Annotated in this window: 54 protein-coding genes and 1 riboswitch (2 of these 55 cut by a window edge); of the genes, 16 read left to right on the forward strand and 38 right to left on the reverse strand. The window is 71.8% G+C overall.

Going from position 1 to position 55632, the window contains the following annotated elements; all coding sequences use genetic code 11:
* The 9 genes from AB0M92_RS28140 to ribD all read right to left on the reverse strand — a co-directional run.
* On the reverse strand, positions 1-354 hold the 5' portion of the coding sequence (locus tag AB0M92_RS28140; RefSeq protein ID WP_366105108.1) for a hemolysin family protein. Its footprint begins 1116 nt before the window's first position; only the first 354 of its 1470 coding nucleotides appear in the window; its start codon is at positions 352-354; the stop codon falls past the left edge of the window.
* A gap of 330 nt (positions 355-684) precedes the next feature.
* On the reverse strand, positions 685-1149 hold the full coding sequence (locus tag AB0M92_RS28145; RefSeq protein ID WP_366105109.1) for a PH domain-containing protein: 465 nt from the start codon (positions 1147-1149) through the stop codon (positions 685-687).
* A gap of 76 nt (positions 1150-1225) precedes the next feature.
* Positions 1226-2074, reverse strand: a complete 849-nt coding sequence (hisG, locus tag AB0M92_RS28150; protein WP_099893832.1) for an ATP phosphoribosyltransferase — start codon at positions 2072-2074, stop codon at positions 1226-1228.
* A 75-nt stretch (positions 2075-2149) separates the two neighbouring features.
* Positions 2150-2431: a phosphoribosyl-ATP diphosphatase gene (locus tag AB0M92_RS28155; RefSeq protein WP_048475498.1), complete on the reverse strand. Its 282-nt coding sequence runs from the start codon at positions 2429-2431 to the stop codon at positions 2150-2152.
* 35 nt (positions 2432-2466) lie between these two features.
* Entirely contained in the window at positions 2467-2952 is a 486-nt protein-coding gene (gene ribH, locus AB0M92_RS28160) for a 6,7-dimethyl-8-ribityllumazine synthase (RefSeq protein WP_366105110.1), read from the reverse strand.
* Positions 2953-3021: 69 nt separating this feature from the next.
* Positions 3022-4320 (reverse strand): bifunctional 3,4-dihydroxy-2-butanone-4-phosphate synthase/GTP cyclohydrolase II, encoded by a 1299-nt coding sequence (locus tag AB0M92_RS28165; protein WP_366105111.1) that lies wholly within the window; start codon positions 4318-4320, stop codon positions 3022-3024.
* Positions 4317-4970: a nicotinamide mononucleotide transporter family protein gene (locus AB0M92_RS28170; protein WP_366105112.1), complete on the reverse strand. Its 654-nt coding sequence runs from the start codon at positions 4968-4970 to the stop codon at positions 4317-4319. The genes AB0M92_RS28165 and AB0M92_RS28170 overlap by 4 nt, the downstream gene beginning before the upstream one ends.
* Positions 4967-5590 carry a riboflavin synthase gene (locus AB0M92_RS28175; protein WP_366105113.1) on the reverse strand — a complete coding sequence of 208 codons (624 nt, stop codon included), beginning with the start codon at positions 5588-5590 and terminating at the stop codon, positions 4967-4969. Before AB0M92_RS28175 ends, AB0M92_RS28170 begins: the two co-directional genes overlap by 4 nt.
* Positions 5591-6685 carry a bifunctional diaminohydroxyphosphoribosylaminopyrimidine deaminase/5-amino-6-(5-phosphoribosylamino)uracil reductase RibD gene (gene ribD, locus AB0M92_RS28180; protein WP_366105177.1) on the reverse strand — a complete coding sequence of 365 codons (1095 nt, stop codon included), beginning with the start codon at positions 6683-6685 and terminating at the stop codon, positions 5591-5593.
* Positions 6686-6945: 260 nt separating this feature from the next.
* A riboswitch (FMN riboswitch) is annotated at positions 6946-7075 on the reverse strand.
* Positions 7076-7353: 278 nt separating this feature from the next.
* Here ribD and AB0M92_RS28185 point away from each other — a divergent pair.
* From AB0M92_RS28185 to AB0M92_RS28200, 4 genes are all read left to right on the forward strand, one after another.
* Positions 7354-9729: a chitinase C-terminal domain-containing protein gene (locus AB0M92_RS28185; protein ID WP_366105114.1), complete on the forward strand. Its 2376-nt coding sequence runs from the start codon at positions 7354-7356 to the stop codon at positions 9727-9729.
* A gap of 102 nt (positions 9730-9831) precedes the next feature.
* Positions 9832-10803, forward strand: a complete 972-nt coding sequence (locus AB0M92_RS28190; protein WP_366105115.1) for a sigma-70 family RNA polymerase sigma factor — start codon at positions 9832-9834, stop codon at positions 10801-10803.
* A 30-nt stretch (positions 10804-10833) separates the two neighbouring features.
* Positions 10834-11601: an NAD(P)H-binding protein gene (locus AB0M92_RS28195; RefSeq protein ID WP_366105116.1), complete on the forward strand. Its 768-nt coding sequence runs from the start codon at positions 10834-10836 to the stop codon at positions 11599-11601.
* Between the two features lie 17 nt (positions 11602-11618).
* On the forward strand, positions 11619-12587 hold the full coding sequence (locus AB0M92_RS28200; RefSeq protein ID WP_366105178.1) for a CorA family divalent cation transporter: 969 nt from the start codon (positions 11619-11621) through the stop codon (positions 12585-12587).
* A gap of 20 nt (positions 12588-12607) precedes the next feature.
* On the opposite strand, the gene AB0M92_RS28205 is transcribed toward AB0M92_RS28200, so the two are convergent.
* Positions 12608-13765, reverse strand: coding sequence for an ROK family transcriptional regulator (locus AB0M92_RS28205; protein WP_366105117.1), 1158 nt, complete (start codon positions 13763-13765; stop codon positions 12608-12610).
* Positions 13766-13820: 55 nt separating this feature from the next.
* Here AB0M92_RS28205 and AB0M92_RS28210 point away from each other — a divergent pair, with 55 nt between their 5' ends.
* From AB0M92_RS28210 to AB0M92_RS28225, 4 genes are all read left to right on the forward strand, one after another.
* A complete protein-coding gene (locus AB0M92_RS28210; protein ID WP_366105118.1) occupies positions 13821-15035 on the forward strand; it encodes an MFS transporter in 1215 nt (404 codons plus the stop codon).
* A 64-nt stretch (positions 15036-15099) separates the two neighbouring features.
* Positions 15100-16521 (forward strand): solute carrier family 23 protein, encoded by a 1422-nt coding sequence (locus AB0M92_RS28215; RefSeq protein WP_366105119.1) that lies wholly within the window; start codon positions 15100-15102, stop codon positions 16519-16521.
* Between the two features lie 102 nt (positions 16522-16623).
* The gene (locus tag AB0M92_RS28220) at positions 16624-17265 is read left to right on the forward strand and encodes a DUF5995 family protein (RefSeq protein WP_366105120.1); all 642 of its coding nucleotides are present in this window, start codon (positions 16624-16626) and stop codon (positions 17263-17265) included.
* Positions 17266-17307: 42 nt separating this feature from the next.
* On the forward strand, positions 17308-17445 hold the full coding sequence (locus AB0M92_RS28225) for a hypothetical protein (protein WP_366105121.1): 138 nt from the start codon (positions 17308-17310) through the stop codon (positions 17443-17445).
* A 68-nt stretch (positions 17446-17513) separates the two neighbouring features.
* On the opposite strand, the gene AB0M92_RS28230 is transcribed toward AB0M92_RS28225, so the two are convergent.
* Both AB0M92_RS28230 and AB0M92_RS28235 read right to left on the reverse strand, forming a co-directional pair.
* Positions 17514-19211 (reverse strand): NAD(P)/FAD-dependent oxidoreductase, encoded by a 1698-nt coding sequence (locus AB0M92_RS28230; protein ID WP_366105122.1) that lies wholly within the window; start codon positions 19209-19211, stop codon positions 17514-17516.
* Positions 19212-19314: 103 nt separating this feature from the next.
* Positions 19315-20115, reverse strand: coding sequence for a carbon-nitrogen hydrolase family protein (locus AB0M92_RS28235; RefSeq protein ID WP_366105123.1), 801 nt, complete (start codon positions 20113-20115; stop codon positions 19315-19317).
* A 230-nt stretch (positions 20116-20345) separates the two neighbouring features.
* On the opposite strand from AB0M92_RS28235, the gene AB0M92_RS28240 reads away from it, so the two are divergent.
* Both AB0M92_RS28240 and AB0M92_RS28245 read left to right on the forward strand, forming a co-directional pair.
* On the forward strand, positions 20346-21062 hold the full coding sequence (locus AB0M92_RS28240; protein ID WP_366105124.1) for a GNAT family N-acetyltransferase: 717 nt from the start codon (positions 20346-20348) through the stop codon (positions 21060-21062).
* Positions 21063-21165: 103 nt separating this feature from the next.
* A complete protein-coding gene (locus tag AB0M92_RS28245) occupies positions 21166-21468 on the forward strand; it encodes a WhiB family transcriptional regulator (RefSeq protein ID WP_366105125.1) in 303 nt (100 codons plus the stop codon).
* 102 nt (positions 21469-21570) lie between these two features.
* Here AB0M92_RS28245 and AB0M92_RS28250 read toward each other — a convergent pair whose 3' ends face one another.
* Entirely contained in the window at positions 21571-22026 is a 456-nt protein-coding gene (locus AB0M92_RS28250; protein ID WP_030027017.1) for an Lrp/AsnC family transcriptional regulator, read from the reverse strand.
* A 10-nt stretch (positions 22027-22036) separates the two neighbouring features.
* A complete protein-coding gene (locus tag AB0M92_RS28255; RefSeq protein WP_366105126.1) occupies positions 22037-23509 on the reverse strand; it encodes an amino acid transporter in 1473 nt (490 codons plus the stop codon).
* A gap of 350 nt (positions 23510-23859) precedes the next feature.
* On the opposite strand from AB0M92_RS28255, the gene AB0M92_RS28260 reads away from it, so the two are divergent.
* The 6 genes from AB0M92_RS28260 (at position 23860) to AB0M92_RS28285 (ending at position 30685) form a co-directional block, all read left to right on the forward strand.
* The gene (locus tag AB0M92_RS28260; protein ID WP_366105179.1) at positions 23860-24903 is read left to right on the forward strand and encodes a GDSL-type esterase/lipase family protein; all 1044 of its coding nucleotides are present in this window, start codon (positions 23860-23862) and stop codon (positions 24901-24903) included.
* 124 nt (positions 24904-25027) lie between these two features.
* Positions 25028-26014 carry an SCO0930 family lipoprotein gene (locus tag AB0M92_RS28265; RefSeq protein WP_366105180.1) on the forward strand — a complete coding sequence of 329 codons (987 nt, stop codon included), beginning with the start codon at positions 25028-25030 and terminating at the stop codon, positions 26012-26014.
* 193 nt (positions 26015-26207) lie between these two features.
* Positions 26208-27056, forward strand: a complete 849-nt coding sequence (locus AB0M92_RS28270) for a LytTR family DNA-binding domain-containing protein (RefSeq protein WP_366105127.1) — start codon at positions 26208-26210, stop codon at positions 27054-27056.
* 240 nt (positions 27057-27296) lie between these two features.
* Positions 27297-27572, forward strand: a complete 276-nt coding sequence (locus AB0M92_RS28275) for a hypothetical protein (protein ID WP_366105128.1) — start codon at positions 27297-27299, stop codon at positions 27570-27572.
* A gap of 114 nt (positions 27573-27686) precedes the next feature.
* Entirely contained in the window at positions 27687-29453 is a 1767-nt protein-coding gene (locus AB0M92_RS28280; RefSeq protein WP_366105129.1) for a cation acetate symporter, read from the forward strand.
* Between the two features lie 53 nt (positions 29454-29506).
* Complete coding sequence (locus AB0M92_RS28285) at positions 29507-30685, forward strand: histidine kinase (RefSeq protein WP_366105181.1); 1179 nt, start codon at positions 29507-29509, stop codon at positions 30683-30685.
* A gap of 94 nt (positions 30686-30779) precedes the next feature.
* On the opposite strand, the gene AB0M92_RS28290 is transcribed toward AB0M92_RS28285, so the two are convergent.
* The 24 genes from AB0M92_RS28290 to AB0M92_RS28405 all read right to left on the reverse strand — a co-directional run.
* On the reverse strand, positions 30780-32222 hold the full coding sequence (locus AB0M92_RS28290) for a GuaB1 family IMP dehydrogenase-related protein (RefSeq protein ID WP_366105130.1): 1443 nt from the start codon (positions 32220-32222) through the stop codon (positions 30780-30782).
* Positions 32223-32388: 166 nt separating this feature from the next.
* Positions 32389-33528, reverse strand: coding sequence for an XdhC/CoxI family protein (locus AB0M92_RS28295; protein ID WP_366105131.1), 1140 nt, complete (start codon positions 33526-33528; stop codon positions 32389-32391).
* On the reverse strand, positions 33528-34853 hold the full coding sequence (locus AB0M92_RS28300) for a transposase (RefSeq protein ID WP_366105132.1): 1326 nt from the start codon (positions 34851-34853) through the stop codon (positions 33528-33530). The genes AB0M92_RS28295 and AB0M92_RS28300 overlap by 1 nt, the downstream gene beginning before the upstream one ends.
* Positions 34854-34924: 71 nt before the next feature.
* A complete protein-coding gene (locus AB0M92_RS28305; protein WP_366105133.1) occupies positions 34925-35572 on the reverse strand; it encodes a TMEM175 family protein in 648 nt (215 codons plus the stop codon).
* 128 nt (positions 35573-35700) lie between these two features.
* Positions 35701-36042, reverse strand: a complete 342-nt coding sequence (locus tag AB0M92_RS28310) for a nuclear transport factor 2 family protein (RefSeq protein ID WP_366105134.1) — start codon at positions 36040-36042, stop codon at positions 35701-35703.
* Between the two features lie 15 nt (positions 36043-36057).
* Positions 36058-37572 (reverse strand): ATP-binding protein, encoded by a 1515-nt coding sequence (locus AB0M92_RS28315; RefSeq protein ID WP_366105135.1) that lies wholly within the window; start codon positions 37570-37572, stop codon positions 36058-36060.
* Complete coding sequence (locus AB0M92_RS28320) at positions 37569-38831, reverse strand: MFS transporter (protein WP_366105136.1); 1263 nt, start codon at positions 38829-38831, stop codon at positions 37569-37571. Before AB0M92_RS28320 ends, AB0M92_RS28315 begins: the two co-directional genes overlap by 4 nt.
* A 26-nt stretch (positions 38832-38857) precedes the next feature.
* Positions 38858-39682: an FAD binding domain-containing protein gene (locus AB0M92_RS28325; RefSeq protein ID WP_366105137.1), complete on the reverse strand. Its 825-nt coding sequence runs from the start codon at positions 39680-39682 to the stop codon at positions 38858-38860.
* Positions 39679-42084, reverse strand: a complete 2406-nt coding sequence (locus AB0M92_RS28330) for a xanthine dehydrogenase family protein molybdopterin-binding subunit (protein ID WP_366105138.1) — start codon at positions 42082-42084, stop codon at positions 39679-39681. The genes AB0M92_RS28325 and AB0M92_RS28330 overlap by 4 nt, the downstream gene beginning before the upstream one ends.
* Before the next feature lie 5 nt (positions 42085-42089).
* Positions 42090-42683, reverse strand: coding sequence for a (2Fe-2S)-binding protein (locus tag AB0M92_RS28335; RefSeq protein ID WP_366105139.1), 594 nt, complete (start codon positions 42681-42683; stop codon positions 42090-42092).
* 2 nt (positions 42684-42685) lie between these two features.
* Entirely contained in the window at positions 42686-43300 is a 615-nt protein-coding gene (locus AB0M92_RS28340) for an NAD(P)-binding domain-containing protein (protein WP_366105140.1), read from the reverse strand.
* A 91-nt stretch (positions 43301-43391) separates the two neighbouring features.
* Positions 43392-44876: an aldehyde dehydrogenase family protein gene (locus AB0M92_RS28345; RefSeq protein WP_366105141.1), complete on the reverse strand. Its 1485-nt coding sequence runs from the start codon at positions 44874-44876 to the stop codon at positions 43392-43394.
* A 32-nt stretch (positions 44877-44908) separates the two neighbouring features.
* Complete coding sequence (locus AB0M92_RS28350) at positions 44909-45649, reverse strand: type 1 glutamine amidotransferase domain-containing protein (RefSeq protein WP_366105142.1); 741 nt, start codon at positions 45647-45649, stop codon at positions 44909-44911.
* A 70-nt stretch (positions 45650-45719) separates the two neighbouring features.
* Positions 45720-46463 carry a MinD/ParA family protein gene (locus AB0M92_RS28355; RefSeq protein WP_366105143.1) on the reverse strand — a complete coding sequence of 248 codons (744 nt, stop codon included), beginning with the start codon at positions 46461-46463 and terminating at the stop codon, positions 45720-45722.
* Positions 46463-47731, reverse strand: a complete 1269-nt coding sequence (locus AB0M92_RS28360; protein WP_366105144.1) for a PP2C family protein-serine/threonine phosphatase — start codon at positions 47729-47731, stop codon at positions 46463-46465. The genes AB0M92_RS28355 and AB0M92_RS28360 overlap by 1 nt, the downstream gene beginning before the upstream one ends.
* Positions 47713-48177, reverse strand: a complete 465-nt coding sequence (locus tag AB0M92_RS28365; protein WP_366105145.1) for an anti-sigma regulatory factor — start codon at positions 48175-48177, stop codon at positions 47713-47715. The genes AB0M92_RS28360 and AB0M92_RS28365 overlap by 19 nt, the downstream gene beginning before the upstream one ends.
* A gap of 5 nt (positions 48178-48182) precedes the next feature.
* On the reverse strand, positions 48183-48494 hold the full coding sequence (locus tag AB0M92_RS28370) for an STAS domain-containing protein (RefSeq protein ID WP_030157520.1): 312 nt from the start codon (positions 48492-48494) through the stop codon (positions 48183-48185).
* Positions 48495-48550: 56 nt separating this feature from the next.
* On the reverse strand, positions 48551-50686 hold the full coding sequence (glgX, locus tag AB0M92_RS28375) for a glycogen debranching protein GlgX (protein WP_366105146.1): 2136 nt from the start codon (positions 50684-50686) through the stop codon (positions 48551-48553).
* Positions 50683-51045: an STAS domain-containing protein gene (locus AB0M92_RS28380; protein WP_366105147.1), complete on the reverse strand. Its 363-nt coding sequence runs from the start codon at positions 51043-51045 to the stop codon at positions 50683-50685. The genes glgX and AB0M92_RS28380 overlap by 4 nt, the downstream gene beginning before the upstream one ends.
* A gap of 37 nt (positions 51046-51082) precedes the next feature.
* Entirely contained in the window at positions 51083-52912 is a 1830-nt protein-coding gene (locus AB0M92_RS28385) for an AGE family epimerase/isomerase (protein WP_366105148.1), read from the reverse strand.
* A gap of 1 nt (position 52913) precedes the next feature.
* Positions 52914-53360: a VOC family protein gene (locus AB0M92_RS28390; protein ID WP_366105149.1), complete on the reverse strand. Its 447-nt coding sequence runs from the start codon at positions 53358-53360 to the stop codon at positions 52914-52916.
* On the reverse strand, positions 53360-53971 hold the full coding sequence (locus AB0M92_RS28395; RefSeq protein ID WP_366105151.1) for a DJ-1/PfpI family protein: 612 nt from the start codon (positions 53969-53971) through the stop codon (positions 53360-53362). The genes AB0M92_RS28390 and AB0M92_RS28395 overlap by 1 nt, the downstream gene beginning before the upstream one ends.
* Positions 53964-55577 (reverse strand): GMC oxidoreductase, encoded by a 1614-nt coding sequence (locus AB0M92_RS28400; protein ID WP_366105152.1) that lies wholly within the window; start codon positions 55575-55577, stop codon positions 53964-53966. The genes AB0M92_RS28395 and AB0M92_RS28400 overlap by 8 nt, the downstream gene beginning before the upstream one ends.
* A 12-nt stretch (positions 55578-55589) precedes the next feature.
* Positions 55590-55632: the 3' end of a nuclear transport factor 2 family protein gene (locus tag AB0M92_RS28405; protein ID WP_366105153.1), read on the reverse strand. The gene runs 329 nt beyond the window's last position; the window shows 43 of its 372 coding nt (coding positions 330-372); its start codon lies off the right edge, out of view; its stop codon occupies positions 55590-55592.

Here is a 55632-nt window from a genome sequence, read left to right on the forward strand (position 1 = left end):
CATCTGGACGGCGGCGGCGAGCAGCATGCCGATGAAGACGGCGATGCCGGAGACGGCTCCCGCGGGCAGGCCGGTGGCCGCGAGCGGCCTGGTCAGCAGTCCGGCGAGGGCCGGTTCGGCGAGCATGCCGACCACGAGGGAGGTGATGGTGATGCCGAGCTGGGTGCCGGAGAGCTGGAAGGACAGCTCCCGCAGGGCTTCGACCACCGTGCGGGCACGGCGGTCGCCGTCGGCTGCGGCGCGTTCGGCCTCGGGCCGTTCCACGGTGACGAGGCCGAACTCGGCCGCCACGAAGAAGCCGTTGGCGAGGATCAGGGCGAATGCCGCCACGAGCAGAAGTAGCGGGATGGTCATGCCGCCGCCTCCGTGGGGAGGGCGGCGCGGGTACTACCGGACGATCCGTCCATTGCTGGAGGGAGTCACTCCTCAAGTCGCAGGTGCCCGCGGACCTCGGGGTCCCGGGGCCGGTGGGAGGGCGCACGGGTGCGCCCCGCCACCAGGGTAGTCACTGAGATCGCCGCCGCAATGGGACGCAGCGGTCGGCCGTGGCTCCGGTGCTTCGCACGAGAGCCGCTCAAGGCCCGTTCGAGGGCTGTTCCACGGCTGTTCGCCGGGTGTTCGAGCCTCCGCCGTCCGGGGTCCGTGAGGGGACGCCCGTGAGGGGACGTCCGCGCGGCGGCCGGCTCAGTGGTGGTGCGGCCCGGTTCCCCGGGCGTCGGCGAGCGCGCGCAGGGCGCGGGCGTCGCCGATGGCCTGCTGCCTGGCCACGCCCGGCTGGATGCCGAGGGCGGGCAGGCTCGTACCGTCGCTGAGGTCCAGGAACACCCACGGGTCGCCGGGGCGGAGGTTGACGCGCAGGATCTGCGCCCACTCCAGGCGGCGGGTGCTGGTCAGGTTCACGACGGTGACGCCCGCCTCGTCCGCGACCACCTTGGGGCGGCTGAGCAGGACGAGTACGGACGACAGCAGGACGGCGGTGAAGATGAAGCTGAGCCGCTCCCCCGGGCCCAGGTTCTCCAGCAGCAGGGCGATCGCCGTGATGGTGGCGAACATGGCGAGCCCGACGCCCAGCAGGATCGCCCGGGTACGGGTCGGCCGGAAGGTGACCGGCAGGGCGGGCGGTGCGGGCTGGGCGGCGGACTCGGCCATGATGCGGGAGATGCCTTCGGGAGGGGGGTACGGATCGGCAGGACGGTCGGCCGGCCCTGCGGCCGGCCGGGCCGGGTCAGAGGCGGCAGGCGTGGATCGAGGTGGTGAGGATCGCGCGCGCGCCGAGCTCGTAGAGGTCGTCCATGATCCGCTGCGCTTCCTTGGCCGGGACCATCGCGCGGACGGCGACCCAGCCCTCGTTGTGCAGCGGGGAGATGGTCGGCGACTCCAGGCCCGGGGTGAGGGCGACCGCCCGCTCCAGGTGCTCGGCCCGGCAGTCGTAGTCCATCATCACGTAGCTGCGGGCCACCAGGACGCCCTGGAGGCGCCGCAGGAACTGCTGGGCCTGCGGGTTCTCGGCGTCGGCGCCGTTGCCGCGGATGACCACGGCCTCGGAGGTGAGGATCGGCTCGCCGATGACCTCCAGGCCGGCGTTGCGCAGGCTGGTGCCGGTCTCGACGACGTCCGCGATGATCTGGGCGACGCCGAGCTGGATGGCGGTCTCGACCGCGCCGTCCAGGTGCACGACGGAGGCGTCGATGCCCTGCTCGGCGAGGTGCTTGGCGACGATTCCCTCGTACGAGGTCGCGATCGTCATCCCGGTGAAGTCCTCGGGGCCCTTCGCGGTGCCGGGCTTGGTGGCGTAGCGGAAGGTGGAGCGGCCGAAGTTCAGCGGGAGGATCTCCTCCGCGCTGGCGCCGGAGTCCAGCAGCAGGTCACGGCCGGTGATGCCGATGTCCAGCTTGCCCGAGGCCACGTAGATCGCGATGTCCTTGGGGCGGAGGTAGAAGAACTCCACGCCGTTCTCGGGGTCCAGGACCACGAGCTCCTTGGACTCCTTGCGCTGGCGGTAGCCGGCCTCATGGAGCATCGCCGACGCCGCTCCGGAGAGTGAACCCTTGTTGGGGACGGCGATGCGCAGCATGGGGCTTCCTTCAGTGCGTGGAGTGCGGAACGTGTGGGCTGGGGCGGGCGGGGGCCCGGGGTGAGGAGCTCCGGCCTAGAGGTGCGCGTAGACGTCGTCGAGGGAGATCCCGCGCGCGACCATCATCACCTGGACGTGGTACAGCAGCTGGGAGATCTCCTCGGCGGCGGCTTCCTTGCCCTCGTGCTCGGCGGCCATCCAGACCTCGGCGGCCTCCTCGACGATCTTCTTGCCGATCGCATGGACGCCCTTGCCGACGAGCTCGGCGGTCCGGGAGGTGCTGGGGTCGCCGTTGGCGGCCTTGAGCTGGAGCTCGCTGAAGAGCTCTTCGAAGCTCTTGGAGGGTGTGTTCGCCATGATGGTCCTCAGAATAAGGGGTCCCCCGCCGCCACTCAGCGCCAGGGTTCGCTGACGGACCGCAGGGTCGCAGCGGTGGAGACGGCGGCGATGACCGCTTCGTGTCCCTTGTCCTCGTTCGACCCCTCAAGCCCGGCGCGGTCCAGCGCCTGCTCGTCGTTGTCGCAGGTCAGTACGCCGAAGCCGATGGGGACTCCGGTGTCGATCGACACCTGCACCAGGCCTTGGGTGACGCCCTGGCAGACGTATTCGAAGTGCGGGGTGCCGCCGCGGATGACGACTCCGAGGGCGACGATGGCATCGTAACCGCGACCGGCCAGTACCTTCGCCACGACCGGGAGCTCGAAGCTGCCCGGGACGCGGAGCACGGTGGGCTCGTCGATGCCCAGCTCGTGCAGGGCGCGCAGCGCGCCGTCGACGAGCCCGTCCATGACCTTCTCGTGCCACTGGGCCGCGATGACGGCGACACGGAGGTCTCCGCAGTTCCTGACACTCAGTTCGGGTGCGCCCTTGCCGCTCACAGCTGTGCTCCTCGGTTCTTCGTGGTGTGCGTGGGTGGTGGTCGTACTTACCGGTTGATCACCGGTTGATCACTGGTTGCCGCAGGCGGACGTGGTCACGGTCTGGTCCAGCCAGGGCAGGTCGTGGCCCATCCGGTCCCGCTTCGTGCGCAGGTACCGCAGATTGTGTTCGCCCGCCTCCGTCGGCATGGCCACCCGGTCGTTGACCGCGATGCCGTGCCGTACGAGGGCGGCGGACTTGTCGGGGTTGTTGGTCAGCAGCCGGACGCTCCGCACGCCGAGGTCGGCGAGGATCTGCGCGCCGGCGGCGTAGTCGCGGGCGTCGGCCGGCAGGCCGAGCTCCAGGTTGGCGTCCAGGGTGTCGCGGCCGCGCTCCTGGAGCTCGTACGCGCGCAGCTTGGACACCAGTCCGATGCCGCGGCCCTCGTGACCGCGCAGGTAGACGACGACGCCGCGGCCCTCTTCCTTGATGCGGGCCATCGACGCGTGCAGCTGGGGGCCGCAGTCGCACCGCAGGGAGTGGAAGATGTCGCCGGTCAGGCACTCGGAGTGGAGTCTGACCACGACGTCCTGGCCGTCGCCGATCTCGCCGTGGACGAGGGCGACGTGCTCGACGCCGTCGACGGTGGAGCGGTAGCCGTACGCCGTGAAGTCGCCGTGGGCGGTCGGCAGGGTGACCGTGGCCTCGCGGCGGACGGTCGGCTCCGCGGAGCGGCGGTAGGCGATCAGGTCCTCGATGGAGATGATCGTCAGGCCGTGCTTGCGGGCGAAGGGGATCAGCTCGGGCAGGCGCAGCATGACGCCGTCCTCGCCGGCGATCTCCACGATCGCGCCGACGGGGCGCAGGCCCGCGAGGCGGGCGAGGTCGACGGCGGCCTCGGTGTGGCCGTTGCGGACCAGGACGCCGCCGGGCTTGGCGCGCAGCGGGAAGACGTGGCCCGGGCGTACGAAGTCCGAGGGGCCCGAGACCCCGTCGGCGAGCATCCGCAGGGTGGTGGAGCGGTCGGCGGCCGAGATGCCGGTGGTGACGCCGTGGGCGGCGCTCGCATCGACGGAGACGGTGAAGGCGGTCTGCATCGACTCGGTGTTGTGCTGGACCATCTGGGGCAGTTCGAGCCGCTCCAGCTCGGGGCCCTCCATGGGGGCGCAGATCAGGCCGCGGCACTCGCTCATCATGAAGGCGACGATCTCGGGCGTGGCCTTCTCGGCGGCGATGACGAGGTCGCCCTCGTTCTCGCGGTCCTCGTCGTCGACGACGACGACCGGCCGGCCGGCCGCGATGTCGCGGATGGCCTGTTCGACGGGGTCGAGCCGGAAGGCGGCGTCGAGGACGGCGTCGATGTCGGGCACGGGCTTGAGGGTGGTCATGCCGTTGCTCCTTCGAGGGCCGGGGCGGGGGTGGTGCGCGAACGCTGGTGCCAGTCGTGGGCGCCCCACAGGACGAGCGCGAAGTAGACGACGTAGACGAGGCCGGAGAAGGCCAGTCCGTTGGTGAAGGCGAGCGGGACGCCCACCAGGTCGACGAGGAGCCAGGCGAACCAGAACTCGACGAGGCCGCGGGCCTGGGCGACCATCGCGACGATCGTGCCGACGAAGATGTAGGCGTCGGCCCACGGGCTCCACGACAGGTTCGGGAAGAGCGTGAACAGGCCGCCGACGGCGAGGGTGCCCAGGGCCGCCCCGGCCAGGAGCAGTCCGCGCTCCGCCCAGGTGGCGGTGCGCACCGCGAGGGTGCCGTCCTGGGCCTGCCGGCGGCCGCGCTGCCAGGCGCGCCAGCCCCAGGCGGCCACGCCGATGACGAGGAGCTGCTTGCCGACGCCGCCGGCGAGGTGGGCGGAGGCGTACGCGGCTATGAGGATCAGGCCGGACAGGAGCTGGGCGGGCCAGGTCCATATGGAGCGGCGCCAGCCGAGGGCGAGGGCCGCCAGGCCCATCAGGTTGCCGATCATGTCGGACCAGATGACCTTCTGGCCGAAGACCGTGAAGGCCTCCGCGTTGAGCCAGGTCAGGGCGCTCACGGCTGGTCCTCCTTGGCGGTCAGCGGGTCCACGCCGGCGGCGAGCAGGCGCTCGACGTACTTGGCGAGGACGTCGACTTCGAGGTTGACCGGGTCGCCGGGCTGCTTGAGGCCGAGCGTGGTCAGCGCGAGGGTGGTGGGGATGAGGCTGATGGTGAACCAGTCCGCGGCGGCCTCGACCACGGTGAGGCTGACGCCGTCCACCGTGATGGAGCCCTTCTCCACGACGTAGCGGGTCAGGTTCCCCGGGAGCGAGACCTTGACGATCTCCCAGTGCTCGGAGGGCGTCCTGGACAGGATCTCGCCGGTTCCGTCCACGTGCCCCTGGACCAGGTGCCCGCCGAGCCGTCCGCCGAGGGCCATCGGGCGCTCCAGGTTGACCCGGGAGCCCGCGTGGAGGGCGCCGAGGCTGGAGCGGTTGAGGGTCTCCTGCATGACGTCGGCGGTGAACTCGCCGTCGCCGGTCTCCACGACGGTCAGGCAGACGCCGTTGACGGCGATGGAGTCGCCGTGCTTGGCGCCGTCGGTGACGACGGGTCCGCGCAGGCGGAAGCGGGAGGCTTCCGAGAGCTCCTCGACGGCGGTGACCTCGCCCAGTTCTTCGACGATTCCGGTGAACACTCAGTGCTCCTTGGGGGCGGTGGGGGTGGGGACGGCTTCGGACACGGGTACGGCGGTGATGCGCAGGTCGGTGCCGACGCGGACGGCCTCGGTGATGTCGAGGCGCACCGCGCGGGCGATGTTCGTGATGCCGGCGTCGGCGAGGGCGGCGGGGCCGGAGCCGAGGAGGGCCGGGGCGAGGTAGCCGATGACGCGGTCCACGGCTCCGGCTTCGAGGAAGGCGCCCGCGAGGGTGGGGCCGCCTTCCAGGAAGACGGAGCGCACGCCGCGGGCGTACAGCTGCGCGAGCAGGTCGTGGACGGCGACGCGGCCGTCGTGCAGGGGCATCCGCAGCAGGTCGACGCCGGGCAGGTGCCGGGTGTCGGCGTCCTCGCCGACGACGAGCAGCGTGGGCGCGGCGTCGTCGAGGATGCGGGCGCTCGGCGGTAGCGCGGCGCGCGTGTCGAGGGCGACGCGCAGGGGCTGGGTGGCCGCCGTGGTTCCGGCGGGTCCGCGTACGGCCAGGTGCGGGTCGTCTGCGCGCAGGGTGCCGCCGCCCACGAGGACGGCGTCGGACTCGGCGCGCAGCCGGTGGACGTCGGCGCGGGACTCCGGGCCGGTGATCCAGCGGCTGCTGCCGTCCGCGGCGGCGCTGCGGCCGTCGAGGGTGGCGGCGTACTTCCAGGTCACGTGGGGGCGGCCCAGGCGTACGGAGGTGAGCCAGGCGGCGTTGCCGGTGGCGGCCTCGGCCTCCAGGAAGGGGCCCTCGGCTTTGACGCCTGCGGCGCGCAGGGTACCGGCACCGCCGCTGGCCTGCGGGTTCGGGTCGCAGACGGCGTAGACCACGCGGGTGACGCCGGCCTCGACGAGCGCCTGGGCGCAGGGACCCGTACGGCCGGTGTGGTTGCAGGGTTCGAGGGTGACGTACGCGGTGGCGCCGCGGGCCGCTTCGCCGGCGGCGCGCAGGGCGTGGACCTCGGCGTGGGGGCCGCCGGCCCGCTCGTGCCAGCCCTCGCCGACGACGGTGCCCTCGGCGTCGGTGATGACGCAGCCGACGACCGGGTTCGGGCTGGTGAAGCCGAGGCCGCGGGCGGCGAGCTCGATGGCGCGGCGCATGGCCCGCGCGTCGGCGACGGTGCCGGCATCGACGGGGGCCTCGGCCTCGCCGAAGGTGTCGTGCGGTCCGTGCGCGGCGTGGTTCGCCACCGGGTCCTCCTGCCTCGATCGGGCACGGACTCCGGGGCCTGTCGGGATACGACAGATGAAGCGGTACAGCACACGCGGGGACGCCGAGGCCGAAAACACGGTCCGTCCGGACGCATCCGCAGGGATGCGCCGAGTGAACCGCCGACGGCGGCGTACCGGTGACTGGCCCGCCGCGCACTGCCTCCCATCCGGACTTTCACCGTCGGTCCAGGAATTTCACCTGGTCAACCGGCCGCTGGCTGCGGACGGGTCGCGGACTATACCGCCGGTTCGGAATTACACCGACCCCGGAGTGCGCTGCTTACTGGTACTGCTGCCAGTTTGCCACGGTCGATCGTCGGCCATGCGAGCGAGGTGCTGTGGCCTGGGTCACAAGGGGGCGCCCGCCCGGGAGTCCGTCAGGTTGGGCCGCGATTGGTCCAGACCTATTGACGGGTTGGTCTAGTCCTCTTAACGTTCCCTTCATCTTCCCCGGGAGACAGCCCGTCAGATGTGCGCACGTCACGGGCCAACACGCACTACTTCTCCGCCTGTTGTGTCCCTTTGTGTCTGCCATCCTCCCCTCCCCAGGAGGCACCATGCTGTCCCCCACACGTACGAGAGCGATGCTCCTGGCATCCGGCGCGGCGATCGCCGGACTGCTGGTCGGCGGGCTCTCGGCGGGCGTTTCGCACGCCGCCGACAACGAGAGCTGTCGCCCCGACGGCCTGTACAAGACGGCCGGCGTGGACGTCCCGTACTGCTCGGTCTACGACTCCGAAGGCCGCGAGAAGATGGGCGCCGACCACCAGCGGCGCGTCATCGGATACTTCACCGGCTGGCGCACGGGCAAGGACGGCACGCCCGCCTACCTGCCCAACAACATCCCGTGGTCCAAGGTCACCCACCTGAACTACGCCTTCGCCCACGTGGGCGGTGACAACAAGATCTCGGTCGGCACGGACAACGCGAACAACTCCGCCACCGGGATGACGTGGCCCGGCGTCGCGGGAGCCGAGATGGACCCCGCCCTGCCCTACAAGGGCAACTTCAACCTGCTGAACAAATTCAAGAAGCAGTACCCGAACGTCAAGACGCTCATCTCGGTCGGCGGCTGGGCCGAGACCGGCGGCTACTTCGGCGACGACGGCAACCGCGTCGCCTCCGGCGGCTTCTATTCGATGGCCACCAACGCCGACGGCTCGGTCAACCAGACCGGCATCGACACCTTCGCCGACTCCTCGGTCGAGTTCATCCGCAAGTACGGGTTCAACGGCGTCGACATCGACTACGAGTACCCGACCACCATGAAGGACGCCGGCAACCCGCTGGACTGGCAGCTGTCCAACGCCCGCCGGGCCGGCCTGGTCCAGGGCTACGCCGTGCTGATGAAGTCGCTGCGCGAGAAGCTCGACCGCGCGGGCGCCGCCGACGGCAAGCACTACCTGCTCTCGGTCGCCGCCCCCTCCTCCGGCTACCTGCTGCGGGGCATGGAGACGTTCCAGATGCAGAAGTACCTGGACTACGTCAACATCATGTCCTACGACCTGCACGGGGCCTGGAACGAGTACGTCGGCCCGAACGCCTCCCTGTTCGACGACGGCAAGGACGGCGAACTGGCCGCCGCCGGCGTCTACTCCACCTCCCAGTACGGCGGCGTCGGCTACCTGAACTCCGACTGGGCCTACCACTACTTCCGCGGCTCCATGCCGGCCGGCCGCATCAACATGGGTCTGCCGTACTACACGCGCGGCTTCAAGAACGTGCAGGGCGGTACGGACGGCCTGTGGGGCAAGGCGCCGGCGACCACCTGCCCGGCCGGCGCGGGACTGACCAAGTGCGGTGACGGCGCGGTCGGCATCGACAACCTGTGGCACGACCTGGACACCAACGGGGTCGAGTCCCCGGCCGGCTCCAACCCGATGTGGCACGCCAAGAACCTGGAGAAGGGCGTCGTCGGCGACTACGTCACCCGGTACGGCTTCCCGGCGAACACCACCCTGACCGGCACCTACGCCCGCAAGTACGACTCCACGCTGGTGGCGCCGTGGCTGTGGAACGCCCAGAAGAAGGTCTTCCTGTCGACGGAGGACGAGCAGTCCGTCGCCGCCAAGGCCGACTACGTGGTGGACAAGGGCATCGGCGGCACGATGGTCTGGGAGCTGGCGGGCGACTACGGGTACAACGCCGCCAAGGGCCAGTACGAGATGGGCGACACGCTCACCTCGCTGATGTACGACAAGTTCAAGGCGGCCTCCCCGTACGGAGCGAAGAAGGCGGGCGCCACCGCCCCGCCGGCCCAGGCCGTGGACATCAAGACGGAGTTCGGCGAGTTCAAGCTGGGCGACTCCAACTACCCGATCACCCCGAAGCTCAAGATCACCAACAACACGAAGACCACGCTGCCCGGCGGCACCGAGTTCCAGTTCGACTACGGGACCTCGGCCCCGGCCAACGCCTCCGACCAGTCCGGCTTCGGCACCAAGGTGATCGCCACCGGCCACGCCGGCAACAACGTCGGCGGCCTGAAGGGCGACTTCCAGCGGGTCTCGCTGAAGCTCCCGGCCTGGCAGACCCTGGCCCCCGGCGCCTCGGTGGACCTGGCGTTCAACTACTACCTGCCGGTCTCCACGCCCTCCAACTGGACGGTGAACATCTCCGGGACCACGTACGCCCTCGCCGGTGACCTGGCGCGCGGTACGGCGCTCGTCGAGCCGGGGGGCCCGACGATTCCGCCGACCACCCCGCCCACCACCCCGCCGACCACGCCGCCCACCACTCCCCCGACCACTCCGCCGACCACCCCGCCGGGCGGGACCTGCACGAACCCGGCGTACGTCGCGGGCAGCGTGTACACGGGCGGCCAGGTCGTCTCGCACAAGGGCCACAACTGGAAGGCCCAGTGGTGGACGCAGAACGAGGAGCCCGGCACCACCGGTGACTGGGGCGTCTGGAAGGACCAGGGCGCCTGCTGACACCGCGTGCGTCCCGTAGGTGAACAGAGATGAGGACCCGGTGGCCCGGCGGCCACCGGGTCCTCGCACGTCCGGCCGCGGAGGCCCTCGTAGGCTGCTGCCGTGATCACACGGGACCCCGCGCCGCTCGCGGACTTCGAGGAGCACCGGCTCCGGATGTTCGCCATCGCCTACCGCATGCTCGGCTCGGCGGCCGAGGCCGAGGACACCGTGCAGGACGCCTGGCTGCGGTGGAGCTCGGCCGGACGCGAGGACGTCGAGCACCCCGGGGCCTGGCTCGCCAAAGCCGTCACCCGCCTGTGTCTGAACCGCCTGACCTCGGCGCGGGCCCGGCGCGAGGAGTACGCCGGCCCCTGGCTCCCGGAGCCGGTCCTCACCGGAGACGGTGCGCTGGGGCCGCTGGAGTCGGCCGAGCAGCGGGACGGCGTCTCCATCGCCCTGCTGGTGCTGCTGGAACGGCTGACGCCGGTGGAGCGGGCGGTGTACGTGCTGCGCGAGGCCTTCGCGTACGGCCACCGCGAGATCGCCGTCCTGCTCGGCCTGACCGAGTCCCATTGCCGGCAGCTCTACCGGCGGGCGGCGGTCAAGGTGGAGACGGGGCGGGCGGAGACGGGGCGGGCGGAGACGGGGCGGGCCGGGGCGGGAGGGGCCGGATCGCTTTCACGCCGGCGTTTCGAGCCGGATCGGGCGCAGTGGCAGAACCTCGTGGAAACGTTCCTGACGGCGGCGCGCGAGGGGGACCTGGCCCGGCTGGAGTCCATGCTGAGCGCCGACGTGCGGTACGTGGCGGACGGCGGCGGGATCGTGTCCGCGGCCCGGCGGCCGATCCTGGGCCGGGAAAAGGTGGCGCGCTTCCTCGTGGGGGCGCTGCGCAAGTACGGGGCCGGTCTGCCGATCTCCCTCGCGGAGGTCAACGCAGAGCCCGCGCTGCTGTTCGGCGGGGCGGTGGTGCTGCAGGTGGAATTCGAGGACGGGCTGGTCCGCGGGGTGCGGAGCATGGCCAATCCGGAGAAGCTGGAGTTCCTGCAGCGGCAGCTGTCACATTCCCTGGGGCTGTCCGGTCGTAGCTGGTGAACGGAACCCTTCAGGGAAGGAACGGACACCATGAGCACGATTCTCGTCACCGGAGGCACCGGAAACCTCGGCGGGCCGGTCGTCACCCGGCTGCGCGCGGCGGGCCACGACGTACGGGTGCTGAGCCGGCGCGCGAAGGACTACCCGGTCGATCTGCGGGACGGCAGCGGGCTGGACGCGGCGATGGCCGGCGCGGAAGTGGTCGTCCACTGCGCGAGCACCCCGCGCGGCGGTGACGACGTGGCCGCCGGGCACCTGATCGAGGCGGCCCGGCGGGCCGGGACGGTCACGAACATCGTCTACATCTCGATCGTCGGGGTGGACGTGGTCCCCTTCGGCTACTACACGGTGAAGTACAGGGTCGAGCGGATGCTGGAGGCCTCGGGGCTGGGCGTGACGATCCTTCGGACCACGCAGTTCCACGACCTGGTGGCGATGCTGATGGACGCGCTGGTGAAGGTGCCGGCGGTGCCCGTGCCGCTGCCGAAGGGGGTCCGGGTGCAGCCGGTCTCGGTGGAGGAGGTCGCCGACCGGATGGCGGAACTGGCCGTCCCGACCCCGTCCGGCCGCGTCACGGACATGGGCGGCCCGGAGATCCACACGCTGGTGGAGCTGGGCCGGGCGTACCTGGCGGCGACGGGGAGCCGGCGCAAGGTGTTCGCGCTGCCGCTGGCGGGCAAGGCGTACGCGGCCTTTCGCCGGGGCGGCAACCTGACCCCGTCCCACGCGTCCGGCAAGGGCACGTTCGCGCAGTTCCTGGCGGCCCGGGCCGCCGCGGCGCCGGTGACCGGCGGATGATCGTTTCGGTGGTGTCCATGCCGGAGGGCACCGTGCGGCGCGCCCCCGTGTCCGAGGCCCGTGAGCGCCTCGCGGAATCCCGTTTCCTGTTCGTGGACGCGGAACTTCCCGAGGAGGCACCGCCCGGGGAGCAGCCGGTCGCCCACCTGCTGGGCCTGGAGGCCGGGGACCTGTCGTGGCTCGGCCGGGAGCGGGAAACGGCCCGCGCCGAGTTCCTCGGGGACGCCGCCGCGTTCGTCGTCCCCGCGATCGAGGCGGGACAGGTCGTCCACCTCCACGTCGTGGCCACCGAGCGGTACCTGCTCACGGTGCACCGGGGGCCGGCCGAGCTGGTGGAGAACCTCATCGCCCGGATTCCGCACGAACGGCCCCCCGACGCCGTGGCCACGCTGTTCCTGCTGCTGGGCGAGGCTCTGGAAACCTACCGGCGCTCCGCCGTCCAGGCCCTGCTGGAGGTGGAGGACCTGGAGGACGAGATGTTCCGGCAGCGCGAGCCCGAGCAGCTCTACCGTCTGGCGCGGCTGCGCCGGACCTCCGCGCTCCTGCACCACACGCTCCTCCCGTACCACCAGGCGGCCGACGAGACCATCACGCGCCGGGTGCTGAACCGCAACTTCCCGGAGGAGCGCCAGCGGCTGGCCCGCGAGTACCAGCGCTTGTCGAGGATGGTGCTGACGGACATCGAGGCGCTCCAGGAGGCGGCCCGGCGGGGCTTCAGCACCTACTCCTCGCTGGTGTCCGGCGAGCAGAACGGCGTGATCAACCGGCTGGCGATCGTTTCCACGATCTTCCTGCCGCTGAGCTTCCTGACGGGCTTCTTCGGCATGAACTTCGCCTACCTGACGGACGAACTGGAGAGCAGGTCCATCTTCTGGGTGCTCGCCGTGGGTCTCCAGGTGGTCTTCTTGGCCGGCGCGCTCTACGTGCTGCACCGCACCCGCATCTGGCGCCGGCTCCACGACGACGAGAGCATCGACGACGAGTAGGCCTTCCGGGCCGGCGCGGCTCAGGGGGCGAAGAGGTCCGCCTGGGCGGCTTCGCGGGCGGCCAGCCTGGCTCCCGTCAGGACCGCCGAATCGCCGAGGGCGGTGGCCCGGACCTCCATCGGGACCGGGGTCAGCGTCGTCAGGCGGCGGGCCACCGCCGAGGCGAGTGCCGCGCCGCCCGCGTGGCCCAGTCCCCCGGCCAGGACCAGGCAGCCCGGGTCCAGGACCGCCGCGACGGCCGCCGCGCCCAGCGCCAGCCGCTGCGCCAGGGCGTCGAGGAAGGGCGCGCCCGCCGCGCCCGACACCGCCTCCTCCACCGGCCCCGTCCACCCGTGATCCGCCGCCAGCTCCACCACCGCGTCACGGCCCACCAGCGCGTGGAACCCGCCCTCGCAGTCCGTGGCCGAGGGCAGCCGCCCCGTGCCCGGCACCGGCAGGAAGCCGATCTCGCCGGCGCCGCCGGAGGCACCGCGGCGCAGCCGTCCGTCCAGGACCACCGCCGCGCCCACGCCCGTGCCCAGCCACAGCAGTACGAAGGAGTCCAGGTCCCGAGCCACGCCGACCCGTTGTTCGGCGAGCGCCGCCAGGTTCGTCTCGTTCTCCACGGCCACCGTGGCCGGCAGCCGCTGCTGGAGGGCCGCCACCAGGTCCCGGTGCCAGGCGGGCAGTCCGGCGGTGCTGCGCAGTTCCCCCGCCTCGGCCACCAGCCCCGGCGCGCCGACCACCACCGTGTGCAGCCGGTCCGCGCCGGCCTCCCGCCCCAGCGCCTCCAGGAGGTCCACCGCCTCGTCCACGGCGTCCACGGGGAGGGCGGCCTGCGCCAGCGGGCGGCCCAGCAGGTCGGTGACCACCGCCGTCGCGCTGTCCGTCCGTACGTCCAGGGCCGCCAGGTACGCGCGGCGGGCGACGATCCCGTACACCCGGGCATTGGGTCCGCGCCGCTGCTCGCCCGACTCCCCCACCACCTCGATCAGCCCGGCGCCGGAGAGCCGCTCCACGAGATCGGCGACCGAGGGGCGGGACAGGCCGGTCAGCGTCTTGAGCTGAGTGGCGGTCAGCGGCCCCTCCTCCTGGAGGAGTCGCAGGGCGAGCCGGTCGTTGATGGCCCGTGCCGTGCTCGGCGACGCGGGCGACGGGGCGGCGGCGGTCAGGGCCTTGGCAGGAGTCACGGCGCCCATCTTAGGTAGCTCCCCACGACTAACTATCAGGCAGGGTCCCTGATAGTTTAATTCCATGACAGGGGAAACAGACCTCAGCCCGGCGCGCCTGCGCCACGCCCGCTTCGCCATCGCCGCCGTCTTCTGCACCCACGGGGCCGTCACCGGCTCCTTCGCCACCCGCATCCCCTGGATCCAGGACCACGCCCAGCTCGGCTCGGGCACCCTGGGCCTCGCCCTCGCCTTCCCCGCACTGGGCGCGGCGGTCGCGATGCCGCTGGCCGGCCGGATCAACCACCGCTTCGGGGCCCGCGCCGCGCTGCGCTGGCTGCTGGTGCTGTGGACCCTGTCCCTGATCCTGCCGAGCTTCGCCCCGAACCTGGCCACGCTGTGCTTCGCCCTGTTCGTCTACGGAGCGAGCGCCGGGATGGCGGACGTGGCGATGAACGCGCTGGGCGTGGAGACCGAGAACCGGCTCGGCCGCTCGATCATGTCCTCCCTGCACGGCATGTGGAGCGTGGGAGCGCTGATCGGCTCGGCGGCGGGCACCCTCGCCGCCCACGCCGGGGCCGACGCCCGGCTCCACCACCTGATCGCCGCCCTCGCGCTGACCGCGGCCGGTCTGGCCGCGGTACGAGGGGTGCTGGACCTGCGCAGCGCCCCGGACGCCGAGGCGCCGCCGCACTTCGCGCTGCCGCCGAAGTCCGCTCTGCTGATCGGCGCGATCGGGTTCTGCGCGGTCTTCGCGGAGGGCGCGAGCATGGACTGGTCCGCCGTCTACCTGCGCGACGTACTGGACACGGACGCCGGCCTCGCGGCCGCCTGCACCACCGCGTTCGCGCTCACGATGGCCCTCGCCCGGCTCGTCGGGGACCGGGTGGTGGACCGGTTCGGGGCGGTGCGCACGGTGCGGGCGGGCGGGGTGCTGGCCACCGCGGGCGGGGTGCTCGTGGTGGTGGCCGGGAATCCGGCCGCGGCGATCGCCGGCTTCGGGCTGATCGGGCTCGGCATCGCGGTGGTGGTCCCGCTGGCCTTCGCGGCCGCCGCGCGCAGCGGGCCGGCCCCGGCCCAGGCCATAGCGGGGGTCGCGACGATCACGTACACCTCGGGGCTGGTCGCTCCGTCGGCGATCGGCGCGGTGGCGGACGCGACCTCGCTCGTGGTGTCCTTCGGGCTGGTCACCCTGCTGGCGTTCGCGCTGGTGGTGGGGGCCGCCGTACTGCGGCAGAAGCCGGTGGCGGCAGGGGCCGCACCTGCGGATCTGGACGAACCGGCAGCTATCCGACCGTAATATTGCGCAGGCTGCTCCGCGGCCCGGATGCTTGATCGATCGGTTCGACGGAAGTGGTGGAAACATGGCCCTCGGCGTGCGCTGGACCCTGCACGGAGACGGGCGGACCCCCGCCCCCGGAGCGGTGGTCCGGCCGGACGAGCGGCTGTCGTGGCCGCGTACCGCCGGGCTCGGGGCCCAGCACGTCGTGGCGATGTTCGGGGCCAGCTTCGTCGCGCCGGTCCTGATGGGCCTGGACCCGAACCTGGCCATCATGATGTCGGGTGTGGCGACCGCCATCTTCCTGCTGGCCACGCGCGGGCGGGTGCCCTCGTACCTGGGCTGCTCGCTCTCCTTCGTGGGCGTCGCGGCCGCGATCCGGGCGGGCGGCGGGAACAGCGCGGTCGTCACGGGCGCGGTGTTCGTGGTCGGCGTGGCGCTGTTCCTGGCGGGGCTCGCCGTGCAGCGCTTCGGGGCGCGGGTCATCCACGCGGCGATGCCGCCGGTGGTGACGGGCGCGGTGGTGATGCTGATCGGCTTCAACCTGGCGCCGGTGACGGCCTCGACGTACTGGCCGCAGGACCAGTGGACGGCGCTGCTGACCATGCTGTTCACGGGGATGGCCGTGGTCTGCCTGCGCGGCTTCTGGTCGCGGATCGCGATCTTCCTCGGGCTGATCTTCGGGTACGCCGTCTCCTGGGTCTTCGACCTGGTCTTCGGCAAGATCCACTCGACGGTGGGCGGGGCCGAGGCCGTCGACCACTGGCGGCTCGACCTCTCGGGCGTCGGCAAGGCCGACTGGATCGGGCTGCCGTCCTTCCACGCGCCGGAGTTCCAGTGGTCGGCGATCCTGATCGCGCTGCCGGTGGTGATCGCCCTGATCGCCGAGAACGCCGGGCACATCAAGGCGGTCGGCGAGATGACGGGCGACCCGCTCGACGACGAGCTCGGCACGGCGATCGCGGCCGACGGCGCCGCGTCGATGCTGTCCACGGCGGTGGGCGGCCCGCCGAACACCACGTACTCCGAGAACATCGGCGTGATGGCGGCCACCCGCGTCTACTCGACGGCGGCCTACTGGGCGGCCGCGGGCTTCGCGCTCCTCTTCGGCCTGTGCCCGAAGTTCGGCGCGGTCGTCGCCGCGATCCCCGGCGGGGTGCTGGGCGGGATCACCGTGATCCTGTACGGGATGATCGGCCTGCTCGGCGCGCAGATCTGGATCAACGGCGGGGTGGACCTGCGCAATCCGCTGAACCTGGTGCCGGCCGCGGCGGGCATCATCATCGGCATCGGCGGGGTGAAGCTGCAGCTCACGGACAGCTTCGAGCTGGGCGGCATCGCGCTCGGCACGATCGTGGTGATCACGGGCTACCACGCGCTGCGGTACTTCGCACCGGCGCACCTCAAGCAGCAGGAGCCGCTGCTCGACGCGGGCACGTCGGCGTACGACGCGGGCGACTGCGGCGACGCGCGCGAGGGCGACGCGGACCGGGACACCCGTCCCTGACCGGGCCGGCGAGCGGGCCCGGACGGGCCCGGTTCGCCCGAACCGGCGAAGCACCCGGCCAAGTTACCCGGATCCGCACCGCCGGCTGCCACGCTGCCACCCATGGAAGCGGTACTCGCGCGGATGCGCGCCCTGGACGAGCGGCTCCCCGCGCAGGACGGCGTCGCCGTCTTCAACCGGGTGTACCTGACGGTGACGGAGACCCTGCACGCGCGCATCTCGCACGGGGAGTTCCCGGCGCCGCGGCGGGCGCAGGCGCTCAGCGTGCGGTTCGCGGAGCGGTACCTGACGGCGGTGGAGGCGGACCGGGCCCCGGCGTGCTGGCGCCCGCTGCTCCAGTACCGCCGGCACCCCGGGGTCCGGCCGCTCCAGCACGCGCTGGCCGGGATCAACGCGCACATCGGGCACGACCTGGCACTGGCGGTGGTGGCCACCTGCCGGGCCCTGGACTGCGAACCGCCCGCGCTGGAGGCGGATTTCGACCGGGTCGGCGACACCCTGGTCTCCCTGGAGGAGCACATCCGGGAGGACCTGATGCCGGGCCCGGACCTGCTGGAGGTCGCGGACCCGCTGACCCACCTGCTGGGCTCCTGGAGCCTGGACCGCGCCCGCGGCGCCGCCTGGTCGGCGGCCCGCCTCCTGTGGACCCTGCGCCGCTCCCCCGAACTGGCCGAGGAGTTCACCGACTCCCTGGACGCGGGAGTGGGCCTGGTGGGCCGCTGTCTCTTGACCCCGCGCAGCTGAAACCCGGCGCGACCTGCGCGTACGCAGCTCCGACCCGGGCCGGTGACCGGCTTCACCACGCACCGGCTCCGGGTGCACGACACCGCGCTGCCGCCGTACCGACGGCTGTCGGCGCTGCGCACGTGCCTGGTCGTACGACGGTCCGGGCTGCTGAGACCGCTGCGCGCGGCCGGAACGTGAAAACGGGCCGCCGCCGCGCTCGTGGCGCGGGGGCGGCCCGTGGTCAGGGGCCGGAGGGGCCTGGTGGGTCAGTCCTCCGGGAGTTCGACCGGGGCTATCTCGTCGTAGACGTCGCCCGGGCCGGGGTTGGTGGAGTCCGTGGAGCCGCCGAGGTGGTGCATGACGCCCCAGACCGCGTTCAGCGCCGTCTGGACCGCGCCTTCGGCCCAGCCCGCCGTCCAGGAGATGTCGTCGCCCGCGAGGAAGATGCCGCGCTTGTCCTCGGGGAGGCGGTCCTGCATGAAGTGGGTGAACAGGCGCCGCTGGTAGCGGTAGTGGCCCGGCAGGTTGGCCTTGAACGCGCCCATGAAGTAGGGCTCGTTCTCCCAGGACACGGTCACCGGGTTGCCGATGATGTGACGGCGGATGTCGACCTTGGGGTAGATCTCGCCGAGGGACTTCAGCATGACCTCCATCCGCTCGTTCGCCGACAGCGGCAGCCACTTCAGGCTGTCGTCGCACCAGGTGTACGAGAGGCAGATGGTGGCCGGCTGGTCCGGGCCGTTGTCCAGGAGGTACGTACCGCGCGTCATGCGGTCCGTCAGGGTCATCGACATGACGTCGCGGCCCGTCTCCTCGTCCTTGTCGAGCCAGAAGGGGCGGTCGACCGGGATGAAGAGCTTGCTGGACTCCATGTAGTGGGTGCGCTCGATCGCCGTCCAGTGGTCGATCGGGAACAGCGTGTCGTCACACGCGATCTTCGACAGCAGCATCCAGGACTGCGCCGTGAAGATCGCGGCACGGTACGTACGGATGTCGCCGTCGGCGTCGGTCACCGTGATGCGGTTGCCGGCGGTGCGGTGCAGGCGGGTCACCGCCGGGCGCGGCGCGCCCCCGTGCAGGGAGGACAGCGAGGTGCCCTGCGCCCAGTGGACGATCTTCTCGGGCTCGCGCTCCCACAGGCGCAGCGGCAGCTGCTGCGAGCCGCCGACGATGCCGCGGTGGTGGTCGTCCGCCTCGGTGTAGACGACGCGCAGGATCTCCAGGATGGAGTTCGGGAAGTCGGTGTCCCAGCCGCCCGTGCCGAAGCCGACCTGGCCGAAGATCTCGCGCTTGCGGAAGGACTGGAAGGCCTCGGACTTGCAGAGGAAGCCGTAGAAGGTCTCGTCGTCGAGCTTCTCGACGAGCTTCGCCCAGATCTCGCGGATGCGCGGAACGTCGCGCTCGCGCATCGCCTGGTTCATGTCGGAGAAGTCGGCGCCCTCGTCGAGGCAGGCGTTCCACGCGGCCGACACGTCGCGGTAGACCTGCGGGAGGTCGGCGATGGTCTCGGCGTAGTGGGTCTCGCCCTTGAGGTCCACGACCGTCGAGGGGGTGGCCTCGGCGAGCGGGTTCGGGAAGGGCTCGGTGACCAGGCCCACGAGGTCGATGTAGTGCTGGAGCGCGGTGGAGGAGGGCGGGAAGCGCATGGCGCCCATCTCCGCCGTCAGGCCCTCGGTGCCGGCGCCCTCGAAGCCGACGGTGCGCAGCCGCCCGCCGATCTGGTCCGCCTCGTAGACGACGGGCTTGAGGCCCATCTTCATCAGCTCGTACGCGGAGATGATGCCGGACAGCCCGCCGCCGATGACCGCGACCTCGGTGCCGAGCTCGGTCGCCGGGATCTGCCCCAGGCCCGCGGGGTGGGCCAGGAAGTCGTCGTACGCGTACGGGAAGTCCGGGCCGAACATGGTGATCGGCGGCTGTCCGTCGCTGTGCGGGACGGCGGTGGTGGGCACCGTGGACGTCATGGGGTACGGCTCCTTGCGGGGGTGGGGCAGGGGGAGGGCGCCGGCGGGGGCGTGGACCGGGCCAGGCCAGGGCCAGGGCTCGGGCTCAGGCTCAGGCTCAGGCTCAGACGAGGGAGGCGTAGAGCCCGGGGCGGCGGTCGCGCAGGTAGGGGTTGGTCTCGCGCGACGCGCGCAGCAGCTCGGGATCGGCCTCGCCGATCACCAGCTCCTCGCCGCGCCCGGCCCGGGTGCGGGTCACCCCGTCGGGGCTCGCCAGGCAGCTGAGTCCGACGAACTCGAACTCGCCTTCCGGACCGGTGCGGTTGACGTACGCGATGTACATCTGGTTCTCGAAGGCCCGTACGGGGACGAGCTGTTCGGCCACGAACTGGAACGGGTGCATCTGCGCCGTCGGCACCAGGAGGAGGTCGGTGCCGGCCAGGGCGTGCGCCCGGACGTTCTCGGGGAACTCCACGTCGTAGCAGATCATGATGCCGACGCGGAGGCCGTTCAGGTCCGCCTGGACGACGGGGGTGTCTCCGGGGGTGAAGGCGTCCTGCTCGAAGCAGCCGAAGAGGTGGGTCTTGCGGTAGTTCGCGAGCCGGGCCCCGTCGGGGCCGATGAGCTGCGCCGCGTTGTACACGGCGTCGCCGTCGCGCTCGGGGTAGCCGTACAGGACGGCGACGCCGTGGCGACGGGCGATCTCGCCGATGGCGCGGGCCGACATGCCGTCGGCGGCCTCGGCGAGGGCGGCGACTTCCCCGACCTCCAGCGCGTAGCCGGTCAGGAACATCTCCGAGGTCACGAGGAGCCCGGCGCCCGCCTGAGCGGCGCGCTGCGCGGCCTCGTCGAGCGCCTTCAGGTTCTCGGCGGTGTCGCCGAGCCGTCCGGAGCTCTGGAGGAGGGCGGTGCGCAGCGGGGGCATGGGCGTACCTCTGTGGCAGGAGGGGAGTGGGTCCTATTGAAGGTACGTTCACCCGTTCGACGCCGACAAGCCATGACTGTTGCGCTCGGAGCATCGATTCGTTGCGTGTTTTACGGCATGGGCGAAGATTCGTTGCGCAGGGGCGTTCGGCACGCTCGGGGCATAAACCCGGCCCGGGCGGATGCTGACCCTCATGACCGCCGTCACCGGCAGAAGGAGTCTCCCACCCCATGGCGTCCGACATCGACACGGCCACCCCGCTCCACGTACTCGACAATCCGGTCTGGGCCGCGCTGACCGGCCCGAGCAGCGCCCTCGCCGAGACCGGGCCCCGGGGACTGGCGGCGCGGTACGTCGCCGGCATCTCGCCGTTCGTCGCGCTCGCGGACCCGGAGGACCCGCGGTCCTGGGCGGACCTGGCCGCGCTGGCCGGCCCGGGCGCGACGGTCTGGATCACCGGCCTGCCGACCCCGCCCCCGGGGTGGACGACGCAGGACGTGATATCCGGCGTGCAGCTGGACGGCGGGGCGGTACGGGCCGAGGCCGCGCCCGAGGCGGTCCTGCTGGGGCCCGCCGACGTGCCGGAGATGCTGGAGCTGGTCGGCCTGACGAAGCCGGGGCCGTTCGCCGGGCGCACGGTCGAGCTGGGCACGTACCTCGGGATCCGGCACGAGGGCCGGCTCGTGGCGATGGCGGGGGAACGGATGCGCCCGCCCGGCTGGTCGGAGATCAGCGCGGTATGCACGCATCCGGACCACCGGGGCAAGGGGCTCGCGGGCCGGCTGGTCCGGGCGGTGGCCGCGGGGATCGGGGAGCGGGGCGACCGCCCGTTCCTGCACGCGGCCGCGGACAACACGGGCGCCATCGCCCTCTACGAGTCGATGGGGTTCACGCTGCGCCGCCGCCCGGTCTTCATGGGGGTCCGCACCCCGGACGCGAAGGCCTGAGGCCGGAGTTCTCGCGGCCGGGACGGGCCGGCAGGTTTCACGGGGCGCGCAGCGGTCACACGCGGGGAATCCCATGGAAACGAAAGGACCGAGAGGACCTGCGATGAACGACGTCTCACGCCTGCCCGGCGCCGCCGGCCACCACTGGCAGTGGCAGCTGCGCGCCGCCTGCCGGACCCTGGGGCCGGGCCGCTTCTACCATCCGGCCGGCGAGCGGGGCGAGGAGCGCGATGACCGCGACGAGGCCGCGAAGCGGGTGTGCGCGGTCTGCCCGGTGCGCACCGCCTGCCTGGAGCACGCGCTGCGGACCCGGGAGCCGTTCGGCGTGTGGGGCGGGCTGACGGAAGAGGAACGCCGGCCCCTGCTGAGCCCGTCGCACGCCGCCGCCGCGCGAAGGTCGGCTTAGGGGGTGCCTCGTGGGCCTAGGGGGTGTCCGCACAGTGGCGGCGTCCGCCCGCAGGGCGGGCCCGCCGGGCGCCGCGGGACAGGCGGGACTTTGCGGACACCCCTAGGCCGGGGCGCCCGAGGTGAAGCGGCGGAGCAGGGGGGAGAGGACCAGGACCGACTTGGTGCGCTCCACGAACGGCTCGCCCGCGATGCGTTCCAGCACCCGCTCGAAGTGCCGCATGTCGGAGGCGAAGATCTGGACGAGGGCGTCCGCGTCGCCGGTGACGGTCGACGCGGACACCACCTCGGGGTACCGCTCCAGCCCCCGCCGGATGTCGTCCGGCGAGGTGTTGTGGCGGCAGTAGATCTCGATGAAGCCCTCGGTCTCCCAGCCCATGGCGGCGGGGTCCACGCGGACGGTGAAGCCGGTGATGGCTCCCTCCGCCCGCAGCCGGTCCACGCGACGCTTCACGGCGGGGGCCGAGAGTCCGACCTCGGAGCCGATGTCGGCGTAGGAGCGGCGGGCGTCCTCGGCGAGGGCGTGCACGATGCGTTCGTCGAGATCGTTCAGTCGCACTGCGGGTGGATCACTTTTCTGCTGTGGCCACTTCTGCCGTGGCCAGTCGGGAGCGGCGGATGCCGTACAGGAAGTAGACCACGAGGCCGACGGCCATCCAGACACCGAAAGCGACCCACGTGGCGACCGGCAGGCTGTACATCATGTAGCCGCAGGCGAGGAAGCCCAGGATCGGCGTGACCGGGAACAGCGCCACCTTGAAGGTGCGCGGCATGTCGGGCTTGGTGCGACGCAGGATCACGACCGCGATGTTGACGAGGGCGAAGGCGAAGAGCGTGCCGATGCTGGTCGCGTTGGCCAGCTCACCCAGGGGGATGAACGCCGCGAGCGCGCCGCAGAAGAGGGAGACGATCACCACGTTGGCGCGGGGGGCGCCGGTCTTGGGGTCGACCTTGGCGAAGATCTTCGGGACGAGGCCGTCGCGGGACATCGCGAAGAGGATGCGGGTCTGACCGTAGAGGACGGCGAAGACGACGGAGGCGATGGCGACGACGGCGCCGGCGGCGAGGACGACGCCCCAGAAGCTGTCACCGGTGACGTTGGTCATGATCTGGGCCAGCGCGGCCTCGGTGCCCTCGAAGTCCTTCCAGGGCAGGGCGCCGACGGCGACGAAGGCGACGAGGCAGTACAGGACGGTGACGATGCCCAGCGAGAGCATGATCGCGCGGGGCAGGTCCTTCTTCGGGTTCTTGGCTTCCTCACCGGCGGTGGAGGCGGCGTCGAAGCCGATGTACGAGAAGAAGAGCGTGGAGGCGGCGGCGCTGATGCCGGTGATACCGAGCGGGGCCAGCGGGGCGTAGTTGCCGGACTTGATGCCCATGACGCCGATGCCGATGAAGAGGACCAGCGTGACGATCTTCACCACGACCATGATCGTGTTGATCCGCGCGCTCTCCTTGGCGCCGCGCATCAGGAAGACCATGGCGAGCAGGACCACGACCAGCGAGGGCAGGTTGATCCAGCCGCCGTCACCCAGCGGGGCGGCGGAGAACTTCTCGGGGAGGGTGACGCCTATGGTCCCGTCGAGCAGCTCGTTCAGGTACTGGCCCCAGCCTACGGCCACGGCCGAGACGGAGACGGCGTACTCCAGGACCAGGCACCAGCCGCAGATCCAGGCGATGAACTCGCCCATGGTCACGTACGAGTACGAGTACGAGGAGCCGGAGACCGGCACCGATCCGGCCAGCTCCGCGTAGGAGAGGGCCGAGAAGAGCGCGGTCAGGCCCGCGATGATGAAGGAGATCGTGACGGCCGGGCCGGCCTTGGGGGCCGCCTCGCCGAGGACGACGAAGATGCCGGTGCCCAGGGTGGCGCCGATGCTGATCATGGTCAGCTGCCACATGGTGAGCGAGCGGCGCAGGCTCCCGCCCTCGCCCTGACCGCCCTCGGCGACCATCTGCTCGACCGGCTTGCGGCGCAGCAGAGGGTTCACGGGCTTGCGGGGCCCGGAGGTGAGCGGTGGCGCCTGGCCGGTTTCGAGCACGAGGGGACTCCTTAGACACTGCGGATGGGGACTGAGGCATCGACCGCAGCGGTCCGGGGCAGGACACAGACAAGGAGCCTGGGCATGGGGGACCGCCGAGCAGGCGGTCCGCGCCACTCCACGTACAGCGAGTGAGCCTACGAGCTGAGAGATACCGCCCGTAATGCACCATCCTTGCACATTGCCGCACGATCGTTGCGCGGATCTGTCCTGGATGGTCCTTTGTTGCGCACGGATGATCGATCAGTGCGCAGGGTCCCCGGATGGCCTTCGTTGACACCTCGTCAGATGTGCCGCAGCATGCCGCCCGGACCGACGATCGGAGGCGCACCGTGAACGCCGCGAACGCCATGAACACCACGAACGCGATCGACCCCGTGGACGCCGACGGCGCCGCCGCTGCGCACTGGCTGGACCCGGGGCCGTTCCTGCGCGGGGTCGCCTGGCTGGACAAGGGGCGCCCGGTCCGGGCCGACCCGCAGGACTCCATGCGGCTGCCCTGGGACACCGGGGAGCGGGCCACCCTCCCCATAGGGGTCCGTCTGGAGTTCACCGCGCACGCGGCGCGGGCCGTGGAGATCCGCTACCGGGCGACCGTGCCCGGCCCCACCGACGCGCTGCGCGACCTCGCGCACGGCTTCGCCTTGTGGGACCGGCACGGAGTGGTCCGCGAGGTCTGGACGGAGCCGGCCGCGGAGGCCGTCGTACGGATCGAACTGCCCGGCGGGGCCGGACCGTTCACCGTCCATCCGCCGGAGGGTCAGTCCCCGCTGATCCTCGGCCTGCGCGGGATCGGCGGCACGGTGGCCCCGGCCCCGCCCGCCCCGCGCTGGGTGGTGCACGGCGATTCGATCACCGAGGGCTGGTGGTCGACCCGGCCGGCCCACGGCTGGCCCGCGGTCGCCGGGCGGGCGCTGGGCTGGGACACCGTCAACCTCGGGTACGCGGGCGCCGCCCGCGGGGAGCTCGCGACGGCCGAGCAGATCGCGGGCCTGCCCGCCGATGCCATCACCCTCGCGTTCGGCACCAACTGCTGGTCCCGCGTGCCCTTTTCGGCGCCGCTGCTGTACGAGACCACCCGCGCGTTCCTCGACCTCGTCCGCCAGGGGCATCCGCGGACCCCGCTGCTGCTGGTCTCCCCCGTACTGCGGCCCGACGCCGAGCGCACCCCGAACAGGCTCGGCGCCACCCTGGGCGCCCTGCGCGACGCGATGGAGCGGGCGGTCCGCGACCGGATCGCCGCCGGGGACGACCGCCTCGCCCTGCTCCCGGGCCGTGACCTGCTGGGTCCGGAGCACCTGGCGGACGGACTGCACCCCAACGACTGCGGACACCGGGTACTGGGCCTCGCTGTGGTCACGGCTCTGCGGCGCTCCGGGTTCGGTCCGGGGTGAGTGAAACAGACCACAGGAATCCGCTTGAACGGATCGACCCCGACAGGGCGTGTCCTGAGCACAGTTGCCGACGCACCGGGAACGGGCGGCGGACACGGAGACACCACACGTGGGAGAGATCAAGATGGGCATCAAGCGCGGAACCACCCTGGCCACCGTCGCAGTCGTCGTCGCCCTGACGGCGACCGCCTGCGGCGGGGACGACACGGCGGGCAACGCGAAGCCGGCCGGGGCGGCTGCCGCGGCTCCCGCCGCCGCCGGTGCCGACGCCTACGGCTCCGACTACGGGGCGGGCAGCGCCGACGGCACCGCGGCGGACGCCAAGGGCGCCGGACAGCTGGCGATCGCCCAGAACGAGCAGATCGGCGCCCTGCTCACCGACAGCGCCGGCCTCACCCTCTACCGCTTCGACAAGGACACCGCCAAGCCGCCGAAGTCCAACTGCGACGGGGACTGCGCGAAGACCTGGCCGGCGGTCGCGGCCGGCGATGCCACCGCCGCCGCGGGCATGGACGCGGCGCTGCTGGGCGAGGTCGTGCGCACCGACGGCAGCAAGCAGCTGACGGTGGCCGGCTGGCCGGTGTACCGGTACGCCAAGGACACCAAGGCGGGCGAGACCAACGGGCAGGGCGTGGGCGGCACCTGGTTCGCCCTCGCCTCCGACGGCAAGAAGGCCGCCAAGGCGGCCGCCGCCCCGGCCGGTGCGCCGGCGGGTGCGCCGGCGGGTGCGCCGGCCGGGGCGGGCCAGGCCTCGGGCGCGCTGACCGTGGCCACGGACCCCAAGCTGGGCGAGCACATCGTCGACGGCAACGGGATGACCGTCTACCGGTTCAAGAAGGACACCGCCTGGCCGATGGCCTCCAACTGCACCGGCGACTGCGTGGCCAAGTGGCCGGTGGTGGCGCCGGTGGACAAGGCCAACGCCAAGGGCATCGTGGAGAAGGGCTACTCGGTCCTGGACCGTCCCGACGGCAAGAAGCAGCAGGCCATCGACTGCTGGCCCGTCTACACCTTCACGGGTGACAAGAAGGCCGGCGACATCAACGGTCAGGGTGTCGGCGGCACCTGGTACGCGGTGTCCCCCGACGGCAAGCTGATCACCACCTCCTGATCCGCCGCCGTACTCCTCCGTCCCCTCCAAGTCCCCCCAGTCCCCCAGTCCCCCAGTCCCCGGCCCTCCGGGCCCCCTCCTCCCCCACGCCCCCCCACATCCGGACCGCGCGGCCCCCTGCCTCCCCTCTCCCCCCTGGCAGGCGGGCCGCGCACCGTTCCGCCCCGGCGCGGTCGTCCATACACTCCACCGCATGCTGCGCGTACTGGCCGTCGACGACGAGAAGCCGCTCCTTGAGGAGCTCCTCTACCTGCTGCGCTCCGACCCCCGGGTGCTCAGCGCCGAGGGCGCCTCGGACGCCACGGAGGCCCTTCGGCGGATAACCCGGGCCCTGGAGAGCGGCCCCGAGGGCCCCGACGGCATCGACGTCGTCTTCCTCGACATCCACATGGCGGGCCTGACCGGCCTCGACATCGCCCGGCTGCTGGCCGGGTTCGCGCGGCCGCCGCTGATCGTGTTCGTCACCGCCCACGAGGGTTTCGCCGTCCAGGCCTTCGACCTCAAGGCGGTGGACTACGTACTCAAGCCCGTCCGCCCCGAGCGGCTGGCCGAGGCCGTCCGGCGGGCCTGCGCCCAGCTCGGCCGGTCCGCCGTCCATCCGCCCCAACCCGCGGAAGCGGCCGGGGTCGTGGGTACGGGCGACCCGGCCACCCCGTCCGTCCCGGCGCAGCGCCGCCCCTCCCCGGAGGTGACCGTCGCCGACCGGACGACGGACCAGATCGCGGTCGAGCTGGGCGGCGTCACCCGGTTCGTGGCGATCGCCGACATCGCCTACGTCGAGGCCCAGGGCGACTACGCCCGGCTGCACACCGACGAGGGCAGCCATCTGGTCCGCATCCCGCTCTCCACGCTGGAGGAGCGCTGGGCTGCGCGCGGGTTCGTCCGCATCCACCGCCGCCACCTGGTGGCGCTGGGCCGCATCGACGAACTCCGGCTGGACGCCGGCACCACCAGCGTCCGGGTCGGATCGGCCGAGCTCCAGGTCAGCCGCCGCCACGCCCGCCAGCTGCGCGATCTGCTGCTGCGCCAGGCGACCGGCTAGGGAAGGGGCCGGCCGGCGGACCGGTCGGCGGGCAGGCGGGCCGGTCGGCGGGCAGGCGGGCCGGTCGGCGGCGCGGCGGGTTTGCCCCCGACCGTCCGGCGCGCGCGGGAACCGTTCGTCGCACCGGAGGTGACGTACGGCGCCCCGCCGCTGCCGTCGGTCGCAGGGCGGCCCCCTCCGCCCGCCGCCGAGCCGCCCCGGACCTAGGGTGGAGCCGCCGGGAACGAGCTGGGGGTGCGTATGGCGGAGATCCAGGCGCTGCTCGACGCGCTGGCCGCCTTGCCCCGGACCCCGCCGACCGGACCCGCCGAGGCCGAGCTGCTGCTCGCGAGCCTGCGCAGCGCCGCCGCCCGCTGGGCCGAGGTCCTGTACGAGGCGAACGAGGGCGTCGGCCGGCAGCTCCCGCCCCGCGCCGAGGCGGCCCTGACCCTGGCGTTCCGCCGCGCCGAAGACTCGTACGTGGAACTGGAGATCGCGCTGCGGGACTGCGCCGAACACCGCGACCCCGCGCTCTGACGCCCCTTTTCGGCCGGTGGGAGGGGCGACGACGGGCCCGGTTCGCGTCTGTTGCCGGTCCGGGGGCGTGCGTAGACTCCGGTACCCCCTCCCCCGGGCGATGAGGACCGAGCCTTGAACCAGACGTACGCGCTGACCGCGGTCACCGTCGTCGTCCTGGTCACGGTGCTCGTCGGGGCCCTGGGGCTGCGGATATCGCGGACCACCTCCGACTTCTACGTCGCCTCGCGGACGGTGGGCCCCCGGCTCAACGCGGCGGCGATCAGCGGGGAATACCTCTCCGCGGCCTCCTTCCTGGGGGTGGCCGGGCTGGTGATGCTCCAGGGGCCCGAGATGCTCTGGTACCCGGTCGGCTACACGGCGGGGTACCTGGTGCTGCTGGCGCTGGTGGCGGCCCCGCTGCGGCGCTCGGGGGCGTACACGCTGCCGGACTTCGCCGAGTCCCGGCTGGAGTCGCTGACGGTGCGCCGGGTCTCGGTGCTGTTCGTCGTCGGGGTGGGCTGGCTGTACCTGCTGCCGCAGCTCCAGGGCGCCGGGCTGACCCTGGAGATCCTGACCGGCGCCCCGCACTGGGTGGGCGGGGTGGTCGTCGCGTTCGTGGTGATCGCGGCCGTCGCGGCAGGCGGGATGCGGAGCATCACGTTCGTGCAGGCCTTCCAGTACTGGCTCAAGCTCACCGCCCTGCTGGTGCCCGCCTTCTTCCTGCTCGCCGCGTGGGCCGGGGACGGGGCGCCGCGCGCCTCCTTCGACGCCCCCGCGGTCTTCCGCGAGCACACCGCCGTCACGCTGGCCGAGGACGTACGGCTCTCCCTGGACGCGCCGCTGGCGCTGAAGGTCACCGGTCAGGTCGACGGGCGAGCTCACACCGCCGCCCCTCTGACGCTGGAGCCGGGGGAGCACTCCGTACGGGCCGGGGCGCGGCTGGAGTTCGCCCCGCAGACCCTGGTTCCGCGGACCCGGGCGGCCTCCGGGCGCGACACCGCGCGCTGGTCGGAACCGAGGGACGGGGGCCGCCCGGCGCTCGGCCTGTACGCGACGTACGGGCTGGTGCTGGCCACCTTCCTCGGCACGATGGGCCTGCCCCACGTCGCCGTGCGCTTCTACACGAGCCCGAACGGCCGCGACGCGCGGCGCACCACGCTGGCGGTGCTCGGTCTGCTCGGCTGCTTCTACCTGCTGCCGCCGGTGTACGGGGTGCTGGGCCGGACCTACGCCCCGGAGCTCGCCCTGACGGGGGACGCGGACGCGGCGGTGCTGGTGCTGCCGGAGCGGATGGTGGGCGGGGTGCTCGGGGATCTGCTGGGGGCGCTGGTGGCGGGGGGCGCCTTCGCCGCGTTCCTGTCGACGGCCTCGGGGCTGACCATGGCGGTGGCCGGGGTGCTGCACCAGGACATCCTGGCGACGCGTGGGGTGCGGACGTTCCGGATAGCGGTGCTGGTGGCGATGCTGGTGCCGCTGGGCGGGAGCGTGCTGCTGTCGGACGTGCCGGTGGCGGACGCGGTGGGGCTGGCCTTCGCGGTGTCGGCCTCGTCCTTCTGCCCGCTGCTGGTGCTGGGCATCTGGTGGCGCGGGCTGACCCCGCCGGGCGCGGTGGCCGGGCTGGTCATCGGGGGCGGGGCGGCGCTGGGCGCCGTGCTGGCGACCCGGGCGGGGCTGCCGCCGGCGGGCTGGATGCACACGCTGATGGCGTGGCCGGCGGCGTGGTCGGTGCCGCTGGGCTTCCTGACGATGGTGCTCGTCTCGCTGGCGACCCGGTCGCGGATCCCGGCGGGCACGGCGGCGACGCTGGCCCGGCTGCACCTGCCGGAGAGCGTGACGGGGGCCGGCTCCGGCTCCGCTTCCGCCTCCGCTTCCGGCGCTCGCGAGGGCGGTGCTCCGTGATCGGAGCACTGCTCACGGTGCTGACGGTGACCGGCGCGGCCCTGCTGCTGGGGCTGGGCTGGGCCGGCGGCCACTGGCACGCCCGGCGCGGCGACCGGGCGAGCGGCCCGGACCTGGGCACCCCCGTGGAGCGGGCCACCTTCCACACCCTGCACACCGCCTCGCTGGCCGCTCCCCCGCTGCGCGCCGGGCTCACCGAGGACGCCGCCCGCAAGGCCGCCAGACGGCTGCGCTCGCTGCTGGGCACGGAGGCCCTGTGCCTCACCGACCGGCAGTCCGTGCTGGCCTGGGACGGGCCGGGCGCCGACCACCACCAGCGGCGGGCGATGGCCCGGGTCGCCGTCATGCTGGACTCCGGCCGCAGCATGAGCGTGCGGACCGAGTGCACCCGCCCCGACTGCCCGCTCAGGTGGGCGGTGTTCGCCCCGCTCACCGGCGAGGACGGGGTGCTCGGCGCCCTCGTGGCCTACGGTTCGCGGGAGTCCGCGGTGCTCGTGCGGGCCGCGACCGAGGTGGCCCGCTGGGTTTCCGTACAACTGGAGCTCTCCGAGCTGGACCGCTCGCGCACCCGCCTGATGGAGGCGGAGATCAAGGCGCTGCGCGCGCAGATCTCCCCGCACTTCATCTTCAACTCCCTGGCCGCGATCGCCTCGTTCGTCCGCACCGATCCGGAGCGGGCCCGGGAACTGCTGCTGGAGTTCGCCGACTTCACGCGCTACTCCTTCCGCCGGCACGGCGAGTTCACCACGCTGGCCGAGGAGCTGCGCTCCATCGAGCAGTACCTGGCCCTGGCCGGAGCCCGGTTCGGGGACCGGCTGAAGGTGACGCTCCAGGTGGCGCCCGAAGTGCTGCCGGTGGCGCTGCCGTTCCTGTGCCTCCAGCCGCTGGTGGAGAACGCCGTCAAGCACGGGCTGGAGGACTCCACCGAGGAGTGCCTGATCACGATCGCCGCCCGGGACGCGGGCGCGGAGGCGTTGATCACCATCGAGGACAACGGGGTCGGCATGGATCCGGCCGTGCTCCGCCGGATCCTGGCCGGCGAGCGCGGCGGCTCCTCGTCGGGCATCGGGCTGACGAACGTGGACGAGCGGATCCGCCAGGTGTACGGCGACGCGTACGGCCCGGTGATCGAGACGGGCATCGGCGCGGGCATGAAGATCTCCCTGCGCATTCCCAAATACCGTGCGGGTGTGCACAGTTCGGGGCCAGGCCGACAGCCGCCCCGGCACTGACCACGCCCGGCGCGCCGGGCGGTCCCGCGGAACGCCGGTGGCCCCGGGCCCGTCCGCTGGGGGGACGGGCCCGGGGCCACCGGGAAGAGCGGGACTAGCTCCAGCTGGCGTGCAGCGGCTTGCCCTCGGCGTAGCCGGCCGCCGACTGGACGCCGACCACGGCCTTCTCCTCGAACTCCGCGAGGGAGCCCGCGCCCGCGTAGGTGCAGGACGAGCGGACGCCCGCGATGATCGAGTCGATCAGGTCCTCGACGCCGGGCCGGGAGGGGTCCAGGAACATCCGCGAGGTGGAGATGCCCTCTTCGAACAGGCCCTTGCGGGCCCGGTCGTACGCGGACTCCTCGCTGGTGCGGTTCTGCACGGCGCGCGCCGACGCCATGCCGAAGGACTCCTTGTAGAAGCGACCGTCGGCGGACTGCTGGAGGTCGCCCGGGGACTCGTACGTGCCCGCGAACCAGGAGCCGATCATCACGTTCGACGCACCGGCGGCCAGCGCCATCGCCACGTCGCGCGGGTGGCGGACGCCGCCGTCGGCCCACACGTGCTTGCCGTACTTCTTCGCCTCGGCCGCGCACTCCAGCACCGCGGAGAACTGCGGGCGGCCCACGCCGGTCATCATGCGGGTGGTGCACATGGCGCCGGGGCCCACACCGACCTTGATGATGTCGGCGCCGGCCTCGATGAGGTCCTTGACGCCCTCGGCGGCCACGATGTTGCCCGCCACGATCGGGACCTGCGGGTCCAGCGCGCGCACGGCCTTGATCGCGTTGATCATCGACTCCTGGTGGCCGTGGGCCGTGTCGATGACGAGCGTGTCCACGCCCGCGTCGAGCAGCTGCTTGGCCTTCTGCACGAAGTCGCCGTTGATGCCGACGGCCGCGGCGATGCGCAGCTTGCCCTCGGCGTCGGTCGCCGGGGTGTAGAGGGTCGCGCGCAGCGCGCCCTTGCGGGTCAGGAGGCCGACGAGCCGGCCGTCCTTGTCCACGGCCGGGGCCAGCTTGCGGTGGCCGGCGTCGAGCTTGTTGAAGGCCTCGCGGGGGTCGATGTCGGCGTCGATGAGCAGGAGCTCCTTCGACATGACCTCGGAGAGCTGGGTGAAGCGGTCCACGCCGGTCAGGTCGTGGTCGGTGACGACGCCGACCGGGCGGCCGTCGGCGTCGACGACGACACCTGCGCCGTGAGCGCGCTTGGGCAGCAGGGACAGCGCGTCGGCGACGGTCTGGGTGGGCGCCAGGGTGATCGGGGTGTCGAGCACGTGGTGGCGGGTCTTGACCCAGGAGATGACGTCGGTGACGACCTCGATCGGGATGTCCTGCGGGATGACCACGATGCCGCCGCGGCGGGCGACCGTCTCGGCCATGCGTCGGCCCGCGATGGCGGTCATGTTCGCCACGACGAGCGGGATGGTGGTGCCGGTGCCGTCGGGCGAGGAGAGGTCCACGCCCTGGCGGGAACCGACCGCGGAGCGGCTCGGCACCATGAATACATCGTCGTACGTCAGGTCGTACGGCGGCTTCTGGTCATTGAGGAAACGCACGTGCTGAACATCCCAGTCGATCGAAGGATCCGGCTGCGGCCCCGACGGGCGGCCGGGGAAACGCACGTACTTCATTCTCCCATGGCCCGCGCTCCATGCCGCCCGGGCCGATCGTCCAGGACATACCGGGCCCCCTGGTCTGTTCCTACGGGACCCTCGGCTTTCCCTACGGGACTTTGGTCCTCTCACGATGCACCGGACCGGGGCGGTGCGCCAGGGGCAGGACCGACCCTCCGTACCGGGCGGCCGTGAACTCGGCGGCGATCGACAGGGCCGTCTCCTCGGGCGTGGCGCCGCCGAGGTCCAGTCCGATGGGCGAGCGCAAACGGGTGAGGGCGGCCTGCGAGACCCCCTCCTCGCGCAGCCGCTGCTCGCGTGCGGCATGGGTGCGCCGCGACCCCATGGCTCCGACGTAGCCGAGCGGCAGCCGCAGGGCGAGGGCCAGCAGCGGTACGTCGAACTTGGCGTCGTGGGTCAGGACGCAGACGGCCGTACGGGAGTCCACCCGTCCGGCCTCCCATTCCGCGGCCAGGTGGCGGTGCGGCCATTCCACCACCACCTCGTCGGCGTCGGGGAAGCGGGCCGGGGTCGCGAAGACGGGCCGGGCGTCGCAGACGGTGACCCGGTGGCCCAGGAAGGCCCCGATCCGGGCGAGGGCGGCGGCGAAGTCGATGGCCCCGTAGACGATCAGCCGGGGCGGTTCGGCGGCCGATTCGACCAGCAGCGTCAGCGGCTGCCCGCACAGCCCGCCCGCGGTGCCGAGTTCGACGGTCCCGGTGCGCCCGGCCAGCAGCAGGTCCCGTACGTGCACGGCGGCGGCCCGGTCCAGGGCCGTACCCCCGCCCAGGCAGCCTTCGTACGATCCGTCCGGATGGACCGCGAGGGCCCGGCCGAGCTGCGGCGGCGGGCCGGAGACCACCCGGGCCAGCGCGGCCCTGCCCCCGCCGGCCGCGGCCTCCAGCACGGAGCCGATCACGGGCCGCACCGGATCGTGCCCGCGCACCGGCGTGACCAGCACGTCCAGGATCCCGCCGCAGGTCAGACCGATGGCGAAGGCGTCGTCGTCGCTGTATCCGAAGCGGTGCACGCCGCCTTCGCCCGAGGTGATGGCGTCGAGGCAGAGTTCGTGCACGGCGGATTCCACGCAGCCCCCGGATACGGAGCCCAGCGCGGTGCCGCCGGCGTCGACGGCGAGCGAGGCGCCCGGGCCGCGCGGCGCGCTCCCGGTGACGGCGACCACGGTGGCCAGGGCGAACTCCCGGTGCGCGGCGCACCACGCGCGTAGTTCCTCGGCGATGTCGAGCATCAGCGGATGTACTCGCGTCTCGCGCTCTGGCCGGGGATCAGCGGCCGCGGCGGCAGTACGGGAGGGCCGGTCCGCGGTACGGGGGCGGGCGCCCCGGTGCGCGGCCGAACGGCCGGCGCCGCGCCGATGGCGGGCGGGCCGGTGACGGGGAACGCGTCGGGGACCCGGCCCCGGGCGCCGAGCAGTTTCGAGGCGTGGGCGACGCTCGCGAGCGTGGCGTGGTGGTGCCAGCCGCGGAAGGAGCGGCCCTCGAAATCGCGGATGCCCACGGGTTCGCAGGTCTCGGTGAAGTCGAGGGACACCCGGTCGGTGAGTTTGGCGAGCAGGAACAGCTGGGCCAGCGGCCGGTCTCCGATGTTGGTGATCCAGAACTCGGAAGGCAGCAGGGCGGCTTCGGTCCAGGCTCCGACGAGCAGCAGCGGGGTCGGCGGCATCGGTACGGGCCGGTCCTCGCCGGGGGTCGCCAGGATGGCGGCCGAGGTCAGCAGGGTCACCGCTCCCTCGGCGCGGCCGTGCCGGGTCCATTCGACGACGCGGCGCTGGGAGCGCAGGGAGTCGATGAGTTCGCGGGCGGGTGCGGTGTGCGGTCCGGGCTTGTGGCGGCCGGCGCCGCCGAAGGAGACGGGCAGTGAGCCGTCGACCTTGAAGACGAAGGGGATGTCCTGGAGGGCGAAGGATTCGATGCACTGCGGGATGTCGCTGTTGGCGACTTCCATCACCACGGGCCGGCGCTGGAGTTGCCAGGTGGCGGCCATCCGCTGGACGGCGTGCACGGCGTCCTGGGCGGGGGTGAGCGAGCGGGCGGTGTCGGGGATGCCGGCCCGCCGGCGGCGCATCAGCTCGTTCGTCCAGGGCCCCGGGAGGGTGAGGGTCCATTCGACGGGAAAGCTGGCCTCGCTGGAGGCGAGCCAGATGCCGCCGGCCTGCTGGCAGTTGGCGGTGCGGCCGAGCTGGGGGACGAACTGCCGGCCGACCCCGACGGAGCGGTCGCCGGCCTTCTCGATGACCATGGGCTGGACCACCCAGGCCAGCGGGCGCTGGGCGGTGCGTTCGAGGTACTGCGCGAGGGAGCGGCGCACGGGGGTCCAGTCCCAGGGGGACTTGCTGATGAACTGCTGGAGGCTCTGCTCGACGGAGCTCGCCCCCGTTCCGGCGATGTTACGGATTGTTTTCTTCCCGCTGGTCCGCACGAGGCCGTTGAGATAAACGCGGGCCCAGTTTCGCTGGTCCCGCCGGGGTAAGGATTCGAAGAAAAGAGAGATCAGGACGTCGATCAATTCGGAGATTTCCTTGGCGGATTCCTCCGGCAGGACTACGCGAGCCATCTGGGCCTCCCCCGCGACCACTAGATCCAATACCCTACTTGACCGTACTGAGCGGCCGTAGGCCCCGGCGGCTACTTCCTGAGGTCGCTCGCAGTTTCGAGCCGCTCTTCTTCTACCACGAGGGGGATGGGGATCTGGTTCGCCGCATAGTAGAGCGCGATCAGGAAGTGTGCGGCGAGAGTGAGGGGAGCGGAGAAGAAGGACAGGAGGACGGTCATGGGGTACGCCACGGCGCCGAGGCCGAAGCGCACGCGGGTGGCCCGGGCGCCGTCCCTGTCCACCCGCTCGTGGAACAGGTGGCCGACCCGTGTGACGTACCACCAGAAGGCCAGGAACGCGAGCGCGTAGGCGACGGTGACCGAACTGTAGAGGACCGCGGCGGCGTTGGCGGAGCCGCCCTCCTCGACGAGGTGCTCGGCCAGCACGGTCGTGGTGTACGGAATCACCGATACCACCATCAGCACCAGGAGATTCAGGAACAACAGCGGCCGGTCAACCCGCTTCAGGTGGCTGAAGATGGTGTGGTGATTCACCCACATCACGCCGATGATGAGGAAACTCACCACGTATGCGGCATAGTGCGGCCACTGCTGCGCCACCCCGTGCCAGAAGTCCGATCCCTTTTCCTCCGGAACCTTTAGTTCCAGGACCAGAATCGTGATGACGATGGCAAATACGCCATCACTGAACGCCTCGACACGCCCGGTTTCGCGTTCCATGACCTCCCCTTTGCCATTTCACAAGTAAAGAGTTCCCGCCAGCGCCGTCCAGGTCTCCGGAAGAGCTTGTGCGTACGGGGAGGGCGCTGCCTTCGCCCTCCCCGCACACGCTACCCAGATATCGTTGTTCAGCCGCCGAAACCGGCGGTCTGGCGCCAGATCCGGCCATCGCGGACCACGAGTGTCCCGAACGCGTGCTCCGGTTCGCCGTTCAAGTTCATGATCGCGCGGTAGAAGATCGTGTCGTCGGTCTCGATGTACTCCTGGAGCTCCACCAGCGTCGGCTTCACGGTCAGGTAGCCCGTGAACGTCTCGCGCACCGCCTCGATGCCGACCGAGGCGCCCTCGAAGCGCACCAGCACCGCGTCGTCGGTGTAGTTCTTCATCACCGCCTCGATGTCCAGGGCGGCCAGGGCGTCCATCTGGCGGACGAAGACCGGGTGGAGCTTGGAGATGTCGTACTTGGCCATGTCGACTCCATTCGTTCAACGGGTGGTGGAACCGTGCGAGGTGGGCTCATCCGGTGTTGCGGCGCAGGCGGCGGCCGTGGTGAGCGGCAGCCGGACGACCATCCGGGTCTCGCCGGGACGTGAGCGGGCGGTGATCGAGCCGTGGTGCCGCTGGGTCACGATGCGATAGCTGAGGTGCAGTCCGAGGCCCGTGCCCTTCCCCACGTCCTTGGTCGTGTAGAAGGGTTCGAAGATCCGCGGCAGGGAGTCCTCGGGGATGCCCCGGCCGGTGTCGGCGATCTCCACGACCAGGCACACGCCTTCGGCGCGCACCCGCAGGGTGAGGGTGCCGGCGCCCTCCATGGCCTCGGCCGCGTTGTCGACCAGGTTGGTCCACACCTGATTCAACTCGCTGGGATAGCCCGTCAGTTCGGGCAGTGCCGGTTCGTACTGACGCACGATGGCGATCCCGGCGAGCTTGGCACGCAGCACGACCAGCGTGTTCTCGATCCCGTCGGCCACCGCGAAGCGCTGTTCGGGAGCCCGGTCGAGATTGGCGTAATCGCGGGTGGCGGCCACGAGTTGGGAGATCCGGGGCCCGGCCGCGCGCAGCTCCGCGGCGAGCGAGCGGATCTCCAGCAGGGCCGCGAGGTGGTCGAGGGCGGCGGGCAGGGCCGGCTCGCCGACCCCTTCCAGCCGCTCCAGCAGCCAGCCCAGCTCCAGCCCGAGGTCGGAGATCCCGGAGCCGAGCAGCCCGGGCCGCTCGGTGCCCGCCTCCTCGGCCCAGTCGGCGATCTCCTCCTCGGCGTCGGCCTGGGCGAACGGGTCGGTGCTGGCCGGCGGCGGCAGCTTGTCCAGCTCCTCGGCAAGCCGGTCGAACACCGAGCGCTCCGCGCCCGTCGCCGCGGCGCCCCAGGCCTGGGCGGTCCTGGTGAGGCCCTCCAGGGCGGGCGCCAGCTCCTGCGCGGCCCGGGCCACGGCGGCCGCGGGGTTGTTCAGCTCGTGCGCGAGGCCGGCGGCCAGGGTGCCGAGCGCCTCGACGGTGGCCCGCTTGCGGGCCTGCACCTCCGAGGACTTGATCCGCCAGGCCAGTACGGGGATCAGTACGGCCGCCACCCCGTGGCAGCGGGTCAGCATCTCGAAGAACACCGGCCTCGGGTACGCGACGACGGTGGTCGCCGGCCCGCTCGCGGCGGCGGTGGCCACGTACGCCCCGTCCGTCAGCAGCGGCAGCTCGCCGGTGAAGCGGTGCGCGGCGGAGGGTTTGCCGTCGTGCTCCTCGGCGGCGGCGCTCTCCTCCTCGGTGGAGTGCCGGGTCAGCACCTCCTCCCGGCCGTCGACGACCTTGGTGACGACGAGCCCGCCCGCGAGCAGGACGTGGAAGCCCGTGGCCTCCTCGCCGTCCCGGAAGAGGACCTCCCCGTCGGCGAGCACCCGGGGTTCGGAGACGGAGACCAGCCAGTCCAGCTGGTCCTCGGTGAGCCCGGCGAAGATCTCCAGCCCGGGCAGGGCCGATCGCAGCTCCGCGGTGCTCATGTCGGCAGCCTTCATGTCGTGCTCCCTTCGGCCCGGGTGCGGGCGGCCAGCCGCAGCGTGACGAACAGGGCCAGCGCGCACACCCCGGCGACGGCGGCCATGAAGCCGACCGAGGTGCGGTGCAGACCGTGGATGTTGGTGAGCATTCCGGCGAGGACCGCCGGCACGCTCATCGCCAGGTACGCGAAGACGTAGACGGCGGCGGTCAGTTCACCGCGGTGCGCCGGCTCGGCGAGCGTGCTCAGCGCCCGGAAGGAGCCGAGGAACGCCGCGCCCCAGCCCCCGCCGAGTACGGCGGTGCCCGCGAGGAACACGGGGGCGGAGCGCAGTCCCAGCGCGAGCAGGACCAGGCCCAGCCCCGCAAGCAGCCCGCACAGACCCAGCACCGCCGTACGCAGGGCCTCGACCCGGCCCAGCAGGAGCTGGGCCGCGGTGGCCGCGCCCGCGAGCAGTGCCACGGTGGCCCCGCCGACCAGGTAGTTGGAACTGCCGAGCAGGGAGAGGGCCAGGTGCGGCCCGAGCGAGAGGTAGAAGCCGCCGACCGACCAGACGGCGACGATGGTCAGGACGAGGACGGCGAAGCGGCCCCGTACGGCGGCCGGGACGTGGATGCGGCGGGCGCTGATCCGCATCCGGCCGCCCGAGCGCGCCTCGGGAGCGCTCTCACGCATCCTGAACACCCCCACCAACGTCACGGCGAAGGCGGCGACCAGCAGCAGGTAGCTGAGCACGGTCGGGGCGGGCGCGTACTGGACGAGCAGCCCGGCCCCGATCCCGCCGAGCCCGATCCCCACCGTCGGCCCCGCACTGTTGACCTGGGCCCCGAGCGCCGGACGTGAGCGCGGGGCGAGTTCGAGCAGGGCGGCGCCCATCGCCCCGGTGGCCAGGCCCACCGCGAGCCCCTGCACGGCGCGGGCGGCGAGCAGCAGCCCGAGCCCGCGGGCCCCGGCGAACAGTCCCATGGACACGATCGCCAGGACCAGGCCGCCGCCGAGCACGGGGCGCCGGCCCAGGGTGTCCGAGAGGGACCCGAAGAGCAGGAGCCCGATCAGCACGGTGACGGCGTACAGGGCGAAGACCACCGTGATCATGCCGGAGGACAGACCCCATCTCTCCTGGTAGAGCACGTACAGGGCGGAGGGTACGGACGAGGAGAGCATCAGCAGGACGAGCACCGCCCCGACCACCCAGAAGCCGGAGCCCCTGGGGGCCGCGGCCGCCTGGGCGGCCGGACCGGCCGGTACCCCCGTGGTCGTCCTGGACAATTCGGCCACTGCGTCAACTCCCCGTGGTGGGCGGTTCAGGCGAGGGCCTGGTCTGCCCTCTGCAGCGCGCGGGCGGCGAGCACCCCCGCGAGGTGGCCGAGGTACTCGGCCGAGGTGCCGCGCCCGGGGACGAACAGCTCCCTGGGCTCGGCGCGGAAGGCCGCGAGCACGGCCTCGGTCGTGTACGGGCCCCCGCGCAGCCGGTCCTCGACCCCGCGCAGCCGCAGCGGGCGGGCGGTGGCTCCGGTGACCGCGATGCGCGGCCCGTCGGGGGTGATGCGTACGGCGGTGGCGCAGACCGGGTAGAGGGTGGCCCGGTCGGCGGTCTTCTCGAAGGCGGCGGCCCGCCCGGCGGCGGGCACCAGCAGTGCCGTGACCACGGCCCCGGCCGGCACCCCGCGGTCCGCGAACTCCTCCGCGGGCACGGTCCGCCGGCCGCCGGGTCCGGCCACTTCGACCCGGGCGTCCGCGGCGATGGCCGCGACCGACAGGTCGGTGGCGCGGCCGCCGGCGGCGAGGTTGCCGCCGGCGGTGCCGAGGTTGCGGACCTGGGGGTCCCCGTTGGCCCGGGCCGCGGCCGCCACTTCGGGTGCCTCGGTGAGGACGACCGGGTGGGCGGCCAGCTCGGCGAGCGTGGTCAGCGCGCCGATCCGGATCCCCCCGGCGCTCCGCCCGATGCCGCGCAGCTCTTCGAGGTGGCGTACGTCGACGAGCAGCCGGGCACTCTCCTCCCCGGTGCGCAGGGCCGGCAGCAGGCTCTGGCCGCCGGCCAGCACCCGGGCGCCCCGGGCGCTGCGGAGCAGGGCCAGGGCCTCGTCGAGGCCGACGGGCCGGACGTAGTCGAACTCGGTGAGGATCACTGGGCTTCCCCTCTCAGACGGCGCCAGACCTTCTCGGGGGTGAGCGGCATGTCGATGTGCTCCACGCCCAGATCGGACAGGGCGTCGACGACCGCGTTGACGACGGCGGCGGCGGGCGGCACGGTGGCGATCTCGCCGGCGCCCTTGGCGCCCAGCGGGTTGTGCGGGCTGGGCGTGGTGGTCTTGCCGAGCGTGAAGAACGGCACGTCCGCGGCGCGGGGCAGGGCGTACTTGGTGAGGTCGCAGCTGAGCAGCTGCCCCTGCTCGTCGTACACGGCGGCCTCCATCAGCGCCTGGCCGAGGCCGTGCGTGATGCTGCCCTCGATCTGCCCGAGGACGATCTTCGGGTTGCCGATGTTGCCGGCGTCGTCGACGGCGGTGTAGGCGACCACCGCGCTCTCGCCGGTGAGTTCGTCGACCTCGACGACGGCCACGTGCGTGCCGAAGGGGTAGTTGAAGTCCGGCGGGTCGAAGTGGGTGGTCTCGTCGAGGGCGGGCTCGATCTCGTGCGGCAGCCCCCAGCCGTACCACATGGCCATGGCCAGATCGGAGAAGCTCTTGGCGTTCTCCTCGTTGCCTTCCTCGTGGACCGTGCCGCCGGTGTAGACGACCTTCTCCTCGGGGACGCCGAGGAAGACGGCTCCGGCCTTGACCAGCTTCGCCTTGATCTTGCGGGCGGTGAGGGCGACGGCGGGCGCGGCCATGCTGTAGGAGCGCGAGCCGTACGTGCCCTGCCCGTACGGGGCCCTGAGCGTGTCCCCCTGGTACACCTGGATCAGCGCCGGGTCGATCTCCAGCTCGTCGGCGGCGACCTGCGCGAAGACCGTGTGGTGGCTCTGGCCGGTGGAGGCGGAGCCGACGGTGACGGTGACCTCGCCGGTCGGGTTGACGCGGATGTTCGCGCTCTCCCAGGTGCCGCCGAGCATGCCCTCCTGGGACATCCGGGTGGAGGGGCCGACCCCGCAGATCGCCACGTAGGTGGCGATGCCCACCCCGAGCCTCTTGCCGCGGGTGCGGGCCTCGGCCTTGCGGGCGGGCATGTCGGCGTAGCCCGACAGCTCCATCGCCTTGTCGAAGTTGACCTGGTAGTCCCCTGAGTCGTACGTCCAGCCGAGGCCGTTGTCGTACGGGAACTTCTCGTTCGGCACCAGGTTCTTGCGGCGCACGGCGGCCGGGTCCATGCCGATCTCGGAGGCGAACCGGTCGACGAGCCGCTCCATCAGGAAGGCCGCCTCGGCCCGCCCGCTGCCGCGCTGGGCACCGAGCGGGACGGTGTTGGTGAAGGCGGCGTACACCTCGCAGAAGGCGGCCGGGATGTCGTACATGCCGCTGATGGAGCGGCCCATGAGGGCGGTGGCGACACCGGGGCCGATGGTGGAGGGGTAGGCGCCCAGGTTGGCGTAGCTGGTGGCCCACAGGCCGGTCATCCGGCCGTCGCGGGTGCCGGCGAGCACCACGTGCTGGCGGTGGTCGCGGCCCTGGACTGTGGAGTTCATCAGCCCGGTGCGGGTGTCCACCCACTTCACGGGCCGGCCGAGCGCCCTGGAGAGCAGCAGGACCAGCGCCATGTCGGGGTAGAGGTACCCCTTGGTGCCGAAGCTGCCGCCGACGGTCGGGGCGATCACCCGCAGCTTGTTGAAGGGGATGCCGAGGACCAGCGCGGCGAGCAGGAAGCGGTGGTTGTGCGGGCCCTGGGTGGAGGAGTACAGCGTGTACTCGTCGGTGGCGGCGTTGTAGTCGCCGACGGCGCCGCGCGGCTCGATGGGGCTGTTGATGGTGCGCTGGTTGACCAGGTCGAGTTCGACCTTGACCTCGGCGTCGGCGAGGGCCGCTTCGGTACGGCCCTTGTCCCCGCAGGTCCAGTACGCGTTCAGGTTGCCCGGTACGGCCTCGTGCAGCTGGGGCGCGCCCTCGGCGAGGGCCGTGTCGGCCCGGATGACCACGGGCAGCGGCTCGTACTCGACGGCGATGGCGGCCAGCGCGGCGGTGGCCTGGCGCGGGGTCTCGGCGACGACCACGGCGATCGGGTCGCCGACGTGGCGGACGGCGTCGCCGGTCAGGACCGGCCGGGCGCCGGGGAGTCCGTACGGGTGGGGCGGGAAGTGGCTCTCGACCCCGCCGGGGATCCAGATGCAGGGCAGCGGCATCACGTCGGTGAAGTCGGCCGCGGTGGCCACCTTCAGCACGCCGGGCATCTGCTCCGCGGCCTTGGTCTCGATGGAGAGGATCTTCGCGTGGGCCACCGGGCTGCCGAGGATCGCCATGTGGGCGGTGCCGGGCAGGTTGACGTCGGCCACGTACGTCGCCTCGCCGCGCAGCAGCTGCGGATCCTCGCGGCTGTCCATCGGCCGGCCCAGTACGCCCGATCCCTGGAGGGGTGCCTCCCCCGTCACTGCGGTCATCTCCCTCACACCTCCTTGCCGGACGCGGACGCGGACACGGATGCGGACACGGGCGCCGGCGCGGGTTCGGATGCGGACCCGGCCCCGGGCCCGGACCCGGACCCGGCGGGCGCGGCGGCGGCGCCGATCTCCGCGGGTATCTCGGTCCGGGCGGCGGAGCAGGCGCGCTGCACGCCCCGTACGACGCTGTGGTAGCCGGTGCAGCGGCACAGGTTGCCGGTGAGCCACTCGCGGATCTCGGGCTCGGTGGGCGCCTCGCGGTCCGCGGTGTTCTCGACGAGCTCGCCGAGGGCCATGACCATGCCGGGGGTGCAGAACCCGCACTGGGTCCCGTGCTCCTGGCGCAGGGCCTCCTGGAGGCCGCTGAGTTCGCCGCCGCGCGTGGTGACGCCCTCGATCGTGGTCACCTGGGAGCCCGCGGCGGCGGCGGTGAGGATCAGACAGCTCTTGACGGAGCGTCCGTCGAGCTGGACGACGCAGGTGCCGCACTGTCCGGTGTCACAGCCGACCTTGGTGCCGGTCAGCCCGAGGCCGTCGCGGAGCCGTTCGACGAGCAGTTCGTTCGGCTCCGCCGCGAACTGCTCGGGTCTTCCGTTCACATTCAGTGAGAGATCCATGCCAGCGCCTGCGCTTCCGTGAGCGGCCGGTTGAAAAGGGGCCCGCCGGGCTGCTGGAGAATTCCCCCGGAGTGCAGCGAGCCGGTGTCGACGGGAGCGAATCCCAAATCCGCGATGATTCCCGCGACGATTTCCTTCGCCTTCTCGTCGTCGCCCGCAGTGAAATGGGCCAGGCGTTCGCCCTTCGCGGTACCGGCGACGGCGAGAGTCTCGAAATGCATGGTATTCAGTGATTTCACGATCCGGGCGCCGGGATACCACTCGGCGACGAGTTCGCTGGAGGCGCGGCCGCCCGGATCGGCCGGCTTGCCACCGTCGCCGAACGCGTTCGTGGCGTCCACCAGCACCTTGTCCTGCACGGCCGCGGACGGGAGGAGTCCGCGGACGCCGGCGTACGGCACCATCAGCACCAGCAGTTCGGCCCGGTCGGCCACCTCGGCGGTGTGCGCCGCCGAGGCCGAGGGGCCCAGTTCGGCCACCAGGGGGCCGAGGGACCGCGGTCCGCGGGCGTTGGCCAGCAAGACCTCGTGCCCGGCCGCCACCAGGATCCGCGCGAGGGTGGAACCGATCCGCCCGGTGCCGATGATGCCTGTGCGCATTGCAGCTCCTACTCGGTAGATCGCTGGGTCGGTCCGTCGCTCAGCCGGTGAGCCGGTGAGCCGGTGAGCCGGTCGGTCAGGGGGCCGGCCCTCAGTCCATGCCGATCCATACCGACTTGGTCTGCGTGTAGCTCTCCAGGGATTCCGGTCCGCACTCGCGCCCGTATCCGGAGGCCTTGTAGCCGCCGTACGGCACGGAGGGGTCGTACTGGTTGTAGCAATTCACCCAGACGGTGCCGGCCTTGATCTGGGAGGCCACCCGGTGGGCGCGCCGCAGGTCCTTGGTGTGGACGCCCGCCGCGAGCCCGTACGCGCTGTCGTTGGCGATCCGGATCGCGTCTTCCTCGGTGTCGAAGGGGATGATCGACAGGACCGGGCCGAAGATCTCCTCCTGGGCGATCCGCATGCTGTTGTCGACGCCGGTGAAGATCGTCGGCAGGAAGTACAGGCCCTGGCTGGAGGCCCCTTCCGGGGTCCAGCCGGTGCCGCCCGTGCGCAGGACGGCGCCCTCCTTCTCACCGACCTCGATGTACGAGCTGACCTTCTCGAACTGGCCGCGGTGGGCCAGCGGCCCGAACAGGGTCTCCGGGTCGCGCGGATCCCCCGGCTTGAGCGCGGCCGCCCGCCTCACCAGGCGTTCGACCAGTTCGTCGTGGACGGGGCGCTGGAGCAGCAGGCGCGAGCCGGCCGTGCAGATCTCGCCCTTGTTGTAGTAGATGCCGAAGAAGGCGAGCTCCTCGGCGGCGTCGAGGTCGGCGTCGGCGAAGACGATGTTGGCGGACTTGCCGCCGAGTTCCATCGTCACCTTCTTCAGGGTGCCGGCCGACTTGCGGATGATCGTCTGGCCGACCGCGGTGGAGCCGGTGAAGGCGATCTTGTCGATGTCCGGGTGCCCGGTGAGGGTCTCGCCGAGCTCCACGCCCGGACCGGTGATGACGTTGAGCACGCCGTCCGGGATCTCCGCCTCCTGGAAGAGCTCGGCGATCTTCAGGGCGGTGAGCGGGGTGGCCGGTGAGGGCTTGTGGACGACCGTGTTGCCCGCCGCCAGCGCCGGTGCGATCTTCGTCATCGACAGCAGGAGCGGGAAGTTGAACGGGGTGATGGCGCAGACCACGCCCAGCGGTTCGCGCAGGGTGTACGCGAGCTGCCCGCCGGCCGGGGCCCGCGAGGAGCCGTCGACCCGGGTGACGGCGCCGGCGTAGTAGTGCATGAGCTGGGCGGCCATGGGGGCGTCGACCGTGCTGGAGAAGGCGAACGGCTTGCCCATGTCCACCGTCTCCAGCAGGGCGATCTCCTCCAGGTCGCGCTCGATGAGCTCACCGACCCGGTTCAGCCGCAGCGCGCGTTCCTGGGCGGAGAGTCTGCTCCAGGGACCTTCCTCGTACGCCGCGCGGGCGGCGGCCACGGCCGCGTCCGCGTCGGCGGCGGCGGCCTGGGCCACCGGTACGATCTCCTGCCCGTCCACGGGACTGATGTCCGGCTCGGTACGGCCGTCCTGGGCCGAGACCCATGTGCCGCCGATGAACAGCTTCCCGGGGTTGGCCAAGGGCTGGTCGCTGAGCGCGCGCTTGGTCATGGCTGCCTTCCGGTGTCGGATGCGGGGGCGATCTATCCCTTGGCGAGCTGCTGTAGGAACGTCTCGGCAAGGGCCTTGGAGGAATACGGGTTCTGGCCGGTGGTGAGCTTGCGGTCCACGACCACGTGCGAGTCCCAGATCTTCTCGGCCTTCTCGTAGCGCGCGCCGAGCCGGGTGAGCTCGGCCTCCAGGATCAGCGGGAGGCGGCCGGCCATGTTGGTGACCATCTCCTCGCTGTGCGAGAAGGCCGTCATCCGGTAACCCTCGAACGGCCAGCGGCCCTCGCCGTCGCGCAGCGCGAGGAGCGAGGTGTGGCCGTGGCAGACGGTGGCGAGCGGTTTGTCCTGGGCGATGGCCCAGCGCAGGAGCTGGGCGAGCTCGTCGGAGTGGGGCAGGTCCCCGATCGCGCCGTGGCCTCCGCTGACGTAGATGCCGTCGTACTCGGCCACGTCCTTCTCGCCCAGGGATTCCAGCGCGAGGGGGTTCTTGAGCTGGGGGGTGTCCTCGACGACTCTCACGTACTCGGCGGCGTTGGCCGCGTCCTCGTTCGGCGAGCCCTCGGGGCGGACCCACCTCAGGAACTGGGGGTCGATGCTGGTCTGGTCGACCGTGGGGGCCCGGCCCCCGATCGTCGCCACGTCCACGGTGTGGCCCGCGGCCTTGAAGAGGGTGTAGGGGACGACGAATTCCTCGGCCCAGAAACCCGAGGGGTGCTGTTCCCCGTCCAACAGGTGGAGCGTTGCCTTGGCCGTCATGACGACGAGAATCTTCATGACTTCTCTCCTAGTTCTGGAATCGCTGCCGATTCAACACGCCCCCCGCAGGGGGCGTAAGGGGGGAGCGTCAGGCGCGCGATACTTCGTGAGGTGCGTCCAACGCGGAGATGATGGTGCGGAATTCACCGACCAGGGGGTGGTCGGGATGGGCTTCTGCGAATATGCGTTCGCCGTACAGGGCGGCCATTTCCGGCACATACGGAAGGATTCCGGCCAGGGGAGCGCCGTACACCTCCTCGGCGCGCCGGCGGACCTGTTCCCCGTCGACGCCCTCGGGGGCCATGCTCATGACCAGAGCCCGCCGGCAGGCCAGCCGCCCGGCCAGGGCGATGGTCTCCTCGACCCCCGAGAGGTCGATCCGGTCGGCCCGGGCCAGGATCATCAGGACGTCGGCGCTCGCCATGGCGGTCACCGACTCGTTGTTCAGCCCGGCGTGGGTGTCGAGCAGCAGCACGTCGAGCGCGTAGTGCTCGGCCAGCCGGTCGAAGCCCTCGGGCAGCAGCCCGACGTCGTAGCCGCTGGTCATGAGCTCGCGCAGGGCCGCCGTCCCGGTACGGGCCGGTACGACGTACAGCCCGGGCAGGCCGACCGGCTGCGCCGTGGCCTCGATCTCGCAGCGACCGAGCAGGTAGTCGGCCAGGGAGGGGCCCGGGCCGAGCCGGAAGAGCAGGTCCAGGGTGGGCGACTGGATGTCCGTGTCGACCACCCCCACCCGGCGTCCCTCGCCCGCGATGAGCAGGGCCAGGTTCGCCAGTACCGAGGACTTCCCGGTGCCCCCGCGGTGCGAGTGCACCACGATGGTCCGGGCCATCAGGCCACCGCCGTACGGCCCGCGGCCGTGGTCCGGTCCGCGTGCGGCCCCCGCGCCGCACGTGGCCGGTGCAGGGCCAGCATGGTGACGTCGTCGTGCTGTTCGGCCGTTCCGGTGTGTTCGCGTACCGCTGTGTCCATGAGGTCGACCACCTCCCTGCCGCTCACCGGGGGGCCGGCGAGCAGCTCCAGCATCCGCTCGTCACCGAGGAAGCTGCCGTCGGGACAGCGGGCCTCCGGCACTCCGTCGGTGAACACGAACAGGGTGTCGCCGGGATTCAGCTGGGCGTAGCCGAGCGTGTAGACGCAGTCCGGCAGCACCCCGACGGCGGGTCCGGTGACCTCCAGGGCGAGCGGGTCGCCGCCTTCGGCGCGCAGCAGCAGCGGCGCGTTGTGGCCCCCGTTGATGTACACGAGGCTGCCGGTCACGGGGTCGAGCACACCGAAGAACAGGGTGGCGAAGTATCCCTGTCTGAGGTGGTTGCGGGTCAGGTAGCCGTTCGTGGCGGTGACCGCGTTGAGCAGGGGTGTCGCGCCGACGACCGGGATCCGTCTGCTGCCGCCGGCGCGCCCGGCGGCCACGAGGTGCTGGAGTCCGCTGTTCTCCGCGGTGTGCCGCAGCAGCGAGCGGATCAGGGCCATGAACAGTGCGGCGCCGACACCCTTGTCGCAGACGTCGGCGACGACGAAGGCCAGGCGGCGGCCGCGGGAGATCTCGAAGACGTCGTAGAAGTCCCCGGCGACCTGCCGTGCGGGCCGGAAGCGGACGTCGATCTCCCAGCCCTCGGGCACCGGCAGCGATTCGGGCAGGAAGCCGGCCTGGATCTCCCGGCCGATCTCCAGCTCCTTCTCGTAGCCCATGAGTTCGGCGCGGGCGTCGGCTTCGCGCAGGGTGCGGCCGAGTCCGGCGCGCTCCGAGCAGCTGTGCAGCCGCGCCCCGACGAGGGCCGGCAGGAAGGGCGGTACGAGGTAGTCGTGGCCGAGCCGGACGTGCTCCTCCAGGGCGGCGAACTCCGTCACCGTCCAGACCACCACGATGGGGGCCCCGGCCCAGCGGCGCAGCCGCCGCACCGCGAGGCGCACCGACTCGCCGTCGGCCTCGGCCGGGGCCAGCAGGACGTCGGCGACGGGCAGCTCGTCCAGTGGGCCGCCCCGCAGCTCCGCCAGCGTGCGCGCGACGAGCTCCGCGTCCATCGAGCGGAGCGCGTCGAGCAGTTCGAGCGGAGGCGGGGGGTACTCGTCGAGGATGATCACGGTCGTGGAGGGCATGGGTCCGTCCCCTCAGCGTTCACAGTCAGCGTGCTGATGTTGCGGCCGTCCCTGCGTACGTAGCTGAATTCGTCCACGCTGGTCAGCGCCAGGTGGATGCCGAGTCCGCCGATCCTGCGCCGCTCGGGGGGAGTCCCGGGGGCCGGGGGCAGGCGGCCTTCGACGGGGTCGAACGCCGGCGCCGAGTCCGCTATGGAGATCTGCACCCGGCCGGGGCCGGAGCGGCCGCGGACGGTGATCCGCCCGTCGCCGCCCCGGTACCCGTGCATCACGATGTTCGTGGCCAGCTCGTCCACGGCCAGCCGGATCCGGTACGCGGGCCCCTTTCCGAGGCCCGCCCGGCCGGCCAGCCGCAGGACGAACACGGCGATGTCGCCCAGTGCCCCCAGCGTGGCGGGCACCTCCAGCTCCGCGGGCGTCCTCGCCAGTTCGACCATGTCACTCATGCGATTCACTCATCGGAGAGCACGATGCTGCGGTCGAGCCCGGCCGTCCGGATGGTCCGGGACACGGGCTCGATCGCGCCGACCACCTTGATGGTCACGTGGTTGGCCACCTTCTGCTGGGCGAAGACCAGGGACCGCAGCCCGGCGCTGGCCATGTAGCCGACACCGGCCATCCTGATCTCGACCGTGCCGGTGCCGTGCCCGGCGGCCTTCTCGATGGTCTGGTGGAAGTCCGGCGCGGTCTTGGCGTCCAGCTCGCCCGCCAGCTCGATCACGGTGGTGTCGCCCTCGATGCTCAGGGACACGGAAAGCGGCATGTCAGGTCTCCTTCGGCGCTGCGGTTGGAGCGTTCGGTCAGATCGGGTCGCGACGGCTAGAGCTCGGGATCGGGCGTCCGGCCGACCAGGATCACGACCGAGCGCGGACCGATCAGGTACTTCCCGGAGTTCTCCAGCTCGGGCTCGCCGCCGGGGGTGCGGATGTCGTGCGGGGCCTCGGCCCCGGTGTCCGCGAACAGGTGCCAGCTGCGCCCGTGCGGGAGCGCGGGCAGCTCCAGGTCGTGCGCTTCCCAGTGCGAGTTCATGGCCACGTACACCACGTCGTCGTCCCCGGTGCCGCAGCGGGCCACGGCCAGCAGCCGGCTGTCCGCCGACCAGTCGGGCTGCCAGGCCCGCTCGCCGTGCCAGCTGATGTCCGGCAGTCCGAGGCTCTCGCGGACCCGGCCGGTGGGGTGGGAGGTGGAGCGCAGTTCCCGGTGGCGCCCGCGGAACGCGATCATCTCCCGGGTGAACCGGAGCAGTTCGGCGTTCTCGTCGACCTGCTCCCAGTCGAACCAGGACAGCTCGTTGTCCTGGCAGTACGTGTTGTTGTTGCCCTGCTGGGAGCGGGCCACCTCGTCGCCCGACAGCAGCATCGGGATGCCCTGGCTGGTCATGAGGATGGCGATCGCGTTCTTCATCTGGCGCGTGCGCAGCCGGTTGACCTCGGGATCGTCGGTCGGCCCCTCGGCCCCGCAGTTCCAGCTGGCGTTGTCGTTGCCGCCGTCGTTGTTGCCCTCGCCGTTCGCCTCGTTGTGCTTGTCGTTGTACGAGACGAGGTCGGCCAGGGTGAAACCGTCGTGGGCGGTGAGGAAGTTGACCGAGGCCGAGGTGCCGCGGCTGGAATACAGGTCGGGCGAGCCGGCGATGCGGGTGGCCAGCTCCCCGGTCACGCCGGGGTCGCCCTTGAGGAAGCTGCGCACGGTGTCGCGGTACTTCCCGTTCCACTCGGCCCAGCGCCCGTACGCCGGGAAGTTGCCGACCTCGTAGAGGCCGCCCGCGTCCCAGGCCTCGGCGATGAGCTTGGTGTGCCGCAGGACGGGGTCGTAGGCGAGCATCTCCAGCAGCGGCGGGTTGGGCAGCGGGGTGCCGTCCAGGTCCCGGCCGAGGATGGCCGCGAGGTCGAAGCGGAAGCCGTCGATGTGGTAGTCGGCGACCCAGTGGCGCAGGCAGTCGAGCACGAAGCTGCGCACGACGGGGTGGTTGCAGTTGACCGTGTTGCCCGTGCCGCTGAAGTTGAAGTAGTACCCCTCCGGCGTGAGCATGTAGTACGTGGCGTTGTCGAGCCCCTTGAAGGAGATCGTCGGGCCCTGCTCGTTGCCCTCGGCGGTGTGGTTGAAGACGACGTCGAGGATGACCTCGATGCCGGCCGCGTGCAGGTCCTTGATCAGGGTGCGGAACTCGTCGCCCTGCATCCCGTAGCGTCCGGTGGCCGCGTAGCCGGCCTTGGGCGCGAAGAACGAGACCGTGTTGTAGCCCCAGTAGTCGAAGAGGTGCTCGCCCGTCTCCGGGTTGGAGCGCATGTTGTCGCTCTCGTCGAACTCGAACACCGGGAGCAGCTCGATGCAGTTGACCCCGAGTTCCTTCAGGTACGGGATCTTCTCGCGCAGCCCCGCGAAGGTGCCCGGGGCGGTGACCCGCGAGGAGGGGTGCCGGGTGAAACCGCGCACGTGGGTCTCGTACACCACGAGGTCCTCGGCGGGCAGTCCCAGCGGGGTGTCGTCGCCCCAGTCGAAGTCCTGGAGGCAGACGCGGGAGCGGTACTGGTAGCCGCGGCTGCGGTCCGGCTCCACGCCCCACACGTCACGGCCGGAGATCAGCCGGGCGTAGGGGTCGGAGAGGATCTGGCGGGCGTCGAAGCGGTGCCCGGAGACCGGGTCGTAGGGGCCGTCGGCCCGGTACCCGTACTCGATGTTCTCGTGGTCGAGGCCGAAGACCGTCATGGCGAAGACGCTGCCGGTGCGGAACTCCTCGGGGAATTCCAGCTCGGCCATGGGCTCGGGCTCTCCGCGCTTGAAGATGACCAGGGTCATGGAGGTCGCCTGGTCGGAGAAGACGGAGAAACTGACCCCGCCGGGGACCACGTTGGCCCCGAAGGGGAACGGTTTGCCGGCGCGGACGCGGTACCCGCCCACTTCGTGGGTCGGGTACGCGTCGACGCGCAGCACCTGCTCGGACCGGGCCTCGGTCATCGCGCGGCCGCGGGCTTGAGGGCCGACTTGGCCTTGGACTGCGCGGCCGCCGCCTCGCCGGTCTGGAAGAAGTCCAGGAAGCCGGTGGCCGACATGACGAACCGGACTTCCTCGCTCACCCCGTAGAGGGTGACCGCGACCCCGGCGTGCTGGGCCTCGCGGTAGACGACGAGCAGGGTGCGCAGGCCCGCGCTGGACACGTACGTGACGGCCGTGAGGTCGATCCGCAGCGGCCGGCCCTCGCGGACCAGCGGCAGCAGGGACTGCAGCAGCTGTCCGGAGGTCTCACTGTTGATCTCGCCGGTGGCGACGAGGACGGTACCGCCCTTGTTGCGGCGTTCCTTGACGTTCAGAGACATTGCTTTCCCCTCTAGTCGGGGCGCCCCCCGTTGAGCGCTATGAAGTCACCGGGCGCAGCCGGACCTTGACCTTGATCCGCCCCTGGACGTCCGGCAGCCTGACGGTCAGGCCGTCCGCGTCGAAGTCCCGGTACGGCTTCTCGTCGATTTCGACGGACGCGATCTGCACGGAGCCGGCGGGCAGCAGGTCGGGTGAGACCCGCAGCACGCGGTCGGGCAGGTTGGTCGGGTCGGGCTTGAAGTGGAAGTCCATTTCCCGCTTGTTGATCAGCAGGTTGTTGTAGACGGCGGACAGGTAGCAGAGCTCCGCCGAGTGGTACATGGACATCGAGTGGCTGCCCTTGAGCCGCTCCGTGCCGAGCAGGTACGGCGTACCGCTGGCGAGCACGTTGAAGTAGACGGCTCCCTCGTCGTGGTCGAGGAAGAACGTGTTGTAGAAGGCCTCCGCCTGCCGGGCCTCGCGCAGGAAGGCGTCGCCGCCGACGGTGCCGTTCAGGATGAGGTAGGCGAGGATCGCCTGCTCCTGCTGCCACCAGGCCTTGCGGTCGTGCCAGGCGAAACGGTACGCCTCCTGCCCGTCCTTGCTGACGGACTTGACGCGCTCCACGACGTCGTACCAGCCGCCGCGCTGCACGTCGCTGCCGACCGCCGGCATGATCTCGCCGATCTTCTTGGCGAGGTCCTCGTACGCCGGCTTGGCCTTCAGCGAGTTCATCCGCATCAGGTTCCAGGCGATCTTGAGGTTGTGCCCGACGACCGCGCGGTTCTGCTGCCAGCTGTGCGCGGTGTCGTGCGACCAGTCGCGGAAGAAGCGCTCCTGGACGAACGGGCTGTTCTTGTAGTCCGGGAACTTGTCCGCGATGGTGTCGAAGGTGTACTCCAGGAAGTCGGCGTACCTCTGGTCGCCGGTCGCCAGGTACAGGTTGATCAGGTAGGCGGGCGCGTGGTCGCCGACCGAGTTCCAGTTCTTGCGCTCGGCGTTCTCGCCGAGGGACTCGTGGTCCGCGCTGAACAGGATCGGGTCGATGTGCGAGTAGTAGCCGCCCTGCTCCTCGTCCTTGAAGAACTTGTCGAACAGCCGGATGGTGGCGTCCGCGTCGTTCTTGATCCGGATGTCACCGGTGACCCGGTACGTCTGGATCGGGCCGGCCAGCGCGTAGATCTGCTCGTACATCGGGATCGCGTCGTAGTCGTCGGAGAACTCCGAGGTGAACAGCTTGCGCTCGCTGTCCCCGTCGACGCTGATGCCGTGGTACCAGAAGACCACGTCCTCCTCGCTGTCCACGACCCGCATGTGCTTGCGCAGGTACTCGGTGCCGCGCTCGGCGACCTCCAGGTACGCGTCCTTGCCGGTCAGCAGGTAGGCCGAGGCCATGCCGTAGACCAGGCGGGAGATCGTGTCGGTCTCCTGGACGTGGCTGGCGGTCTTGTCGCCGCCGAGCCGGATCTCGGTGCGGTACTCGGTGAAGTCCACCGGGCCCTCGCCGAACTGCGCCCGGATGTAGAAGTCGGCCAGCGACTCGATCTGCTTGACCCACCAGCTGGGCTCCTCGAACCGGTAGTCCTCGGCGCCGCGGCCCAGGAACACCAGGCGCTTGGCGTCGAAACGCCCGCCGCGCTCCGGGTAGTGGACGCCGTACACGAAGAGGAACCGGCCCGGCGAGAGCATCTCGTCGATGTGCCCGGAGGCGTCGATGTACGGCTCGTCCAGGTTGCGGACCAGCTCGGCACTCGGGTCGCCGGCCAGGGAGACGTCGAACTCCCTCCCGTCCGAGGTCTTCAGCCGCAGCAGGCGGGACTCGGAGTCGAAGCGGCCGACGTAGCCCGCGATGGTGTCGGAGAAGGAGAAGCTCACGGCGTCCGCCATGTCATGCACCGTCCTTGTCGTGTGAGCGGTCGTCCTCGAATCCCTGACTGACCTCGACGATCACCCCGTCGGGATCGCGGACCCACACGGTCCGCCAGCCGCAGATGAAGTCGTCGAAGTCCAGCGGGCCCAGGGTCACTTCGGCCGCGTCCCCCAGCTCTGCCAGGAACGCGTCCACGCTGTCGGTCTGGAAGGCCAGGTGGCGCATCCGGCCGGGGGCCCGCGGCCCGTCCTCCTGGGCCGGCCCGGCCGGGCCGGTGTCCGCCGCGAAGAGCTCCAGGTACGCGTCCCCCTTGCGCAGGAACACGATCTTGGCCTCGCCGAGGTCGACCACCCGGGCCCGGGTGAAGCCGAAGTACCGGGTGTAGAAGTCCTCCGTCGTCTTCTGGTCCGCGCAGTTCAGGCCCACGTGCGACCAGACCATCGCGCGCTCCCCGGCGCCGGGCATCAGGCGCTCCCCCGGCCCCGCCCCGCCGCGATCAGCTCGATGATCCGGCGGGCGAAGAGGTGGTGGTGGGCGCCGGTGCGGCCGGTGACCAGGTCACCGTCGACCACCACGTCCTCGTTGACGTACTCGGCGCCCATGTTGCGGACGTCGCCGATGAGGTTGTTGTGGCAGACCACCTTGCGGCCCCGGATCTTGTCCGGGATCGAGGCGGCCAGCCACATGCCGTGGCAGATGATCCCCTTGAGGACCGTCGGCTCCTCGAAGGCCCGGCGCAGCAGCTCCGTCGCCGGCGCCAGTACGTCCACGTCCTCGGTGTAGCGCAGCCGGTCGGCCACCATGCCCGAGGGCACGATGATCGCCGCGTACCGGCGCAGCTCCTCGTCGCTCAGCCCCTCCAGGGACTTGTCGGCGGTGAACGGCGCCCGGTACTCGTGTCCGGAGAAGGTGATGGAGCCGTTGCCCCACAGCCGGGTCAGGAAGTCGACCTCGGCGCCCTCCTCGGCGAACCGGTGCCCGTAGTAGAAGATCTCGGGCTCGTAGAAGTCGCTCTCGACCAGGACCGCGATCCGGGTCCCGCTCAGCGCGCCCTCGCGCAGTACGGCGTCAGGCACGGGAGGTCCCCCTCAGGAAGTCCGCCGCGCGCTCGGCGATCATCGCGATGGCGGTGTGGCAGTTGCCCGACGGGACGGCGGGCATCACGCTGGCGTCGACGACGCGCAGGTTGCGTACGCCGTGCACCCGCAGCTCGGGGTCGACGACGGAGAGGTCGTCGACGCCCATGCGGCAGGAGCCGGCCTGGTGGTGGTAGCTCTCCGACTTCTGCCTCGCGAAGGTCCGCAGGTCCTCGTCCGAGACGGAGCCGGGACCGGGCTGGAGCTCCTGCTTGTACCAGGGCGAGAAGGCCGAGGTCGCGAAGATCTCCCGGGCCAGCTTGATCCCCTGCACCATCCGCTCCAGGTCCCACCGGTCGCCCAGGTAGTTCGGGTTGATCAGCGGGTGGGCCAGCGGATCGGCGCTCGCGAGCCGGATCCAGCCGCGCGAGACGGGGCGTACGACACCGGGGAGGATGCTCACCGTGTTCGGGTGGTCCTTGCCGACGATCACGTCGAACGGCACGTGGACGAAGGCGATCTGCAGGTCGGGAGCGGGGAGACCGGGCCGGGAGGAAAGGAACAGGGCGCTCTCCGACAGGTTCTGCGCCGGGGGCGGGAGCTCCTGGGTGACCTCGGCCATCAGCCCGGTCAGTACGTGGTTGTGGAAGTTCTCGCCGACCCCGGGCAGCGCCGCGACCGTCCCGATGCCGTGCTCGCGCAGCTGCTCGGGGTTGCCGATGCCGGACAGCAGCAGCAGCTTCGGCGACTCGATCGCCCCGGCGGCCACGATCACCTCGCGGAGGGCCCGTACGGAATGGGGTCCGGGCTCGGCGGCCGTACTGTGCGCGTCGCGCACGGTCCGGCCCGGGAACTCGGCCGCCGGTGCGAGCTGGGTGTACTCGACGCCCGTGCAGGTGTCGCCGTCGAAGAGCAGGCGGGTGGTCTGGGCGCCGGTGCGCAGCGTCAGGTTGGACCGCTCCAGCGCCGGCTCCAGGTAAGCGGCGAGGGTGCCCTGGCGGCGTCCGTCGGCCACGTCGATGTGGTGCCAGCCGGCGCCGAAGAGGCCGCGCCGCGGCCCGTCGGTGTTGAAGTCGTCGATCTCCTGGTGGCCGAGCTCGACGGCCGCGTCGATGAAGGCGCGGGAGACCGGGTTGGGGCCGTGCCGCCCTGCGTTGGTGATGCGCTGCGGGCCGCGGGTGCCGGTGGTGGGCGCGATGGCGTCCTCCTGGCCCTCCAGCAGGGCGAAGTACGGCAGGACGTCCTCGTGACCCCAGCCGGCGGCGCCCTGGTAGGCCCAGTTGTCGAAGTCCGAGGCGTGGCCCCGGACGTGCATCATGATGTACAGGTTGCTGCTGCCGCCCGGGGCCTTGCCGCGCGGTTCGTACGTACGGCGGCCGTCGAGACCGGGCTGCGGGACGCTGGTGTAGCCCCAGTCGACGGGGCCGCCGAGCAGCTTGTACCAGGAGGACGGGTCGTCCACCTCGGGCGGGATGCGGTTGCCGCCCGCCTCCAGGACCAGGACGGAGACGTCCGGGTCCTCGGAGAGCCGGTTCGCGAGGACGCTGCCCGCGGTGCCGGATCCCACGATCACGTAGTCGTACTCTTCTCTCTCGGCGTTTCCCACGAGTCGGCCCCCTCAGCCCTGGCTCAGCACCTGGAAGGGGACGGTGTCGTGGTAG

The organism is Streptomyces sp. NPDC051582 (genome assembly GCF_040681715.1).
Classification (GTDB): domain Bacteria; phylum Actinomycetota; class Actinomycetes; order Streptomycetales; family Streptomycetaceae; genus Streptomyces.

Excerpts from the sequence above, each read along its gene's own strand:
- AB0M92_RS28155 (WP_048475498.1), bottom strand. The coding sequence starts at position 2,431 with ATGGCGAACACACCCTCCAAGAGCTTCGAAGAGCTCTTCAGCGAGCTC.
- AB0M92_RS28165 (WP_366105111.1), bottom strand. The coding sequence starts at position 4,320 with ATGACCACCCTCAAGCCCGTGCCCGACATCGACGCCGTCCTCGACGCC.
- AB0M92_RS28390 (WP_366105149.1), bottom strand. The coding sequence starts at position 53,360 with ATGCCCGGCGCCGGGGAGCGCGCGATGGTCTGGTCGCACGTGGGCCTG.
- AB0M92_RS28370 (WP_030157520.1), bottom strand. The coding sequence starts at position 48,494 with ATGCCGCTTTCCGTGTCCCTGAGCATCGAGGGCGACACCACCGTGATC.
- AB0M92_RS28230 (WP_366105122.1), bottom strand. The coding sequence starts at position 19,211 with ATGACGTCCACGGTGCCCACCACCGCCGTCCCGCACAGCGACGGACAG.
- AB0M92_RS28295 (WP_366105131.1), bottom strand. The coding sequence starts at position 33,528 with ATGCTCGACATCGCCGAGGAACTACGCGCGTGGTGCGCCGCGCACCGG.
- AB0M92_RS28215 (WP_366105119.1), top strand. The coding sequence starts at position 15,100 with ATGGCCCTCGGCGTGCGCTGGACCCTGCACGGAGACGGGCGGACCCCC.
- AB0M92_RS28220 (WP_366105120.1), top strand. The coding sequence starts at position 16,624 with ATGGAAGCGGTACTCGCGCGGATGCGCGCCCTGGACGAGCGGCTCCCC.
- AB0M92_RS28345 (WP_366105141.1), bottom strand. The coding sequence starts at position 44,876 with ATGACCAAGCGCGCGCTCAGCGACCAGCCCTTGGCCAACCCCGGGAAG.
- ribD (WP_366105177.1), bottom strand. The coding sequence starts at position 6,685 with ATGCGCCGCGCCATCGAGCTCGCCGCCCGCGGCCTCGGCTTCACCAGC.
- AB0M92_RS28355 (WP_366105143.1), bottom strand. The coding sequence starts at position 46,463 with ATGGCCCGGACCATCGTGGTGCACTCGCACCGCGGGGGCACCGGGAAG.
- AB0M92_RS28245 (WP_366105125.1), top strand. The coding sequence starts at position 21,166 with ATGAACGACGTCTCACGCCTGCCCGGCGCCGCCGGCCACCACTGGCAG.
- AB0M92_RS28195 (WP_366105116.1), top strand. The coding sequence starts at position 10,834 with ATGAGCACGATTCTCGTCACCGGAGGCACCGGAAACCTCGGCGGGCCG.
- AB0M92_RS28235 (WP_366105123.1), bottom strand. The coding sequence starts at position 20,115 with ATGCCCCCGCTGCGCACCGCCCTCCTCCAGAGCTCCGGACGGCTCGGC.
- AB0M92_RS28380 (WP_366105147.1), bottom strand. The coding sequence starts at position 51,045 with ATGTCTCTGAACGTCAAGGAACGCCGCAACAAGGGCGGTACCGTCCTC.
- AB0M92_RS28205 (WP_366105117.1), bottom strand. The coding sequence starts at position 13,765 with ATGGGCGCCGTGACTCCTGCCAAGGCCCTGACCGCCGCCGCCCCGTCG.
- AB0M92_RS28350 (WP_366105142.1), bottom strand. The coding sequence starts at position 45,649 with ATGAAGATTCTCGTCGTCATGACGGCCAAGGCAACGCTCCACCTGTTG.
- AB0M92_RS28340 (WP_366105140.1), bottom strand. The coding sequence starts at position 43,300 with ATGCGCACAGGCATCATCGGCACCGGGCGGATCGGTTCCACCCTCGCG.
- AB0M92_RS28315 (WP_366105135.1), bottom strand. The coding sequence starts at position 37,572 with ATGAAGGCTGCCGACATGAGCACCGCGGAGCTGCGATCGGCCCTGCCC.
- hisG (WP_099893832.1), bottom strand. The coding sequence starts at position 2,074 with ATGCTGCGCATCGCCGTCCCCAACAAGGGTTCACTCTCCGGAGCGGCG.
- AB0M92_RS28240 (WP_366105124.1), top strand. The coding sequence starts at position 20,346 with ATGGCGTCCGACATCGACACGGCCACCCCGCTCCACGTACTCGACAAT.
- AB0M92_RS28360 (WP_366105144.1), bottom strand. The coding sequence starts at position 47,731 with ATGCCCTCCACGACCGTGATCATCCTCGACGAGTACCCCCCGCCTCCG.
- AB0M92_RS28330 (WP_366105138.1), bottom strand. The coding sequence starts at position 42,084 with ATGACCGCAGTGACGGGGGAGGCACCCCTCCAGGGATCGGGCGTACTG.
- glgX (WP_366105146.1), bottom strand. The coding sequence starts at position 50,686 with ATGACCGAGGCCCGGTCCGAGCAGGTGCTGCGCGTCGACGCGTACCCG.
- AB0M92_RS28145 (WP_366105109.1), bottom strand. The coding sequence starts at position 1,149 with ATGGCCGAGTCCGCCGCCCAGCCCGCACCGCCCGCCCTGCCGGTCACC.
- AB0M92_RS28365 (WP_366105145.1), bottom strand. The coding sequence starts at position 48,177 with ATGAGTGACATGGTCGAACTGGCGAGGACGCCCGCGGAGCTGGAGGTG.
- AB0M92_RS28210 (WP_366105118.1), top strand. The coding sequence starts at position 13,821 with ATGACAGGGGAAACAGACCTCAGCCCGGCGCGCCTGCGCCACGCCCGC.
- AB0M92_RS28385 (WP_366105148.1), bottom strand. The coding sequence starts at position 52,912 with ATGGCGGACGCCGTGAGCTTCTCCTTCTCCGACACCATCGCGGGCTAC.
- AB0M92_RS28270 (WP_366105127.1), top strand. The coding sequence starts at position 26,208 with ATGCTGCGCGTACTGGCCGTCGACGACGAGAAGCCGCTCCTTGAGGAG.
- AB0M92_RS28185 (WP_366105114.1), top strand. The coding sequence starts at position 7,354 with ATGCTGTCCCCCACACGTACGAGAGCGATGCTCCTGGCATCCGGCGCG.
- AB0M92_RS28275 (WP_366105128.1), top strand. The coding sequence starts at position 27,297 with ATGGCGGAGATCCAGGCGCTGCTCGACGCGCTGGCCGCCTTGCCCCGG.
- AB0M92_RS28300 (WP_366105132.1), bottom strand. The coding sequence starts at position 34,853 with ATGGCTCGCGTAGTCCTGCCGGAGGAATCCGCCAAGGAAATCTCCGAA.
- AB0M92_RS28305 (WP_366105133.1), bottom strand. The coding sequence starts at position 35,572 with ATGGAACGCGAAACCGGGCGTGTCGAGGCGTTCAGTGATGGCGTATTT.
- AB0M92_RS28200 (WP_366105178.1), top strand. The coding sequence starts at position 11,619 with ATGCCGGAGGGCACCGTGCGGCGCGCCCCCGTGTCCGAGGCCCGTGAG.
- AB0M92_RS28260 (WP_366105179.1), top strand. The coding sequence starts at position 23,860 with ATGAACACCACGAACGCGATCGACCCCGTGGACGCCGACGGCGCCGCC.
- AB0M92_RS28310 (WP_366105134.1), bottom strand. The coding sequence starts at position 36,042 with ATGGCCAAGTACGACATCTCCAAGCTCCACCCGGTCTTCGTCCGCCAG.
- AB0M92_RS28265 (WP_366105180.1), top strand. The coding sequence starts at position 25,028 with ATGGGCATCAAGCGCGGAACCACCCTGGCCACCGTCGCAGTCGTCGTC.